Raw genomic sequence first — 57,199 nt, 5'->3', positions numbered from 1 at the left:
CCGCGGTCAGGCAGAACGAGGGTAGGCTCCCCTAAGCCAATCCGCCACACTGCTGGCTCCGCCCGCCGAGGAGCACCACCATGACCGACGTCGCGACGCGTCCCGCGCCCGCGGTGCCGGCGCGCCCCAGGCGACTCCTCAGGCTCGGCGTCTCCTGGGTGCTGCTCGTCGGCCTGCTGCTGGTCGTCTGCTTCTTCAGCATCTCGATGGGGTCGCGAGACATCACGCTGCGCACGGTCTGGGACGCGTTCGACGCGTTCGACCCGTCGTCCACCGAGCACGCGGTGATCCGCGAGATGCGGGTGCCGCGCACCCTGCTCGGGCTCACCGTCGGCGCGGCGCTGGGGATGAGCGGCGCGATCCTGCAGGGCGTCACGCGCAACCCGCTCGCCGACCCCGGGATCATGGGCATCAACGCGGGAGCGGCAGCCGCGGTCGTCGCGTCGGCGTCGCTGCTCGGCATCGGGTCGCTCTCCGGCCAGATCTGGGCGGCCTTCGTCGGCGCCGGCCTCGCGACGGTGGTCGTCTACGGCGTCTCGTCGTTCGGGCGGGAGGGGGCAACGCCGGTCAAGCTGGCGCTCGCCGGAGCAGCAGTCACCGCTGGGCTCACGGCGTTCACGTCGGCCCTCGTCATGACGAGCACCGAGGCGCTCAACGAGCTGCGGTTCTGGCAGGTCGGTGCTCTCGCCGGACGCTACATGCCGGTCTTCTGGCAGACGCTGCCGTTCATCGTGATCGGCCTCGTGGTCGCCGTCGGGGCAGGCCGCGCCCTCAACGGGCTGGCGCTCGGCGAGGACGTCGCGGTCGCGCTCGGGCAGCGCGTCGGCGTCACCCGAGCCGTCCTCTTCGTCACCGTCGCCGTGCTCTGCGGCGCCGCGACCGCGGCCTGCGGACCGATCGTCTTCGTCGGCCTCGTGGTGCCCCACGTCGCGCGCATGATCTGCGGGCCCGACTATCGCGCGATCCTCGCCTTCAGCCTCGTGCTGTCCCCGATCGTGCTGCTCGTCGCCGACATCCTCGGGCGCCTCGCCGTGCCGGACGGTGAGCTCCAGGTGGGCGTCGTGCTCGGCGTGCTCGGTGCCCCGTTCTTCGTCCTGCTCGTCCGCTACCGGAACCTGACCGAGCTGTGAGCGCCACCGCGACCCGCCCCGGGCCACCCGTGCCGTCGTCGGCTGACGTGCCGGCCGCCCTCGCCGCGCACCGCCACCGGCTGCAGCGCCGTACGACTGTGGTCCTCGTCGGTCTGTCCGTCGTCGTGGTCGCACTGTTCGTCACGATGCTGATGGTCGGCAGCTACCGGCTGCCGTTGATGGACGTGGTCGTGTCCGTGCTGCACATCGGCCACGACCCGGCCGTGGACTTCGTCGTGCAGGGCATCCGACTCCCCGTCGCTCTCGCGGCCCTCGGGGTCGGGCTGGCCCTCGGCCTGGCCGGGGTCGTCTTCCAGACCCTCCTCGCGAACCCGCTCGCCTCTCCCGACTTCGTCGGCGTCTCGTCCGGGGCGAGCCTCTTCGCGGCCGGCGCGATCATCGTCGTCTCGCTCTCCGGCTTCGCCACCTCGATCGCGGCGCTGGTCGGCGCGCTGGTCTCGGGGCTCCTCGTCTACGCGCTGGCGTGGCGCGGCGGCGTCACCGGCTACCGGTTCATCCTCATCGGCATCGGCATCTCGCAGTTCATGCTGTCGCTGACCGGCTACCTCGTGGCGCGCGCCGACATCCACGCCGCGCGCGAGGCGATGACGTGGATCATCGGCTCGGTCGGGATGGCCGACGCGGGCACCCTGCGCGCCCTGTTCGTCGTGCTCCTCCTCTCGGTGCCGCTCACGGGGCTCCTCGCCCGCCCGCTGCGCGGGCTCGAGCTGGGCGACGACTCCGCGTCGGCGCTCGGGATCCGCGTCGAGACCGCTCGCTGGGCCCTGATGACCCTCGCGATCGTGCTGGTCGCGTTCGCCACCGCGGCGGCGGGACCGATCATGTTCGTGGCGCTGGTCGCAGGACCGGTCGCCCACCGCCTCCTGGGCCCCGCTCCGGGCGCGCTGGCGGCGTCGGCACTGGTCGGAGCAGCCCTCGTGCTGTCCTCAGAGCTGGTCGCCGCGCACCTCCTCCCGACGGCGCTGCCGACGGGAGTCGTGACCGGCGCGGTCGGCGCGCCGTACCTGCTGTGGCTCCTCGTGAGCGTCAACCGTGGAGGACGAGGCGGATGAAGCACGACCTGCGAGCCGACGGGCTCTCCCTCGGGTACGACGAGCGCACCGTCGTCTCCGAGCTGACCGTGGCCGTGCCCGACGGCGCGATCACCGTCATCGTAGGCGCGAACGCCTGTGGCAAGTCGACCCTGCTGCGCGGGCTCGCGCGCCTCTTGAAGCCGCAGGTGGGAGCCGTGATGCTCGACGGCGTCTCGGTCACCGACATGCGCAGCATCGAGCTCGCGAAGGTGCTCGGGCTGCTGCCGCAGTCACCGGTCGCGCCCGACGGCATCACCGTCGGCGACCTCGTCGGGCGCGGACGCTACCCGCACCAGGGGTGGTTCCGCCGGTGGACCGCCGACGACGAGGCCGCGGTCGCTGCGGCGCTCGAGGCCACCGACACCGTGGCGCTCATCGACCGTCGCATCCAGGACCTCTCCGGCGGGCAGCGGCAGCGCATCTGGGTCGCGATGGCGCTCGCGCAGGACACCGACCTGCTGCTGCTCGACGAGCCCACGACGTTCCTCGACATCGCGCACCAGGTCGAGCTGCTCGACCTCCTCACCGACCTCAACCGCGAGCGCGGCAAGACGATCGTCATCGTGCTGCACGACCTCAACCTCGCCAGCCGCTACGCCGACCACCTGATCGCGATGAAGGCCGGGCGCATCGTCGCCGAGGGCAAGCCGCACGGCGTCATCACACCCGAGGTCGTGCAGGAGGTGTTTGGGCTGCCGTGCGAGGTCGTCCCGGATCCGGTCAGCGGCACGCCGATGGTCGTCCCCCGCGGACGTCACCACGCGGGATAGGTCTCGATCGCTTCGCGCCTCGACCAGCGGGGGGTGGGCGTGCGTGGTTTTCGGTGGTCGAGGCCGGAGCGTCAGCGGAGGATCGAGACCTGGGTCTCGATCGCTTCGCGCCTCGACCAGCGGGGGTGGGTCAGATGTCTGTCACGGCGGTCAGCAGGAACGCGGAGTCGACCGTCGCCCGTACGGAGTGACGTTCCCGCGGCAGCTCAGACAGCATCCCCGTCTCGAGGGCGATCGTCTGGGACTCGCCGATGATCTCGATCGCACCCCTCAGGACCAGCACGCTCCCGGCCGGCGGCGAGTCGTGTTCCGAGAGCACCGCGCCCTCGGCGAGACCGAGGACGCTCTGGCGCAGCGGCCCGTCCTGGAGCACCAGCTCGGCGCTGCGACCGTGCGGCGCGGAGCTCGAAGCGTCCACGTACTCCTGGGTCAGCGCGGCGATGTCACGCATCGCGAACCTCCGTCTCCCGTGAGGATCTCGGTCCGGCGAGCGTAGCCCGAAAGTGCCCGGTCGGCTTCCGGATGCGGCCCCCGGGTCGGAGCCCTAGCGTGATCGCGAGGAGGCCCCGATGACGGACACGACCCGCGAAGGACGAGCCCGATCACGACGCCGAGGAGCGTCGTCCGGCACGGACGGCCCGGCCTCGGAGGCCCTCCTCGCGCTCGGTGACTTCTTCACCCGGTGGGACGAGTCCGCCGATCGGCGCGCGGTCTACCGGGAGGGTGGGCGCCGCGGTGACGTCTTCTACCGCGACCGCTGGAGCCACGACAAGGTCGTCCGCTCCACGCACGGTGTGAACTGCACCGGCTCGTGCTCGTGGAAGGTGTACGTCAAGGACGGCATCATCACGTGGGAGGCGCAGCAGACCGACTACCCGAGCACCGGCCCCGACCGGCCCGAGTACGAGCCTCGCGGATGTCCGCGTGGTGCGGCCTTCTCCTGGTACACGTACTCGCCGACCCGCGTCCGCTACCCGTACGGCCGCGGGGTGCTGATCGAGATGTACCGGGAGGCGAAGCAGCGCCTCGGCGACCCCGTCCTCGCGTTCGCCGAGATCGCGGCGGACCCGGAGAAGCGGCGCCGCTACCAGAGCGCGCGCGGCAAGGGCGGCCTCGTACGGATCTCGTGGGACGAGGCGATCGAGATCGCGGCGGCAGCCCACGTCAACACGATCAAGACGTACGGCCCGGACCGCTGCGCAGGCTTCTCCCCGATCCCGGCGATGTCGATGGTGTCGCACTGCATCGGTACGCGGTTCATCCAGCTCATCGGCGGCGTGATGACGTCCTTCTACGACTGGTACGCCGACCTTCCCGTCGCGAGCCCGCAGGTCTTCGGTGACCAGACCGACGTCCCGGAGTCGGGCGACTGGTGGGACGCGTCGTACCTCCTGATGTGGGGCTCGAACGTCCCGGTCACACGCACACCGGACGCGCACTGGATGGCAGAGGCGCGCTACCGCGGGACCAAGGTCGTGGCCGTGTCACCGGACTACGCCGACAACACGAAGTTCGCCGACGAGTGGATGCCCGCCCAGGCGGGGACGGACGCGGCACTCGCGATGGCGATGGGCCACGTGATGCTGACGGAGTTCTACCTGCAGCGGCAGGTGCCGTTCTTCACCGACTACGTCAAGCAGTACACCGACCTGCCGATGCTGGTCACCCTGAAGCAGGCCGAGGACGGGGCGTACGTCCCGGAGACGTTCCTGACGGAGGCGGACCTGGGTGGGTCTCGATCGACTTCGTCGCCTCGACCAGCGGCATCCGAGAACGCCGAGTGGAAGACCGTCCTCATCGACTCCCGTACGGGGGAGCCGGTGGTCCCGAACGGGTCGATGGGTTTCCGCTACGGCGAGTCCGGCGAGGGCAGCTGGAACCTCGACCTCGGCGACGTCGACCCGGCACTGTCGGTGATCGGGCCCGACGCGCAGCCGGCCGAGGTGCTGATGCCGTCCTTCGACGCGCCCGACGGCTCGGGCAGCGTGATCCGGCGCGGCATCCCCGTACGCCAGGTCGCCGGCCGCGCCGTCACGACCGTGCTCGACCTGCTCCTCGCGCAGTACGGCGTCGGCCGCGACGGTCTGCCGGGCGAGTGGCCGACCGGGTACGACGACGCGACCTCGCCGTACACGCCGGCGTGGCAGGAGGAGATCACCTCGGTCCCGGCGGCGCAGTGCATCCGCATCGCCCGTGAGATCGCCCGCAACTCGGAGGAGTCGGGCGGGCGCTCGATGATCATCATGGGTGCGGGCATCTGCCAGTGGTTCCACGGCGACGTCACCTACCGGGCGATCCTCACCCTCCTGATGCTGACCGGCGCGATGGGGCGCAACGGTGGCGGCTGGGCGCACTACGTCGGGCAGGAGAAGTGCCGCCCGATCACCGGGTGGATCTCGCTCGCGAACGGCCTGGACTGGTCACGTCCGCCGCGGACGATGACCGGCACCTCGTACTGGTACATGCACACCGGGCAGTGGCGCTCCGACGGGTCGCGCCAGGAGGTGCTGACGTCACCGCTGGCCGAGGGACACCTCGAAGGCCTGCACACGGCGGACGTGATCGCGAAGTCCGCACGGATGGGCTGGATGCCGTTCTATCCGCAGTTCGACCGCAACCCCCTCGACCTCGCGGACGAGGCGACCGCTGCCACCGCCGACGGCAGTGCCGCCGATGCCGGCACGTGGATCGCGGACCGTCTCCAGGACGGCAGTCTCAACGCGGCGATCGACGACGTCGACGCCCCGGAGAACTGGCCGCGCACGCTGGTGCTGTGGCGCTCGAACCTGTTCGGGTCGTCGGCCAAGGGCAACGAGTACTTCCTCCAGAACCTGCTCGGCACGCAGTCGAACCTGGAGGCGACGGACGCAGCGGAGGGCCCGCGGACGATCCGCCGGCGGGAGGAGCAGCCGCAGGGGAAGCTGGACCTGCTCGTCTCGGCCGACTTCCGCATGACGTCGACGACGCTGCTGTCCGACATCGTCTTCCCGGCCGCGACCTGGTACGAGAAGTACGACCTGTCGTCGACCGACATGCACCCGTACGTCCACGCGTTCACGCCGGCGATCGACCCACCGTGGGAGGCGCGCAGCGACTTCGACACGTTCACCGCGCTCGCGCGGAAGCTGTCGGAGCTCGCGGCGACCCACCTCGGCACCCGCAAGGACCTGGTGACGGTCCCGCTCCAGCACGACACGCCGGGTGAGATCGCGCAGCCGGGTGGCCGCAGCCTCGACTGGCGCGAGGGGCAGACCGACCCGGTCGCCGGCAAGACGATGCCGGCGGTCGCCGTCGTGGAGCGCGACTACACCGCGATCGCGGACAAGCTCGTGACGGTCGGTCCGAAGGCGGAGCAGCTCGGCTTCACGGTCAAGAACATCACGTACGACCTCGAGGAGGCCGTCGCCTCGATCGCGGCGAAGCACGGCGTGATGTCGTCCGGCGCGGGAGCCGGGCGTCCGGCGATCGACACCGACGCGCGCATGGCCGAGGCGATCCTGACCTTCTCCGGGACGACCAACGGACGCCTCGCCGTCCAGGGGTTCCGCGACCTCGAGCGGCGTACGGGTCGGCACCTCGTCGACCTCGCCGAGGGCGCGGAGGAGAAGCAGATCACCTTCTCGATGACGCAGGACTCGCCGCAGCCGGTGATCACCTCGCCGGAGTGGTCGGGCTCCGAGACCGGCGGCCGCCGGTATGCGCCGTTCACCGTGAACATCGAGCGACTCAAGCCGTTCCACACGCTGACGGGCCGGATGCACTTCTATCTCGACCACGCGTGGATGCGCGACTACGGCGAGCAGCTCCCGACGTACCGGCCACCGCTCGACATGCACCGCCTGTTCGGCGACGTGGAGGTCCCCGCCGATGGTCGAGGCCGGAGCGCCAGCGGAGGATCGAGACCCCTGGCGAGCGACGACGGTGCCCTCCAGGTCGCGGTCCGCTACCTGACGCCGCACAGCAAGTGGTCGATCCACTCCGAGTACCAGGACAACCTGCTGATGCTGTCGCTGTCGCGCGGCGGGCCGACCGTGTGGATGAGCGTCGAGGACGCCGAGCGGATCGACGTCGTCGACAACGACTGGGTGGAGTGCGACAACGCCAACGGCGTCTACGTCGGACGCGCGATCGTCAGCCACCGGATGCCCAAGGGCGTCGTCTTCGTGCACCACGCCCAGGAGCGCACGATCGACGTCCCGAAGTCGCAGAAGACCGGACGGCGCGGAGGCATCCACAACTCCGTCACGCGCCTGCTGGTGAAGCCGACCCACCTGATCGGGGGGTACGCGCAGCTGTCCTACACGTTCAACTACCTCGGGCCGACGGGCAACCAGCGCGACATCGTCTGCACGGTGCGCAAGCGGACTGCTCCGGTGAGGTACTGAGGAGGTGGCGACTACATGAAGGTCATGGCGCAGGTCGCGATGGTGATGAACCTCGACAAGTGCATCGGCTGCCACACCTGCTCGGTCACCTGCAAGCAGGCGTGGACCAACCGCGCCGGCGTCGAGTACGTGTGGTTCAACAACGTCGAGACCCGCCCCGGTCAGGGCTACCCGCGGCGCTACGAGGACCAGGAGCGCTGGCGTGGCGGCTGGGTGCGCAACAAGCGGGGCCGTCTGTCGCTGCGGACGGGCGGTCGTACGCGCAGGCTGTTCAGCATCTTCGCGAGCCCCGTCCAGCCGGAGCTCTCGGACTACTACGAGCCGTGGACGTACGACTACGAGAACCTCACCCGCGCCCCGCTCGGCGACGACTTCCCCGTGGCGCGGCCGAAGTCGCTGATCACCGGCGAGGACATGGCGATCACGTGGTCGGCGAACTGGGACGACAACCTGGGCGGCGGGCCGGTCGCGGCGCTCCAGGACCCGATCGTCGAGAAGGTGCGCCGCGAGTCGGAGGACAAGATCCGGTTCGACCTGGAGCGGACGTTCATGTTCTACCTGCCGCGCATCTGCGAGCACTGCCTCAACCCGTCGTGCGTGGCGTCGTGCCCGAGCGGCGCGATCTACAAGCGGCAGGAGGACGGCATCGTCCTCGTCGACCAGGACCGCTGCCGCGGCTGGCGGCAGTGCATCACCGGCTGTCCGTACAAGAAGATCTACTTCAACCACAAGTCGGGCAAGGCCGAGAAGTGCACGTTCTGCTACCCGCGCGTCGAGGTCGGCATCCCGACCGTGTGCGCCGAGACCTGCGTCGGACGGCTGCGCTACATCGGCGTCTTCCTGTACGACGCCGACCGCGTGACGGAGGCGGCGTCGGTCGAGGACGACCAGGACCTGTACGAGGCGCAGCTCGACCTGATGCTCGACCCGTACGATCCCGCGGTGATCGCGGCGGCGCGCAGCGAGGGCATCCCGGAGGACTGGATCGACGGGGCCCGACGCTCGCCGGTCTACGCGCTGGCGAAGAAGTACCGGGTCGCGCTGCCGCTCCATCCGGAGTACCGGACGATGCCGATGGTCTGGTACGTCCCGCCGCTCTCGCCGATCGTCGACCTGCTCGCGGACCAGGGGCACGACGCGGAGGACGCAGGGACGCTGTTCGGCGCGATCGAGGCGCTGCGGATCCCCGTCGAGTACCTCGCCGAGCTCTTCACCGCCGGCGACACGGCGATCGTCACGGACGTCTTGCGCAAGCTCGCCGCGATGCGGTCGTACATGCGCGGGATCAACCTCGGCAAGGAGCCGGACGCCTCCATCCCGGAGTCGGTCGGGATGTCCGAGGAGTCGATGTACGCGATGTACCGGCTGATGGCGATCGCGAAGTACGACGAGCGGTACGTGATCCCGACCGCGCACACCGAGCAGGCGCACGACCTCGAGGAGATGGGGTGCTCGCTGGACTTCGACGAGGGCCCCGGCATGTACGAGTCCGGGCCGGTCGGCGAGGCGAGCGGACGGCCCGTTCCGGTGGCGGTCGAGACCTTCCACGCGCTCAAGCAGCGGCAGGAGTCCGACACGATCGCCGCGCCCGACCCGCAGCAGAGCGGACAGGTGAACCTGCTCAACTGGGACGGTCTCGGAGCCCCCGAGGGGTTGTTCCCCGACAGGGGTGAGCGGTCATGAAGAAGACGGCCGGCAGGAACGACGTACGTGTGGTCCATCGCGCCGCGGCCATCCTCCTCGCGTACCCGACACCGGAGGTGTACGAACGCTTCCCGCTGGTCCGCGCGGCTCTGGAGGAGGCCGAGCCGTCGCGCCGGTCGCGGACGTCGAGGAACGAGCCCGTCCCGAGTCCGCGCACCGACCTCCTCGCCTTCGTCGACGCGGCCGAGAGCACGCCGGTCGATGCACTCGCCCGGCGCTACGTCGAGGTGTTCGACCTGGACCGCAAGCACCCGCTCTACCTGTCGTACTTCACCGACGGCGACACGCGGAGGCGCGGCGAGGTCCTGGCCGAGTTCAAGCAGACCTATCGCGACTCGGGCCTGGTCGTGGACACGCGCGGCGAGCTCCCGGACTACCTTCCGATGGTCCTTGAGCTCGCCGCCCACGACCCGGGCCGGGGCACCGCGCTCCTGAACCGCTACCGGCCGAGCGTCGAGCTGCTGCGGCTCGCGCTCGAGGCCATCGACGCGCGCACGCCGACGCCGTGGGTGCACGTGCTCCGCGGGGTCTGCGCGGCGTACGACGGACCGGGGCCGCGCGACAAGGCGGCGGCGATGGCGATGGCAGGGCCGCCGACGGAGACCGTCGGGCTCGATGCGTACGACCCGCGTCTCCTCCCGCTCTCATCGGGAGGCGACGCATGAGAACCGTCCTCTGGGGCGTCATCCCCTACCTGGTCCTGGTGGTGTTCTTCGGCGGTCTGCTGTGGCGCTACAGGTACGACCAGTTCGGGTGGACGACGCGCTCCTCGCAGCTGTACGAGTCGAAGCTGCTGCGGGTCGCGTCGCCGTTGTTCCACTTCGGGATCCTCGTCGTCGTGGTCGGGCACGTCGTCGGGCTGCTGATCCCTGAGTCGTGGACGGACGCGGTCGGCGTCAGCGAGCACATGTACCACGTGATGGCGCTCTCGCTCGGGGCCGTCGCCGGCTTCGCCACGCTGGTCGGTGTCGCGCTGCTGATCTACCGGCGCCGCAAGACCGGCCCGGTGTTCATGGCCACGACGAAGAACGACAAGCTCATGTACGTCGTGCTGCTGGCCGCGATCGTCGCCGGGCTCGCGACCACCGTCGTGAGCGTGTTCGACCCGGACGTCACCGACTACCGGCACACGGTCTCGCCGTGGTTCCGCAGCCTGTTCGTCCTCCAGCCCGACGTCGACGCGATGGCGGCTGCGTCCACCTCGTTCCATGTGCACGTGCTGGTCGGCCTGGCGCTGTTCGCGATCTGGCCGTTCACGCGGCTCGTGCACGCCTTCACGGCGCCCCTGCACTACCTGTTCCGTCCGTACATCGTCTACCGCAGCCGCGACGACATCCCGACCGCCCGCGCACCGCGACCCGGCTGGGACCCCGTCGGCACGCGGGACCGGGACCGCTGATGTCCACCGAACCAGGGGAGACCACGTGACCACCGCGACCGAGGGGCCCGCACTCGTCAAGGCCGACCAGACGCGCAACCTGATCCTCGCCACGTGGGCGTTCGCGATCAGCTTCTGGGCGTGGAACATGATCGGCCCGCTGGCCGGGCGGTACGCCGTCGACATGGACCTGAGCGCCAACCAGAAGTCGTTCCTGGTCGCGGTACCGGTGATCGTCGGCTCGCTCGGGCGGATCGCGGCGGGCACGCTGACCGACCGGTACGGCGGCCGGTTCCTGTTCACGGTGCTGCTGGTCCTGACGGCTCCGTTCGTGGTGCTGGTCGCGGTCGCCGGCGAGGCCAACTCGTACCCGTTGCTGATCCTGTTCGGCTTCTTCCTCGGCATCGGCGGCACGACGTTCGCGGTCGGCATCCCGACGGTGAAGGCCTGGTTCGAGAAGCCGCGGCAGGGCTTCGCGACGGGGCTGTTCGGCGCCGGCATGGGCGGAACGGCTCTGTCGTCGTTCTTCACGCCGCGCTTCGTCGAGAACTTCGGCTACATGACGACGCACGTGATCATCGCCGTCGCTCTGCTGATCACCGCGGGGATCTGCTGGGCGTTCATGCGGGACTCCCCGCGCTGGACCCCGTCGACCGAGCCGGCGGCACCGAAGCTGATGTCGGCGCTGAAGGAGCCGGTGACGTGGCAGATGGCGATCTTGTACGCGGTCACGTTCGGCGGCTTCGTCGCGTTCTCGACGTACCTGCCGACGTACCTCGGCGACGTCGTGACCTACGGGTACGACCTCACGGAAGCGGGTGAGCGTACGGCGGGGTTCGCGATCGCGGCCGTGATCGCGCGGCCCATCGGCGGGACGTTGTCGGACAAGGTCGGGCCCCGTGCGGTCACCCTCGTGTCCCTCGCGGGCGCCGCTGTCATGGCGATCGTGCTGGCGCTGCGACCGGAGCCGGAGTGGCCGGCGGGCATCTCGTTCGTGCTGATGGCCGCGTTCCTCGGGCTCGGGTCGGGCTCGGTGTTCGCCTGGGTCGCGCAACGCGCGCCTGCCGACAAGACCGGGTCGGTCACCGGGCTGGTCGGCGCCGCGGGCGGGCTCGGCGGGTTCTTCCCGCCGCTGGTCATGGGCGCGACGTACAACGAGCAGGACCAGACGTACACGATCGGTCTGATCCTGCTCTGCGCGACCGCCGTGGCCGCGTTCCTGTTCACCCTGATCGGACTCCGCGAACGTCCCGCCGGTCGTCGCAGAGCCTGACCGCGTCGGTCACCTCGGTTCACTCTCCGTTGGGCCCCACGGAGAGTGCGTGCCCCACCTGAAATCTCCGGTGGGGCAGCGCCTCTGCGTGGGGCCCAACGGAAGTTAACGATGAAGCGGCGGAGGAGGCGGCGCAGGCAGCGAGCTCAGGCGGCGGCGCGGGCGGCGCGGGCCTGCTCGACGACCAGGTCCGCGATCAGCTCGGGCGCATCGATCATCGGGACGTGACCGCAGTCGGGCAGCGAGACGTGGGTGGCCCAGGGCAGCCGTCGGCGCGCCTCCTGGGCCTGGGACGGCAGGAGGATCCGGTCCTTCGTCCCCCAGGCCACCGTCGTCGGGACCGACGGGCGCCCGTCGTAGCGGTATCTCGCGCCCGACCGGAGCACGCGCGTGAACGCCGTGCAGTCGCGGAGCGCGAAGGTGTCGCCGAGGAAGTCGTCGGGCTCGATGCGTCCGGGGTGGGCGAACAGCGTCGACATCGCCGCGGCGCGCGCCCAGCGTCGGGTCGCGATGCCGCGGACCACCTTGTCGGGCGCTCCTGACGTGCCCTTGAGGCTCATGAGCAGCAGGAACGCCCACAGGCGACCCGGCTCGGTCCAGAACCCGGCCGGCGACAGCGCGGTGGCCGTACGAACCGTTCCTCGTGCCGCCAGCTCGAGGGCGATCGCACCGCCGAGCGAGTTGCCGACGACGTGCGGCTGTACGAGGCCGAGATCGGCGACGAACTTCTCGAGCGCGTCGACGAAGTCGACCATCGAGTCGGCTCCCACCTTGGGGAGCGCGGGCGACGCCCCGAATCCTGGCAGGTCGATCGCGATGACGTCGTGGTGGGCGGCGAGCAGGTCGACGACCGGGTTCCACGCCTCCTTGCGGTGGCCGATCCCGTGGACGAGCACGAGCGGCTCGCCGGTTCCGCGTCGGGAGTAGACGATGCTCACCGAGGCCTCCTGTCACCTGTGATGTGACATCGAGCATGTCACGCAGGTGATGGTAGCGGATGCGCGTGGGCGAGCAGATTGTGCAAACAATCGGACAAGCCAGACAATCAGCCGCTAGCGTCCCCATCATGTCGTCTCGGGGGAGGCTCAGGCAGAAGCGCGCTCTGGGCAAGGCTGCGCTCGCCGCCGGCGTGGTCGGCCTGCTCATCGGCCAGGCGGTCTTCGGTGGTCCCGCCGGTGCCGTGGCGAGCGCGTACGGGACCTGGGGCGCATTCAGCGGCTCGTCCAACGCCTACACCGGGGTCATGACGCTGTCCGGCCTCGGCTTCCCGGCGGCCGACGTGACGTCGGACTCGCGCGGTGGCAACGTCGGCCCCGCCACGTCCGCATTCTTCAACGCGGCGACCCCCGTGGGCCAGGCGTACGGGTCGAGCCAAGGCACGCCCTACGTGGTGCTGCGACCGAAGGCGGACAACGCGACGGCCCCATCGACGACCACGTACGCGTTCGCGAGTCCGACGCCCGCGCAGCAGTGGGGCTTCGCGTTCGGCGACGTCGACGCCGACGCGGTGACGATCAGCGCCGTCGCCGTGACAGGCGCGGGCGGGGTCCGAGCGGCGACCGGTGCTGAACTCGGGTACCAGGGCGGGTTCAACGCATGCGAGTTCGGCACGCCGCGGCCGAACGGCTGCACGGCCAGCATCGCCGACGTGCCTGACTGGGATCCGGCGACACGCACGCTGACAGGCAACCCCGATGCCCTGGACTCGATCGGCGCGTCCGGATGGTTCCAGCCGACGGTTCGGCTGCGGTCGCTGACTGTCTCCTTCGTCCAGCGCTCGGGGTTCCCGTCGTACCAGACGTGGTTCTTCAACCGGACGCACGCCATGGCAGGGTCGGTCGCCGACGTCTCCACCGGTGCCGGTGAGTGCCCGCTCGACGAGACGACGGTCCGGCTGCTCGACCAGAACGGTCGTGACCTCGGCACGACGCCGGTCGCCGCGGACGGGTCGTACTCGTTCGGCGAGGTCGCCTCTCAGGTCGGCTACCGCGTCGTCGTCGAGCCTCCCGAGGTCTGCGCCGTCGTCGGTCCGGCAGAGCAGCTCGCGGATGCGAGCGACGACACGACCGTGCCGCCCTTCCAGGTCCGCGAGATCGTCCCGCAGCCTGTGTCGGGCACGGTGACCGACGACGACGGTACCCCGCTCGCTGGGGTGACGGTGACCCTGCAGGGGCCCGGCGGAGGGACGATCACCACCACCACGAACGGTGAGGGCCGCTACCTCTTCGACGACAACCCGGTCGGGTCCGGCTACGTCGTCAGTGTCCAGCCGCCTGCTGGCTACACAGGAACCACCGAGCGGCCGCCCTTCGCCGTGGACGACGCGCCGGTGACCGGCCAGGACTTCGTGCTCACCGCGCCGGTGTCGGTGAGCGGCACGGTGACCGGCGGCGGCGAGGGGCTCGGCGGGGTGATCGTGACCCTGACGCCTGACGGCGGTGGACCGGCGGTCACGACCGTCACCGGCGCGGACGGCACGTACACGTTCGACGGTGTCCCTCCCGGCGACGGCTACGCGATCTCCGTGGAGCCACCGGCGGGGTACGACCCTGAACCGCCGCTCGGCGACGTGACCGTCGGCGACGACGACGTGACCGGTCAAGACTTCGCGCTGACGCGACCGGGGTCGCTCGGCGGGCAGGTGACCGGTGAGGACGGGCCGCAGCCGGGCGTCTCGGTCGTGGTCGACGGGCCGGGCGAGCCGGTGACCCTGACGACCGACGAGGACGGAGGCTACTACCTGGGCGACCTGCCGGCTGGGACGTACACGATCGACGTGACGCCGCCCGACGGGTACGAGGTCGTCGGAGAGGCGACGCTGACCGTGACGATCACCGATGCCGGCGAGGTCGCGGGCGGGCAGGACTTCGTCGTCCGTGCGGTCGCGACCACGGCGCCACCGACGGCGCCGACCACCGGCCCGACAGCATCCCCCGGCGGCTCGGCCGGGACGCCGGACCCTCCTGCCGACGAGCCGTCCGACCCCAGCGACGGCACGGGTGACGACAGCACCGGCGACAGCGGCGAGCTGCCCGACACCGGCGGTACGGCGCTGGCCGCCTTGCTGCTCGGAGGCGCGTTCGCGGTGGTCGGAGGCGGGGCTCTGTGGGCCGGCAAGGGGCTGCGCCGTCGCGACGACGAGGGCTGACGCCCGTACCTGCACAGAACCTTCACAGGTCGTCCCCGCCTCCCGGCCGGCAGCGCTCCTAGCATTCGAGCATGAGCAACCCCAGCCGTCGGGTCCTCGTCGTCGAGGACGACCCGGTCATCAACCAGGCCGTCTCCGACCGTCTCGAGGTCGAGGGGTACGAGGTGCTTCGCGCCGCCGACGGCCCCTCGGCGGTCGCCGCGTTCGTCGAGCACGCCCCGGACGTCGTCGTCCTGGACGTCATGCTGCCCGGGTTCGACGGCCTGGAGGTCTGTCGCCGGATCCAGGCCGAGCGACCGGTGCCGGTGCTGATGCTGACCGCACGGGCGGACGAGGCGGACGTGCTGGTCGGCCTCGGGGTGGGAGCCGACGACTACCTCACGAAGCCGTTCCGGATGCGTGAGCTCGTGGCGCGGGTGTCGGCGCTCCTGCGCCGCGTCGAGCGCGCCTCCGAGATCGCCGGCAGACGGGCGCTCGAGCTCGGAGACGTCCGGGTCGATGCTGCGGCACGCCGGGTGTGGTGCGGAGACGCGGAGGTGAAGCTCACCCCGACCGAGTTCGACCTCCTCGTCTGCCTCGCTGCGTCGCCGGGCACCGTGGTGACGAGGGAGAAGCTGATGTCCCAGGTGTGGGGTTGGGTCGGAGCGTCCGGCACCCGCACGGTCGACAGCCACGTGAAGGGGCTGCGCGCCAAGATCGGCGCGGACCGGATCCGGACGGTGCACGGCGTCGGGTACGCGTTCGAGATCGGCAGTGCGTCGTGACCGCCCAGCCGCTGGCAGGCCTCACCTCCCTCAAGGTCAAGCTCGGTCTGCTGGTCGTCGCGAGCGTCGTCGTCGCGCTCGTCGTCGCGTCCCTCGGGCGGGCCGGCGGGGTGCCGGCCTGGCTCAGCATCCCGGTGACGATCGCGCTCGCCCTGGCGGTCACGCAGCTGCTCGCGGTCGGCATGACGTCGCCGCTGCGCGAGATGACCGCGGCGGCGCGACGGATGGCGGTCGGCGACTACGCCGTACGGGTCACCGCGACGTCGCGCGACGAGGTCGGCCAGCTGGCACGCGCGTTCAACACGATGGCGCGCGACCTCGCGGAGGTCGACCAGCAACGACGCGAGCTGGTCGCCAACGTCAGCCACGAGCTGCGTACGCCGCTGACGGCTCTCTGCGCCGTCCTCGAGAACCTGGTCGACGGCGTCGGTCCTCGTGACCCCGCCTCGTTCGCCGCTGCGCTCGCTCAGGCCGAGCGCCTCGTGGGCCTCGTCGAGGACCTGCTCGACCTCGCCCGCGTCGACGCCGGCAAGGCCCCGCTCGTCCCCGAACGCGTGGAGATGCGCGACCTTCTGGACGACGCGGTCGCCGAGAGCCGTGTCCTCGGGCGCGACGTGTCGTACGCGGTGCACGTCGATCCGGACGACCTCGTCGTGCACGCGGACCCTGCCCGTCTGCGCCAGCTGGTGTCCAACCTCCTCGACAACGCGTCGCGTCACAGCCCGGCGGGCGAGACCGTGAGCGTCAAGGTCACCCTGCACGGCGACCGCTACCGGCTCGAGGTCCACGACCGTGGGCCCGGGGTCGACCCGTCCGACCGTGACCGCGTCTTCGAGCCGTTCGGCACCCTGAACGCAGCCGAGGGCACGGGCGGCACCGGCCTCGGGCTGGCGATCGCCCGGTGGGTCACCGACCTCCACGGCGGCACGATCAGCTTCGTCGACCCCGAGCCCGGCACCGACGGTGCCCGCGTGAGTGTCGACCTCCCGCTCCACCCCCACGACCGCCCCGTCACGCGTCAGGAGGACGCCATGACTCCCGTCCCGCCACCTCCGCACGGACGTCCTCTTCCTCCGCTGGTCGAGGCGCGAAGCCCTTCGAGCAACCCTCGCGAGCTCGGGTCCCTCAGGACGAGCGATCGAGACCCGTCCCCGGCACCGTCGCCGGTCGGAGCCCAGCCGCTGCTCGACGACCTCTTCGGCAGCTTCTGGCCCGAGCGCGGCACCCCCGCGCGACTGGCGGTCCTGCTCGGTGCGCTGGGCGTCGGTGTCCTCGCCGCGATCGTGCTGCCCTTCCGCAGTCTCGGGATCGGCACGTTCCTCGTCCTCATGGGCGCGGGTGCGGTGATCCTCGCGTCCGAGCACCGACGTCGTGACCCGTTCGTCGTCGCCTGTGCGGTGGTCTGCGTGCTCCTCGCGGCGACGAGCGTCGTCCGGGCGGCGGAGTGGATCGTGGTGCTGTGCCTGCTTGCCGGCGCGGCGGTGTGCGTGTGCGCGGTCACCGGCGCTCGTTCGCTGCCCGGCTTCGTCCTCTCCGGCCTGTCCTGGCCGCTCGCCGGACTGCGCGGGCTGCCGTGGCTGGGACGGACGCTGACCGTCCTCACCGGATTGGGCCACGGGGCGGCGCTGCTCCGTACGGTGGTGTGGTCGGTGCTCGGCCTCCTCGTGTTCGGGGCGCTCTTCGTCTCGGCGGACGCGCTGGTCGCCGAGTGGGTCGACGTGCTCGTCCCCGACCTGACGATCGACACGTTCGTGCTCCGCGCCTTCGTCACCGTCGCTGTCGGCGGCACGGTGCTCGCCGCGGCGTACCTGGCGCTCAACCCTCCCCGCGTCGACCGACCGGCCGCTGCCGCGCGCTCGACCGGTGCGCGGTTCGAGTGGCTGACGCCGGTGCTCGCCGTCAACGCCGTGTTCGCGGTCTTCCTGGTCGCCCAGGCGACGGTGGTCTTCGGTGGGCACGCGTACCTGCGGGAGACGACGGGCCTCACGTACGCCGAGTACGTGCACCGCGGGTTCGGACAGCTCACGGTCGCGACCGCGCTGACGCTGGTCGTGGTCTGGGCGGCGACGCGCCGGGCGCCGCGCGAGACCGCCACGGACCGCGCCTGGCTGCGGGGGACGCTCGGGCTGCTGTGCGCGCAGACGCTGGTCGTGGTCGCGTCGGCGCTCTACCGCATGCACGTCTACCAGGAGGCGTACGGCTTCACCCAGCTCCGGGTCCTGGTCGACGTGTTCGAGGCGTGGCTCGGCCTGCTTGTCGTCGCCGTCCTGGTCGGCGGCATCGCGCTCCGGGCCAGGTGGCTTCCGCGGTTCGCGCTGCTGAGCGGTGCGGTGGTGCTGCTGGGCCTGGCGGCGATCAACCCGGACGCGTGGGTCGCCGAGCGCAACCTCGAGCGGTACGCCGAGACGGGCAAGATCGACTGGGCCTACTTCGCCGACCTCTCCGACGACGCGGTCCCGGTGCTCGCCGACCTGCCGGCGGCGGACCGTGGGTGTGCGCTCGCCTACTGGGAGCCCGCGGACGACGACTGGCTGGAGTGGAACCTCGGGCGCGCGCGAGCAGCCGACGCGATGGAAGGTGGGGCGGTCGGCGAGTGGAGCGGGACCTGCGCGGAGGACCTGTCGAGCACCGTGCGGCAGGCCCCTTGACAATAGTGACAGTAATGCTGTCACAATCACCGGGTGACCGAAGCCACTCAGCAGGGCCCGCTCGCCGGGATCCGCGTCGTCGAGCTCGCCGGCATCGGCCCCGGTCCCTTCGCGGCGATGCTGCTCGCCGACCTCGGCGCCGACGTCATCCGTGTCGACCGTGCCACCCCGGGTGGGCTCGCCGTCCTCCCGCAGGACCGGGACGTGATGGCCCGTGGGCGCCGGTCGATCGCGGTCGACCTCAAGAACCCCGCCGGCGCCGGGGTCGTCCTCGACCTCGTCGAGCGTGCCGACGTCCTGATCGAGGGCTTCCGGCCGGGAGTCGCCGAGCGTCTGGGCTTCGGGCCCGACGTGTGCCTCGCGCGCAACCCGCGCCTGGTCTACGGACGGATGACCGGGTGGGGCCAGGACGGGCCGCTCGCCTCCAGCGCGGGTCACGACGTCAACTACGTCTCGGTCGCCGGTGCGCTCGACCCGATCGGCCGCGCCGGAGGACCGCCGCAGATCCCGATGAACCTCCTCGGCGACTTCGCCGGCGGGTCGATGTACCTCGTCGTCGGAGTCCTCGCCGCACTCGTCGAGGCGCGCTCGTCGGGGCAGGGTCAGGTCATCGACGCGGCCATCGTCGACGGCACCGCCCACCTGCTCACGATGATCACGAACCTCAACCAGGTCGGCGCCTGGAGCGACCAGCGGGGCACCAACCTGCTCGACAGCGGCGCGCCGTTCTACGACGTCTACGAGACGTCCGACGGCCGCTGGATGTCGGTCGGTGCGCTCGAGCCGCAGTTCTACGCGGAGATGACCGGCATCATGGAGCTGAACGACCTCCCCGACCGCAACGACCCGCGCGCGTGGCCGCAGCTGCGCGAGCGGATCGCCGCGAGGTTCGCCGAGCGCACCCAGGCCGAGTGGGCCGCCCTGTTCGAGGGCACCGATGCCTGCGTCGCCCCTGTCGTCCCGATGCGCGAGGCGCCGAAGCACCCGCACCTCGCCGCTCGCGGCACGTACGTCGAGCACGAGGGGGTCGTCCAAGCGGCGCCCGCACCGCGCTTCTCGCGCACGACGACCGCCCTCGGTCGTACGCCCTCGCTGCCCGGCACGCACACCCGCGAGACCCTCGCAGCGTGGGGCGTCGGCGACGTCGACGCGCTGATCGAGTCCGGCGCCGTGGTCCAGCGCCCCTCCGCCTCCTCCGACCCGAAGGACTCCGACATGAAGGACCGCCCATGAAGCGCACCATCTTCACCGAGGACCACGAGGCGTTCCGCGACGCGTTCCGTACGTTCGTCGCGAAGGAGATCACCCCGCACCACGACCAGTGGGAGATCGACGGCATCGTCTCGCGCGACATGTGGCTCGCCGCCGGGCGGCAGGGCTTCCTCGGGTTCATGATGCCCGAGGAGTACGGCGGCGGTGGTGTGAGCGACTTCCGCTTCAACGCGATCATCGAGGAGGAGCTCGCGCACGCGGCCGCGACCGGGGTGGGCTTCGCGCTGCACAACGACCTGGTGTCCGGATACCTGCTGTCGTACGCGACCGACGAGCAGAAGGCCCGCTGGCTCCCGTCGTTCTGCACGGGCGAGACCATCACCGCGATCGCGATGACGGAGCCCGGCACCGGGTCCGACCTCCAGGCGATCGCAACCACGGCGATCGACCAGGGCGACCACTACCTCGTCAACGGCCAGAAGACGTTCATCTCGAACGGCATCCTCGCCGACCTCGTCATCGTCGCCGTGAAGACCGACCCGACCGCCGGCGCCCGGGGCGTCTCGCTGCTCGTGCTGGAGCGCGGCATGGAGGGCTTCGAGCGCGGACGCAACCTCGACAAGCTCGGCCTGAAGGCTCAGGACACGGCCGAGCTCTTCTTCACCGACGTGAAGGTGCCGAAGGAGAACCTGCTCGGCGAGGAGGGCAACGGCTTCGTCTACCTGATGGAGAAGCTGCCCCAGGAGCGCCTCACCATCTCGGTCACCGCTGCCGCCGCGTGCCGCGCCGTGATCGACATGACGCTGGCGTACGTCAAGGAGCGCAAGGCCTTCGGGCGGCCGATCGGGTCGTTCCAGAACACGCGCTTCGTGCTCGCGAGCCTCGAGACCGAGGCGCAGATCGCCCAGGTCTTCGTGGACCAGTCGATCCTCGCGCTCAACGCCGGCGAGCTGACCGTCGCCGACGCCGCGATGGGCAAGTGGTGGACCACCGAGCTGCAGAAGAAGACCGTGGACCAGTGCCTCCAGCTGTTCGGCGGCTACGGGTTCATGAGCGAGTACCCGATCTCCAAGGCGTACGCGGACACCCGCATCCAGACGATCTACGGCGGCACGACCGAGATCATGAAGGAGATCATCGGGCGCACGATGGGCATCTGACGCCCCCTCGGGGCGGGCGGCCCGTCAGCCGACCAGCTCGGGCTCCGGCTGGTGGTTGACGACGACGATGCTCGTCCGGGCGTGCCGCCAGAGCTCCTGGCTCGCCGACTCCTCGAGCAGCGCCGGCAGCCCTCCCGCGGTCGGCGGGCCGATGACGAGCGCCCGGGCGTCCACCGCGTTCGCGTACTCGGCGACCATGCGCCCCGCGCCGCCGTGCCCCTGCGCGTGCAGGAGGACGTGGCCGACGGCCGGGACCCCCTCCTGCGCGAGCGCAGCCAGGTGCTGCGACACCAGCGCCTCGGCTGCGGCGACGGTCTCGGTGTCGACGGCCGCCTCGGGCGTCACGGCCGTCTCCTGCGCGTGGACGACGTGCACGGTTCGGCCGTAACGCTGGGCGAGCCGCCCTGCCGCAGCGACCACGTCGCCGGCGCGGTCGGTGGAGTCGACGGCGGCGACGAGCACGCGGTCGGTCGCGGCGGGTGGCAGCGACGCTGGTTGCGCGACGACGCGGTCGACCGGCCCGGGCGCGGGCACCTGCTCGAGGTCCTCGGCCTGTGCGGCTTCGGCAGCGTTGAGCGCCCTGTGCGCGGTCGCGAGGATGCCGATCCCCAGCACCAGGGCGACGGCCGCGACGTAGAACGGCATGTGCATGTCGAAGCGCTCGACGAGCTTGCCGGCGAAGAACGGCGCCAGTCCGCCGCCGATGAACCGGACGAACCCGTACGCGGCAGAAGCGATCGGGCGCTCGACGGGCGAGATCGTCATGACCGCCTGGGTCGTGACGGTGTTGTTGATGCCGATGACGACACCGGTCGCGACGACCGCGGCGATGAGGACGGTCCGCTGCTCGACGAACAGGCCGATGAGCAGGACCAGGACTCCGAAGACGGCGAGGTTGGCGTACAGGGTGCGGGCGATCCCGAAGCGCGCCTGCAGGCGCGGTGCGCCCACGACGGAGAAGAACGCGACGAGCAGACCCCAGCCGAAGAACACGAACCCGAGCTCGATCGCCCCGAGCTCCATCGGGTACGGGGTGTAGCCGAGGACGGTGAAGAACGCCCAGTTGTAGCAGAGCGCCGTGAGCGAGAGCGTGAGCAGCCCGCGGTGGCGCAGGGCGAGCAGCGGGGCGACCAGCGAGGTCTTCTGCTCCGGCTTCGGTGTCGGCTCGACCAGCACGACGGTCGCGATCAGCGCGACTGCCATCAGCGCCGAGACTCCGTAGAACGGCCCCTTCCAGCTCACCTCGCCCAGCAGCCCGCCGATCAGCGGACCGACGGCGATGCCGAGTCCGAGCGCTGCCTCGTACAGGATGATCGCGCCCGCGAACCCGCCCGACGCGGACGCGACGATCACCGCGAGCGACGTCGCGATGAAGAGCGCGTTGCCCACGCCCCAGCCGGCGCGGAACCCGACGATCTGGTCGACGGTGTCCGACGACCCGGCGAGCGCGGCGAAGACCACGACGATGACGAGGCCCGCGATGAGGGTCTTCTTGGCGCCGATGCGGCTGGAGATGAAACCGGTGAACAGCATCGCCACGGCCGTGACGACCAGGTAGCTGGTGAACAGCAGCGAGACCTGGCTCGGCGTCGCCTGCAGGTCCTCGGCGATCACGGGCAGGATCGGGTCGACCAGGCCGATGCCCATGAAGGACACGACGCAGGCGAACGCGACGGCCCACACCGCCTTCGGTTGCTTGAACGGGCTCGGGACCGCGGTCGAGGAGTGGGACGTCACGAACGCTTCCTTCTTTCAGACGGGGGCAGAACGGGGGAGGGCTGACCCTCGGGGGTGGGGATGACGAGGCGGGTCAGCGCCTCGAAGGCCGGCCGGGCGTCGGCCAACGCCTGCTGGTCGGCGGGCGAGAGGTCGGCGAGGAGCTGGGTGAGGAGCTCCGTGCGGGTGCTGCGTCGGTTCGCGAGCCACGCGGAGCCGTCGTCGGTGATCGCGACGAGGACCACGCGGCCGTCGTCGGGGTCGGCCTGGCGGCGTACGAGACCGCCACTCTCGAGCCGCGTGACGAGCTGTGTCATCGCGGGCTGCGAGACGCCCTCGGCAGCGGCCAGCCGGGTCAGGCGCGCGGGGCCTGAGCGCTCGAGCGTCCCCAGCGTGCCGACCGCCGTGAGGGAGAGCCCGGACGGCGCGAGATGGCGGAGGAGGGTGACGAGCCGTTCGAGCGCGACGGCAAGGTCGTGCGCAGGAGCAGATTGCATAAGGAAGTTATATCACTTGCTTATGCATCACCCCAAGCGTCGTCCGTGATCGGTCTTTCGAGGTCGCCTCACGCACGCCGAACCGACAGGATGGCGACATGAGCACGTCACCGCAGAAGACAGGGACGATCGTCGTCGGCAGCGACGGGTCTGCCGGAGCGCGCCGGGCGCTGCACTGGGCCATGACCGAGGCCGACCTCCGCGGCGCCGCGGTGCAGGTCGTGGTCACCGTCGACCCGCAGCGCTCGTCGGTGGAGACGATCGCCGACGCGCAGGAGATCGCGCGCGAGACGGAGGAGGCTGCGATCCTTCACGGCGGCGACGTCGAGGTCTCGGTCGGGGTCCACGAGGGGTTGCCGGTGGACGTCCTCCTGTCCGTCGCTGCCGGCGCGCAGATGCTGGTCCTGGGCAGCCACGGCACGTCGTCGATCAAGCACAACGCGCTCGGCTCCGTCAGCGACGTCCTCGCCCGTACGGCGCCGTGCCCGGTCGTGATCCTGCCGATGGGGGCCGCCTGACGCGCACGCCTCCACCGTGAGCCGGACGATGCGGCAGGCCCGGCGCTAGGGTGCGGCCATGACTCCCTCCGAGCGTCTCTCCGTCGAACAGCTCGCCGAGCGGGTCGGCATGAGCGTGCGGACGATCCGCTTCTACGCGGGCCGCGGGCTGATCCCGCCTCCGGTGCGCGAGGGCCGCAACGGCTTCTACGGCGCGGACCATCTCGCCCGTCTCGAGCTCGTCCGCGAGCTCCAGGCGCACGGCTTCACGCTGTCGGCGATCGAGGGCTACCTGGAGCGGCTTCCCGCCGAGGCGACGCCGGGTGACGTCGCCCTCCAGCGGACGATGCTCGCGCCGTGGCTCTCCGACCTCCCGGAATCGGTCGACCGGGCGACGCTCGAACGGCGTGCGGGGCGGTCCCTGTCCGACGACGACATCGAGCTGCTGGTCGCGCTGCGCGTCGTCGAGCCGACGCCGGACGAGGACGTCTTCCGCGTGGCACCCGCACACCTGTCCGTCGGGATCGGTCTGATGAACCTCGGCCTGCCGGTGGACGGAGCAGTCGAGGCGGAGCGGATCATCGAGACGCACGCCCGCGCGATGGCGGAGGAGCTCACCGAGGTCTTTCGGGAGAAGGTCCTCCCGCACTACCGCGCGAGCGGAGAGCCGCCCGAGGCGATCGCGGCGATCATCGAGCAGTTCAAGCCGCTGACCGTGCAGGCGCTCGTGACGGCCTACGAGAGCGCGGTGAACGAGACGAAGCGGGCGACGATCCGACGGCGGACCTGAGGCGACAGCGTACGATTGCGCGAAGAAACCGTCAGGTCTGTCTGCAAGTGAGGTCACTCGTGGGAGTTCCCGCCTGGTTCACCGACGCGCTCGCCGAGCCGTACCACCGCCACGACATCGACGTCGACGGCGCACGCATCGCGTACCGGACGTGGGGCGAGCCCGGGAAGCCCGTCGTCGTGCTCGTCCACGGCGGCGCGGCGCACGCGGGGTGGTGGGACCACGTCGCGCCGTTCCTGACCGCGTCGCACCGCGTGGTCGCGATCGACCTGTCCGGACACGGTGACTCCGGGAGGCGGCCGGCGTACGGCATCGCGACCTATGCGCGCGAGCTGATGGCGGTCGCGAGTGCCGAGGGAGTGGGCCGTGGCGCCTCGGGGACCAAGCCCGTCGTGATCGGTCACAGCATGGGCGGCTTCGTGACGCTGGCCGCTGCGCGCGACTACGGCGCCGACCTCGCGGGCGCATGCGCGATCGACTCGCCGGTGCGCCAGATCACCCCGGAGGCGCGGGCGTGGCAGCAGTCCCGGCGCCGGCTGCCGGGAACGCGGGTCTACCCGACGTGGGAGGCCGTGGTGGCCCGCTTCCGGACGCTGCCCGAGGACGGGGCGACGCTGCCGTACGTCGAGGAGCACATCGCCGCAGGGTCCGTCCGCGAGGTCCCGGACGGATGGACGTGGAAGTTCGACCCGAAGATCTTCTTCAGTGCGCAGATGGAGCCGGAGGACCTCACGTCGACGGTGTGCCCGACCGCGCTGATCCGCGGCGAGCGCGGGATGGCGACCACCGACATCACGGCCGCCGTCGCCGAGCGGCTCGGCGGGCACGTGCCGGTGACGGTGGTCCCGGACGCCGGGCACCACATCATGCTCGACCAGCCGGTCGCGCTGATCGCCGCGCTCCAGGCCCTGCTCGGTGAGTGGTCGCGCCCGCCGCGGAAGTGATCGGGACCCGGTTGGCACTGTGACAGTACCGCTGTCATAGTGGTGTGCGTATCATTGACATGGCCGTTACTGACAAGTAACTTCTGCCGGGTCGCCAACGAATCGAAGGACCGCCATGACTGAGGCATTCATCTACGACGCGATCCGCACCCCTCGCGGGCGCGGCAAGAAGACCGGATCCCTGCACGAGGTGAAGCCCATCAGCCTCGTGACCGGGCTCCTCGAGGAAGTCCAGAAGCGCAACCCGACACTGGACCCCGCCCAGGTCGAGGACGTCGTCCTCGGCGTCGTGACGCCGGTCGGTGACCAGGGCTCCGACATCGCCAAGACCGCCGCGCTCGCCGCCGGACTGCCCGACACGGTCGCCGGCGTCCAGCTCAACCGCTTCTGCGCCTCGGGCCTCGAGGCCGTCAACCAGGCCGCGCAGCGCGTCCGCTCCGGCTGGGAGGACCTGATCCTCGCCGGTGGCGTCGAGTCGATGAGCCGCGTCCCGATGGCGACCGACGGCGGCGCCTGGGCGCTCGACCCGCGGACCGCGTTCGACACCGACTTCGTCCCGCAGGGCATCGGCGCCGACCTGATCGCGACCGTCGAGGGCTTCAGCCGCACCGACGTCGACACGTACGCCGCCGAGTCGCAGGCCCGCGCGGCCAAGGCGATCGCCAACGGCTACTTCGCCAAGTCGGTCATCCCGGTCACCGACATCAACGGCCTGACGATCCTCGACCACGACGAGTTCGTGCGTCCCGGCACCACCGTCGAGTCGCTGTCGTCGCTCGCGCCGTCGTTCGAGGCCATCGGTGACTTCGCCGGATTCGACTCGGTCGCGCTCGAGAAGTACCACTCGGTCGAGAAGATCAACCACGTCCACCACGCCGGCAACAGCTCCGGCATCGTCGACGGCGCCTCCATCGTCGTGATCGGCAACGAGGAGGCCGGCACGCGCAACGGCCTGACGCCGCGCGCCCGCATCCTCTCCACCGCCGTGTCCGGCTCCGAGCCGACGATCATGCTCACCGGCCCCGCGCCCGCGACCCGCAAGGCGCTCGCGAAGGCGGGCCTCGAGGCGAGCGACATCGACCTGTACGAGATGAACGAGGCGTTCGCCGCCGTCGTGCTCCGCTTCATGAAGGACATGTCCGTCCCGCACGACATCGTCAACGTCAACGGCGGCGCGATCGCGCTCGGCCACCCGCTCGGTGCGACCGGCGCGATGATCCTCGGCACGCTCGTCGACGAGCTCGAGCGTCGTGACCAGCGCTACGGCGTCGCCACGCTGTGCGTCGGCGGCGGCATGGGTATCGCCACCGTCGTCGAGCGCCTCTGACCTCCTCGCCCACCAGACTCACACGGAGCAGCCACACATGACTGAGAACGCAACCGCGGACGCCGTCCGTTACGAGCGCGGCGAGGACGGCATCGTCACCCTTGTCCTCGACGATCCCAACCAGAGCGCCAACACGATGAACGAGGCCTACCAGGCCTCGATGAAGGCCGCCGTCGAGCGCCTGAAGGCCGAGAAGGACGACGTCGTCGGCGTCGTCATCACCAGCGCGAAGAGCACCTTCTTCGCCGGCGGCGACCTCAAGCTGATGACGCAGATGACACCGGCCGACGCGCCGGAGGTCTTCGCCGGCGTCGAGGAGATGAAGGCGTCGCTGCGCGCGCTCGAGACCCTCGGCAAGCCCGTCGTTGCCGCGATCAACGGCGCCGCCCTCGGTGGCGGCCTCGAGATCGCGCTGGCCACCCACCACCGCATCGCGGTGGAGGGCGGCTACGAGATCGGCCTCCCGGAGGTCACCCTCGGCCTGCTGCCCGCCGGTGGCGGCGTCACCCGCACCGTGCGCATGTTCGGCCTCCAGAAGGCGCTCATGGAGGTGCTGCTGCAGGGCCCGCGCATGAAGCCGGCCAAGGCGCTCGCCACCGGGCTCGTCGACGAGCTCGTCGCGACCCAGGACGAGCTCGTCCCGGCGGCCAGGGCGTGGATCCTCGCCAACGTCGACAACGCCGACGCCTCCACGCAGCCGTGGGACCAGAAGGGCTACCGGATGCCCGGTGGCACCCCGTCCACCCCCAAGCTCGCGCAGTTCCTCCCGGCGTTCCCCGCCACCCTGCGCAAGCAGACCAAGGGTGCCCCGTACAAGGCGCCGCGCAACATCATGTCGGCGGCCGTCGAGGGCGCTCAGGTCGACTTCGACACCGCGTCGCGCATCGAGTCGCGCTACTTCGTCGACCTGGTCACCGGCCAGCAGTTCAAGAACATGACGCAGGCGTTCTTCTTCGACCTCGGTGCCATCAACGCGGGCGGGTCGCGCCCCGCAGGCATCGCCCCGACGAAGGCCTCCAAGGTCGCCATCCTCGGCGCGGGCATGATGGGCGCCGGTGTCGCGTACGTCTCCGCGCGTGCGGGCATCGACGTCGTTCTCAAGGACGTCTCCCTCGAGGCTGCCGAGAAGGGCAAGTCGTACAGCACCAACCTCCTCGACAAGCAGGTCGAGAAGGGGCGCCTGACGGCTGAGAAGCGCGACGAGATCCTCGCGCGCATCCACCCGACCGCCGACTACGCCGACCTCGCTGGCTGCGACTTCGTCATCGAGGCCGTGTTCGAGTCGGTCGACCTCAAGAAGCAGGTCTTCGGTGACCTCGAGCCGATCGTCAACGCCGACGCGCTGCTGGGCTCCAACACGTCGACCCTGCCGATCACCATCCTGGCCGACGGCGTCAAGCGCCCCGAGGACTTCATCGGGATCCACTTCTTCTCGCCCGTCGACAAGATGCCGCTGGTCGAGATCATCGTGGGCGAGAAGACCTCCGACGAGGCGATCGCCCGCGCGCTCGACTACGTCAAGCAGATCAAGAAGACCCCGATCGTCGTCAACGACAGCCGCGGCTTCTTCACCAGCCGCGTCTTCGGCACCCTCACCATGGAGGGCGCCGAGATGCTCGCCGAGGGCCTCGACCCGGTCTCCATCGAGCGCGCCGCGACGACCAAGGGCTTCCCGGCGCCGCCGCTGGCGATGATCGACGAGGTGACGCTGACGCTGCCGCAGAAGATCAACGCGGAGGCCAAGGCCGCTGCCGAGGGCGAGGGCAAGGCGTTCCCGGACAGCCCGGCGATGGACGTCATCAACATGCTCGTCGACCAGGACCGCAAGGGCAAGGCCGCCGGTGCCGGGTTCTACGAGTACCCCGCCGACGCCAAGAAGCACCTGTGGTCGGGCCTCTCGCAGTTCCGCAAGGAAGGCGCCGAGATCCCCTGGGCCGACATGCAGGAGCGCTACACCTTCATCATGGCCATCGAGACGGTCCGCTGCCTCGAGGAGGGTGTCCTCCGTACGGTCGCCGACGCCAACATCGGCTCGATCTTCGGCATCGGCTTCCCGCCGGTGTTCGGTGGTGCGCTGCAGTACATCAACGGCTACGAGGCCGCTGACGGCCGCATCGGCGTGAAGGCCTTCACCGAGCGGGCGCAGGAGCTCGCAGAGGCGTACGGCGAGCGCTTCACCCCGCCGGCGATCCTGCTCGAGAAGGCGGCGAAGGACGAGTCGTTCGTCTGATCCCTGCTTCGACCGCAGGGCCCCGCGACCGCACGGTCGCGGGGCCCTCGTGCGTCCGGCGCCAGGTGAGGAGCAGCGCGAGCGCGAGCATCAGCTCGATGACGTCGCCGCCGTAGTACATGAGGTTGCCGCCTGCCTGCAGCTGCGCCACGGGCTCACGGACCTGCACGAAGAGCCCCGCGTACAACAGCTGGGCGACCGTCGCGTGCACGGCGATCGCTGCGCCGAGCACGACGAGCCGTGCAGGCACTCCGGGGCGACCGGGCGCGGGGTCCGGCCCTGCGACGACCCACGCGAACAGGACGCCCGCCAGCAGCATGTGGAGATGGACCAGCACGTGCACGGCCTGGCTGCGGGTGGTCAGGTCGTACAGCGGGGTGAAGTACAGCAGCACGAGGCCGCCGCTGCTGAGGGTGAGCGCCACGACCGGACGCGTGACCACCCACACCGGACGGGAGCGAAGGAGCCGGCCGAGGCCGACGGCGCTCCGGTGCGGGAGGGTGCGCAGGGCCAGCGTGACCGGCGCGCCGAGGACGAGGCCGAGCGGCGCCAGCATCGCGAGCAGCAGGTGCTGGGCGACGTGGCCGGAGAAGCTCGCATCGGCGAACCTGTCGACGCGCGGCGACAAGGCGAACGCCAGCACCGCGGCTCCGGCGACGAACATCGCGGCCCGGACGTACGGCCATCCGCGTCGTCGGCGCTCTGCCACCGCCGCGACCACGTACGCCAGGGCCACCACGCCGACGAGCGCCGAGCCGCCGAGCGTGACGACCGTGCCGACGACGTCACCGGAGCCGCCCTCGTGCCCGCCGGGTCCGTGCGCCAGCACGGCTCCTGCGTACGTCATCGGCGCTCTGTCGCGGACGCGTCGCTGAACGTGGCTCCGCGCTGCAGCAGCCAGCCACCGAGCACGAGGAGTGCGCCGAGCGCGAGGAAGCCGAGGTCCCACGCGAGCTGGTCGGGACCGGTCCGGACGTGGTGGATGCCGAGCAGGTGGTGGTCCACCACTCCTTCGACGAGGTTGAAGAGGCCCCACCCGACGAGGGCCCACCCCCACAGTGCGCGCGACGCCCATACGCGGCCGCGCGAGTGCTGGACCCGCGAGTAGAGGACTGCCAACCCGGCCAGGACCATGACCCACGTGAAGGCGTGGAAGATCCCGTCCCAGAGCGTGTTGATCTCGAGGCCGTGGACGGTGTCGGCGGGGTAGTACGGGACGCCGACGTTGTCCGTGTCGGTCGACGTGAGCAGGTGGTGCCACTGCAGGACCTGGTGGAGGACGATCCCGTCGACGAAGCCGCCCAGCCCCACACCGAGGAGGATCCCGGGGAGCGTGAGTGACGGTGGTCGGGCGGACCGGTCCGTTCGGCGGGCGCGTGAGGCGGTCGGCGTGGCCATCGGACGGGCTCCCTTCGTCGGCATCGACTCGGTACCCCGGGCCGGTCGTGCGAAAACGGGCGAGATCGAGGGTTTGGCAGTTTGGTATACCGTTTTTGCATGACCGCCGAACCGTTCCGACCGCTGCGGGACGACGTCCGCTCCGCCGTCCGTGAGCGCATCGTGCGCGGCGACTACGCCCCGGGCACCCGCCTCGTCGAGCGCGCGATCGCGAGCGACCTCGGGGTGTCGCGCGTCCCGGTCCGCGAGGCGCTGCACGCCCTCGTCCGCGAAGGCTTCGCCGTCGACCGCGCGACCCGCGGGATCGAGGTCCGCCAGTACGACACGGCGCAGATCGCCGAGCTCACCCAGGTCAGCGGTGCGCTCGAGGGCGTCCTCGTCCGCCGGCTCGCGTCCGACGCGCCGACGGCCGACCTGGAGCCGCTCCGTCTCGTCCTCGACGAGGCCGCCGACGCGCTGGGGCTCGGAGACCTCGACGCTGCCGTCGCCGCCAACGCGCGCTTCCACGAGGTGCTCGTGGAGATCGACCCGGGCAGCATCGTCGGCGAGATCCTCGACGGACTCACCGAGCGGCGCCGTTGGCTGCTGCGCCAGCACACCGATCCTGCGACCGTCCACCACGAGCACGCCGACCTGTACGCCGCGCTGGTCGCCGGGGACGCCGAGCGCGCCGTCGCGATCGTCGACGCCCATGCCCGTGACTCCGCCGTACGCGCGGTGTCGTCGATGGGCCCGCGATGACCCGTCCCGTCGCGGCCGTCGTCGCCGCACTCGTCGTCGTGCTGGCCGGGTGCACCGGGACGGAACCCCGCGCCGGCCGAGAGCCGGCCGGCTCGGCGGCGACCAGCGCCGTACCGTCCCCCAGCCCGTCCACCAGCCCGTCGACCCCTGCGAGCCCGACCACGGCTCCCTCCGCGAAGGACCCGTACGTGAACCTCTCCCAGGACGAGCTCGACTCCCGTCTCCTCGCCGCAGCGTGGAAGAACGACGTCGCGACCGCGCGCCGCCTCATCGACGCGGGCGCGGACGTCAACGCCAAGGACGACACGGTCCAGAGCCCGTACCTGGTGTCGACCAGCGAGGGCTACCTCCGCCTGCTCGAGCTCACGCTGGCCCACGGCGCGGACGTGAAGAGCCTCGACTCGTTCGACGGCACCGGCCTGATCCGTGCGGCCGAGCGAGGTCACGCCGACATCGTCGGTCGTCTGGTCCAGGCCGGCGTCGCCCTGGACCACGTCAACAACCTCGGCTGGGTGGCGCTGCACGAGGCGCTCGTGTTCGCCAAGGCGGAGCGGGCGAGGGACTACGTCGACACGACGCGGGTGCTGGTCGCGGCAGGCGCCGACGTCACGGTGCCGTCCCGCCGCGACGGGGTCTCGCCCGTACAGCACGCGCGCAGCCGCGGCCTTGACGCGCAGGCCGAGCTCCTGCGGCGGGCAGCCGACGCCGAGCGCATCCCGCGGGCCCAGGCGAACGGCCGCCTGCTGCGGGCGGCGGAGCGGGGCGACGCCGACGCGGCCGCTCTCGCGCTGCGGGCCGGCGCCGGTCTCGAGACCCGCAACGAGCTGCAGCAGACACCGCTTCTCCTCGCCAGCGCGAACGACCGCACCGCCGTGGCGCGCCTGCTCGTGAACCTCGGCGCCGACCCCGATGCGCTCGACCACCGCCACGACACCCCGTGGCTCGTGACCGGCGTGACGGGAAGCGTCGACATGCTGGAGATCCTGCTGCCGGCCAGGCCGGACCTTGCGATCAAGAACCGGTTCGGCGGCCTCTCGCCGATCCCCGCGTCGGAGCGGGGGCACGTCGACTACGTGCGCCGCGTCGCGCAGACCGGGGTCGACCTCGACCACGTCAACGACCTCGGCTGGACGGCGCTGCTCGAGGCAGTGATCCTCGGCGACGGGTCCCGGCCGTACCAGCAGATCGTCCGGATCCTCGTCGACGAGGGCGTCGACACCGCGATCACCGACAAGGAAGGGCGCACCGCGCTCGACCACGCCAGGTCCCGCGGATTCGACGCGATCGCGCGCACCCTGGAGGGTGCTGCGCGCTGAGTCGGCCGGCCCGGTCGGACGACTCCGGCTTGCGGACACGTCGAGGGCGTGCGTTTGATCGGTCATGGCCGACTCGTTCACGTCGCAGATCTTCCGGCGGATGCCGGTCGGGCGGCACCCGCACACCGAGGAAGGCCTCAAGCGCACGATCGGGCTCGTCCAGCTGGTCGGATTCGGGGTCGGGGCGACCGTCGGGACGGGCATCTTCTTCGTCCTCACCACCGCCGTTCCCGACGCCGGACCAGCCGTTGTCGTCTCCTTCGTCATCGCGGCGATCACCGCCGGGCTGACCGCACTCTGCTACGCCGAGCTTGCCGGCAGCGTGCCCGTGTCGGGGTCCTCGTACTCGTACGCCTACGCCACTCTTGGCGAGGTGGTCGCCATGATCGTGGCGGCGTGCCTGCTGCTGGAGTACGGCGTGTCCGCGTCCGCGGTGGCGGTCGGCTGGTCGGAGTACCTCAACCAGCTCCTCGACAACCTCTTCGGCGTGGAGATCCCGCACGCGCTGTCGTACGCCCCTGAGGCCGGAGGCGTGGTCAACCTGCCGGCGATGGTCCTGGTCGCCCTCTGCGCCATGCTCCTGATCCGGGGCGCGAGCGAGTCGGCGACCGTCAACACGGTGATGGTCGCGATCAAGGTCGGCGTCCTCGTGCTGTTCGTCGCCATCGCGGCTACCGGCTGGGACAGCAACAACCTCGCGGACTTCGCCCCGTTCGGCGTCGCGGGCATCCAGACGGCGTCGGCGACGATCTTCTTCTCGTACATCGGGCTCGACGCCGTGTCGACAGCAGGCGACGAGGTGAAGGACCCGGCGCGCACCATGCCGCGCGCGATCATCCTGTCCCTGATCATCGTCTCCACCCTGTACGTCGCGGTGGCGCTGACCGCGGTCGCGGCCCAGCCGTGGCAGGACTTCGAAGGGCAGCAGGCCGGCCTCGCGCAGATCCTCGAGAACGTCACCGGATCGACCTGGCCGAGCACCGTGCTCGCGGCGGGCGCGGTCATCTCGATCTTCAGCATCACCCTCGTCGTCCTGTACGGGCAGACGCGCATCCTCTTCACGATGGGCCGCGACCGGATGCTCCCGCCGATCTTCGCGCGGGTGAACCCGCGGACGCTGACCCCGGTCCCGAACACGATCATCGTCGCGACGGTCGTCGCACTCATCGCCGGCTTCGTGCCGCTGGAGTGGCTCCTGGACACGGTGAGCATCGGCACGCTGGTCGCGTTCATGGTGGTCGCGGTGGGCGTGATCATCCTCCGGCGCCGTGCTCCCGACCTCGAGCGGTCGTTCAAGGTGCCGCTGTACCCGGTGGTTCCGCTGCTCTCGATCGCGGCGTGCCTCTACGTCATCACGGGTCTGGCGCTGGTCACCTGGATCGTGTTCCTGGTGTGGGTGTCGATCGCGCTGGCGTTCTACTTCTCGTACGGCTTCAAGCGCTCCACCCTGCGCAACCCGGCGAGCGACGAAGAGGTCGCGCCGTGACCGTCGTGGCCGGGATCGGGCCGGACGGGCGTGGCGCCGGAGCGGTGCACCTCGCCGGCCGGATCGCGGCGTCGACCGGCGAGGACGTCCTGATCTGCAGCGTGGTCGCGGACGCGTGGGGCCGGGCGTCCGCGGTGGCCGGAGCCGATGCCGACTGGCGCCGCCACCTCGAGGCGGGGGCGGTCGAGGCCGTCGCCGAGGCGCGTACGATCCCGCCGCCGGAGGTTCAGGTCGACGCCGTGGTCCGTACAGCCCGCTCGGTGCCGCGCGAGCTGGCTGCCGAGGCCGAGCGCGTCGACGCGACCATGCTCGTCGTCGGGTCGGCAGGGGATGCGCTGATGGGACACGTGGCGCTCGGCAACGTGAGCACGTGGCTGCTCCACCGGGCGTCGACGCCGGTCGCACTCGCGCCCCGGTCGTTCTGGTCGGAGCCGTCGGACCGTCTCGAACGCCTCGTCCTGGCTGTCGACTCCCACGACGCGGTCGACTCGGCGCTCGACGCGACCACGTTCCTGGCGCGGCACGCCGGTGTCGGGCTCGCGCTCGCGACCTTCGGCGTACGACGTCTGCCGGCTTTCCCGGACGGCGGTGGCCGTCGCGCCGACGACGCGGTCTACGAGGCGTGGCGCGAGGGGATCGACGCTCTCCACGAACGCGCCGCGACCCTGGTGGAGAGGAGCGGCGTCCGGGTGACCGACCGGATCGTCGCCGTCGCCGACTCGTGGCGCGGCGCGGTCGACAAGGTGCACTGGCGCGAGGGCGACCTGCTCGTCATGACGTCGAGCCGCGAGGGGCCGGTCCGGCGGATCTTCCTCGGCTCGAACGCCCCGCGCATCATGAGCCACGCGCCCGTACCCGTGCTCACGCTTCCTCGGCGGTAGGCCTTCCGCCCGCCGCGTTACGCGCCCCCGTTTGAGGTGTGAACACCCGCAACGCCGCATCGCACCCCGTACGAGAGGTGGGAACGGCAGGTTTGAGGTGTGAGCACCTCAAACGGGAAGAGCCACCACCGATCAGCGCGTGCCGCTCAGCCCGTGGCGGAAGCGCCCGCGTCGCGCAGCACGGCGTGCACCGTCGTCGGTGGCCCAGAGCGCGGCCAGCTCCTCCTCGACCACGGCGCTGACGCGTCGGCAGAACGCCTCCGGTTCGTCCGCGGCGTCGGGCGTCTCGGCGACCACGCGGTCCACGACGCCCTCCTCCGACAACGCCGCAGCGCCCACGCCCTGGGCGCGCGCCATCTCCGCGGCCCGGTCCGGGGTCCGGTGCACGATCGCGCTCGCCCCTTCCGGCGGGAGCGGGGAGAGCCACGCGTGCTGCGCGGCGACGACCCGGTCGGCCGGAAGCAGGGCGAGCGCTCCGCCGCCGGTGCCCTGTCCGAGCAGCACGGTCAGCGTCGGCACGGGGAGCGTCACCATGTCGGCGAGCGAACGCGCGATCTCACCGGCGAGCCCGCCCTGCTCGGCATCGACCGACAGCGCCGCACCCGGGGTGTCGATCACGCTGACCAGCGGCAGACCGAGCTCGGCGGCGAGCCGCATCCCGCGGCGCGCCTCGCGGAGGGCGTCCGGGCCGAGGGGGCGTACGGTCGTCTGCTCGCGCCGGTCCTGACCGAGCAGCACCGCCGGCGCCTCGCCGAAGCGCACCAGGGCGAGGACGAGTCCGTGCCCCGCCTCGCCCTGCCCGGTGCCGTTGAGCGGGACGACGTCGGCGGCGCCGTGCCGCAGCAGCGCGCGTACGCCGGGACGCTCCTCGCGCCGCGACGCGAGCACGGCCTCCCACGCGTCGGTCGGCGGCGCGGGGTCCGGCCCGGTCGTGGTGGCCTCCGACGAGGCCTGTCCGGCGGTCGGCCGAGGCGTCTGCAGCACGCGCAGCGCCCGGTCCACGATGTCGGCCAGGTCCTCCGGCGGGAGCACGGCGTCGACGATCCCGTGGGCGTAAAGGTTCTCCGCCGTCTGCACGCCCTCCGGGAACGCCTCGCCGTACAGCGCCTCGTACACGCGCGGCCCCAGGAACCCCAGCAGCGCCCCGGGCTCGGCGACCGTGATGTGTCCGAGTGAGCCCCACGACGCCATCACGCCGCCGGTGGTGGGGTTGCGCAGGTAGACGAGATACGGGAGACCGGCGTCCTTGTGCGCGCAGATCGCCGCCGTGATCTGGACCATCCGGACGAACGCGGGCGTCCCTTCCTGCATCCGCGTGCCGCCCGAGACCGGTGCGGCGAGCAGGGGGAGTCCCTCGGCGGTGGCGCGCTCGACCGCGACCGTGAGTCGCTCCGCCGCGTCGACGCCGATCGACCCGGCGAGGAACCGGAACTCCCCGACGAGGACGGCGACCCGGCGACCGCGGATCGTCCCTTCGCCCGTCAGTACGGCCTCGTCGGTGTCGGCGCGCTCCTCGGCGCGGGCGAGGTCGGCGGCGTACGACGCGTCGACCGCGCCGCGGATCACCGGCGCATCCCAGGACCGGAACGACCCGTCGTCGAGGACCAGGTCGATCAGCTCCTGGGCGCCGAGCCGCGTGCTCATGCCTCGTCCGTCTCGCACGCGTCGAGCCACGCGGCGACGGAGGCGTTGTGCTGTCCGAGCCGCGGGGGCGCGAGGTGGGTCTCGCGCGCCCCGGCGTAGGGGTGGTCGTCGAGGCGCAACGCCGGCCCGGGGAGCTGGACGGTGCCGAGGCTCTCGTGCTCGACGTCGATGAGCAGACCTTGCGAGCGGGTCTGGTCCCAGGTGTAGACGTCGTCGAGGGTGCGGACCTTGCCGGCGGGGATGCCGGCGTCGGCGAGCCGGGCGAGCCACACCTCGGCACCTTCGTCGGCGAACCGTGCCTCGATCAGGGCGATCAGCTCGTCGCGGCGGCGCACGCGTTCGGGGTTCGTCGCGTACGGCGCGGCGCCGGCGTCGAGCCCGATCAGCGGGGCGAAGCGGGCCCAGAGGCCCTCGCTGCCGACAGCGATCTGCACGGGCGAGTCGGCGGTGCGGAACAGGCCGTACGGGGCGATCGACGGGTGGTGGTTGCCCATCCCTCGGGGGACCTCGCCGGCGACCGTCCACCGGGTGCCCTGGAACGCGTGGACCCCGACGATGCTGGCGAGCAGGCTGGTGCGGACGACGCGTCCACGACCTGTGGTGTTGCGCTCGTGCAGCGCCGCGACCACGCCGTACGCGGCGTTCATCCCGGCCAGCAGGTCGCCGATCGGGACGCCGACCTTGGTCGGCTCGTCGGGCGACGGGCCGGTCAGGCTCATCAGCCCGGCCTCGCCCTGGGCGATCTGGTCGTACCCGGCGCGCCCGCCCTCGGGCCCGTCGTGCCCGAACCCGGTGATCGAGCAGATCACCAGGCGGGGGTTGAGCTGGTGCAGGCGCTCCTCCGAGAAGCCGAGCCGGCTGAGGACGCCCGGCCGGAAGTTCTCCAGCAGCACGTCGGCCTGGCGTACGAGGCGCGTCAGGAGCGCCCTGCCGTCGTCGCTCTTGAGGTCGGCGGTCACCGACTCCTTGTTGCGGTTGCAGGACAGGAAGTAGGTGGACTCCTCGTCGCCGGGCTCGCCGACGAACGGGGGACCCCAGCCGCGGGTGTCGTCACCGGTCGGTGACTCGACCTTAATGACGCGGGCGCCGAGGTCGCCGAGCATCATCGCGGCGTGCGGGCCGGCGAGGGCACGGGTGAGGTCGAGGACGACGATGTCGGACAGCATGCGGTGCTCCTGCTGATCGGTGGACGAGTCTGGCGGTCGGTACGGCGCTGGCGGCGAGGTCGGTCAGGGACGGTGGGCGGCGGTGAGCTCCCAGGTCTGGGTGAACCAGACTCCATCGTCGCGCTGCTCGGGGCCGAAGCCGGTCGGGACACCGCCGGCGAGCTCTTCGGCGAACGCGCTGCGGACGCGGTCGGCGCGCTCGGAGGAGGTGAGGGACTGGGCGAGCCACGGCTCGAGCGGGCGGGTGTACGAGCGCTGGTCGGTGCGGTCGACCGCGGCTCCGAGGCCGCGGAGGAGCTCGGCGACCTCGCCGAGGACGGGCGCTCGCAGGTGGGAGTCGTCGCGCCAGGTCTCGATCGCGTCCTGGCGCGCGGCGATCGCCGGGTCTGCGGAGGAGGCGAGGTCGTGGACCACGAGGCGGCCTCCCGGACGGCAGGCCGCGAGCATCGCGCGGAGGAGGCCCCGAGGGTCCGGCACGTGGTGCAGCGAGAACCGGGTGACGGCGACGTCGATGCTGCCCGCCGGGACGGTCGCGTCCACGGCGTCAGCGAGGACGAACTCGACGTTGGTCAGTCCGGCAGTCGCAGCAGCGGCACGACCGCGCTCGACCATGGCCGGAGTGGTGTCGATACAGGTCACGTGAGCGACGTGCGGAGCGAGGGCACGGCCGACGAGTCCCGTCCCCGCAGCGAGGTCGAGGCAACGGTCGGACGGTTCCGGTGCTGCGGCCTCCACGAGCCAGGCGAGACCTGCCGTGAACGCCGCGTTCAGCGACGGCTCCTCGAAGGTCGCCGCTTGAGCGGTGAAGGACGCCCGGAGGCGGGCGGCGTGGTCGCCGCCCGCCCCGCGGGTGTGCTCGTGGTCGGTCACGCGCTCGGCAGGACCAGGATCGCCCAGGTGACGATCGGGGCGACCACGACGATGGACATGCCCCACTGCATGAGGCGCTTGAAGACCATCTCGCGCTCGCTCTCGTCCGAGTTCGCGACGATCAGCGCGCCGTTGGTCGAGAACGGGCTGCAGTCGACCACCGAGCTGGAGATCGCGAGCGCGGCGATCAGCCCGATCGGGCTGACCTGGTCGGTGAGCAGGAACGGGACGGCCAGCGGGATCAGCGCTCCGATGATGCCGGTGGTCGACGCGAACGCCGAGACGACGGCGCCGATGAAGCAGATCAGCAGGGCCGCGAGCAGCGGTGCGCCGACATCGGCGACGCGGTCGCCGAGCCAGGTGACGACACCGTGGTTCTGGAGGAGGTTGACGTACGTGACGATGCCGCCGACCAGCAGGATCGTGCCCCAGCTGATCTTCTCGACCGCGCCGCGAGCCGACGGCGGGAAGAGCAGCGTGAGCACCACGGCGACGGTCAGGGCGGTGAACCCGACGTCGAGGTCGAAGGCGAGTGCGCCGACGATCAGCGCGACCAGGCCGAGGAGGGTGGTCGAGCGCTCGAGGTTGAGGCGGGTGTCGTCGTCGACCTCGTCTGAGGCGGCATCGGTGTGGTGGAGTCCGCGCTCCACGACGGAGCCGGGCGTGCCCGCGACGGTGCCGCGGGTCGCTGCGCTGCTCGCGGCATCGGCGGTGGCGCCGATCTCGGCGAGCGCTCGCTCGTCCTTGCCGCGCTGGATCAGCTCGCGTCCTCCGAAGACGAAGTACGTGATCGTGGCGACGAGGGTGGCGGCGATCATCGCCGAGAGGAAGAGGAACGTCGCGCTGCCCTCGATGTCGTTGGAGTCGACGACGCCGTTCGTGATGCTGCCGAAGATGCCGATCGGCGAGAAGCTGCCGCCGGTCGCGCCCTGCACGACCATCATCCCCATCATCACGGAGTTGATGCGGTAGCGGTGCGCGAAGCCCATCGCCACGGGCGCCACGATCGCGACCGCGGCGGGGCTGACGGCGCCGATGCCGGTGACGACCGCGCAGACGAAGAACATCGCCCACGGGACGAGGGCGACGCGGCCTCGTACGGCGCGGACCGCGCCATGGACGATCCAGTCGACGGTGCCGTTGTTCTTCGCCAGTGCGAAGAGGTAGGTGACGCCGACGAGGATGACGAAGAGGTCTCCCGGGAAGCCGGCGATGATCGCGTCCGTGTCGTCACCGAAGACGCTGAGGCCCACGATGAAGGCAGCCACGAGCGCGAGGGCGCCCATGTTGATGCTGCGGACGGTCGCGATCAGGAAGACCAGCGCGAGCGCGGCCAGCGCGACGATTTCGGTGGACACGGAGTCCCCTCCTGTGTTTTTGAGACAGTTCAGCGAGACGGTTCAGCGTGAGACAGGTCAGTGTGGTCCAGACCACAGGTTCAGTGGCCTAGCCTCTGGTCCAGTGGCCCAAATGTCAAGTACGCTCTGGTCCATGAGGCGGTGCTTATGAGCAGGACGGACGGTCAGCGCGGGCCCGGTCCCGTCCCGCGTCCGCGGCTGTACGAGCACCTCGCCCAGCACATCTCGGACTTCATCGAGGCCCAGGGCCTGGTCGCCGGGGACCGTCTCCCACCGGAGCGTCAGCTGGCCCGCGACCTCGGGGTCAGCCGGGCCACCCTGGCCCAGGCGCTGGCTGCGCTCGAGATCCAAGGACGGGTCGAGGTCCGCCACGGGGTGGGTGCTCTTGTGCGCCAGGCGCCGGTCGCGGAGCAGGACCTGTCCGGCCGGATCGCCGCCCATCCGAGGACCGAGGTGGCGCTGGCCCGGGAGGCCGTGATGGCAGGCGTCGCGCGAGCCGCTGCCGCCCACCCGCAGAAGGCGATGCGGATCGCCATGCTCGGTGCCGACGGCACGGTCCCGCCGTTCGACGAGGTGTGGCGCTGCGTCCGGCGGCTCGCGGGCACCAGCCTCCTCGGGGAGCTCGAGGACGTCCTCGCGGCCCAGTGCCCGGACCCCACCGAGACGCCGGAGGTCCGAGCGCGTCTCGACGAGCTCGCCACGGCGGTCGTCCGCGGCGACGGCGAGGCGGCGGCCCGAGCGTGCGTCGGGCTCCTCGTGGTGCCTGCCGCCACGCGCGACGACGACGTCGCGCTGCCCGTCGAGTGAGGTCGCGGGGGTGTCTCGGATCTTGGCTTGAGGTTAGCCTCGCCTAATCAGTCCGCTAAGGTGAGGCCCTGCTGCACGCCGCAGCTTCCCCCATCTTCACCACGGAGACACCGATGAACCGACGCGTCAGCGTCCTCGCCGCCGGCCTCGCGCTGGCCTTCGCCGCCACCGCGTGCGGCTCCTCCGACTCCGACGACGCCAACGCCGACACCGGCGCCTGGTCGTACGTCTCGGGCGACGGCAAGACCTACGAGGCCGACGAGGTGCCGGAGCGGATCATCGCCCACGCCTACGCCGCCGCCGCGCTCATGGAGCACGGCATCAAGCCGATCGCCGTCTATGCCGACGGACCGATCAAGGACGACGTGGGCCTCCAGGGCGTCGACTTCGACGGCATCGAGGTCATCGGCGAGACCTGGGGCAAGATCGACGTCGAGAAGGCCGCCGAGCTCAAGCCTGACCTGATCGTCGGCGACTACTGGCCGGTCGAGAAGGCGTACAGCGGTGTCGAGGACGGCGTCGAGGAGGCCAGCAAGCGCATCGCCGAGCTCGCCCCGATCGTCGGCCCGGCGCAGGGCGACTCGATCGTCGACCTCATCGAGGGGTACGCCGATCTCGCGGAGTCGCTCGGCGCGGACGTCGACGGCGGCAGCGGTGCCGACGCCAAGGCGGCCTTCGAGTCGGCGCGCGAGGCGTTCTCGGAGGCTGCGGCCGCCAAGCCCGGTCTCACCGCGCTGGCGGTCGGCCCCTACGACGACACGTACGCCGTGGCGGTGCCGAAGTACGCGCCGGAGCTGCTGGACTTCCAGGAGTGGGGCCTCGACGTGATCGTGCCGGAGAAGCCCGACGCGGACTTCCCCTACTGGCAGTCGCTGAGCTTCGAGAACGCCGACACCTACCAGCCCGACCTGCTGCTGTTCGACGACCGCAACTACCCGGGCAACTTCGAGACGCTCGAGGCACAGCCGACCGCGTCGCACATCAAGGCGTTCGCGGCTGAGCAGTACACGGAGTGGCCGGCGTACTGGCTGCACACCTACACCGACTACGCCGCCCAGCTCGAGGAGCTCACCGCCGCCATCGAGAAGGCCGACCCGAACATCGGTTCCTGAGTTCGCGAGCGAGACACTCTGCGTGCGTTCGCGAGCCACTGTCGTACGGCGGTGGCTCGCGGACCTGCAGAAAGTGGCTCGCGGACTAGCCTGGAGGCCGTGGATGGGCGAACGCTCCTGCTCGGCGACTGGACGCCGCTCGTTCGCGACGGGATCGACGTCCTGCGCCTCGGCCTGGTGCTCGCCACCGGAGCCGCACTCGTCCTCGGGGACTCCGGCGCCGCGCTGGCTCTCGGGTTCGCCGCCGCGCTCGCCCTGCTGGCCAGGGTGGTCAACCTGCCGCGCATGTACGACCTAGGCTTCGTCCTGGTGCTGACGCTGCACGCGACGGGTGAGTCCCTCGGCTGGTACGACTCGCTGGAGTGGTTCGACCGCGTCGTCCATGTGGTGCTGCCGTGCCTGGTCGCGCCGGTGCTCTACATCGGGCTGGCGAGGCTCGAGGTCCTGCCCGATCCGCGCGACGACACGCACCCGCGCCACTACGTCGGCATCGCGGTCGTCGCCTTCTGCTTGGGCATGGCGGTCGGCGGGCTGTGGGAGATCGTCGAGTTCTCCTCCGACGGGGTTCTCGATACGGCGCTGTCGGAGGGCAACGCCGACACGGTCGGCGACCTCGTCGCCGACGCCGTCGGCTCCCTCGTCGGTGCCGTCCTCCTCGTCGCCTGGGCGGTGTGGGGCTGGGGATCCGTGCGTCGCGTCAGCGGCGACAACACCTATGAGGACGTCGACGCCTGACCCGGACACCGGCGAGCCGGCGCACACTAGGAGGAGCCGCGCTGCACGAGGCTCGTCGGGAGGACCACGCTGCGTGACTCGGCCGCCTCGGACTCCGTGAGCGACGCCAGCAGCATCTCGGCCATCTCGCGTCCGAGGCGCTCCACCGGCTGGTTGACCGTCGTCAGCGGAGGGTCGCTCACCGCGGCCATCGGCGAGTCGTCGAACCCGACGACGGCCACGTCGCCCGGGACCGTACGACCGGCCTCGCGCAGCGCCCGCAGCGCCCCGAGCGCCATCGGGTCCGACGCGACGAAGACGGCGTCCAGGTCCGAGCGCTGCTCGAGCAGCCGACGCATCGCCCGCCAGCCGCCGAGCTCAGTGAAGTCACCGACGGAGACCAGGTCGGGGGAGTCGGGGATCCCGGCTGCGGCGAGCGCCTCGCGGTAGCCCTGGAGCCGGTCGCGGCCGGCCTGCATGTCGGGCGGGCCCGCGATCGTCGCCACGGTCGTACGGCCACGCGCGAGCAGGTGCGCCGCGGCGCCGCGGGCTCCGCCGACGTTGTCCACGTCGACCCAGCTCGCCTGCTCGTCACCGGGCGGACGGCCGCCGTGGACGAGAGTCAGACCCCGGTCGCGGAGCCGCTGCGGGAGGTCGTCGCCCTCGTGCTGCGAGAGCAGGAGGGCGCCGTCGACGTGCTGCGGGCTGAGGTACGCGGCGGGCTCGTCCGTGCGTTCGGCCGCACCGTGCACCAGCACCAGCACCAGCTGCCGGCCGTGCTCGTCCATCACGCGCGAGATGCCGCGTACGACGCCCGCGAAGAACGGCTCGCTGAACAGCCGCTCCTCCGGCTCGGAGATCACGAGCGCGATCGCGCCCGTACGCCGCGTGACCAGGGAGCGTGCGGCCTGGTTGGGGACGTACCCCAGCTCGGCGACCGCCTTCATCACGGCGTCGCGCGTCTGCGGGGCGACCGCGGGTGAACCGTTGATGACCCGCGACGCCGTGCCGCGTCCGACGCCCGCGAGCGCCGCGACCTGCTCGAGCGTCGGGCGTTGTGGCGTACCGTCCGCCCGACTACCCGTCATCCGTCCAGTATCCCGCTTCGAGGGCCCGCCCCGCTCCTGTGGGCCTCGAGGAGCGCGGCGTACCAGACGGCACTGTCCTTCGGGGTGCGACGCTGCGTCTCGTAGTCGACGTGCACGAGCCCGAACCGCTTCTCGTAGCCGTACGCCCACTCGAAGTTGTCCATCAGCGACCACGCGAAGTAGCCGCGGACATCGACGCCGTCGGAGATCAGCCGAGACGTCGCGGCGAGGTGGTCGCGCAGGTAGGCGAGCCGCTCGGGGTCGTGCACCCGTCCGTCGACGTCGACCACGTCGTCGTACGCGGAGCCGTTCTCGGTCAGGTAGATCGGGACGGCCGGGTAGGTCTCGTGGACCCAGCGCACGATGTCGTACAGCCCGTCCGGGTCGACCTCCCAGCCCATGGCCGTCACCGGGAGCCCTCGCGACAGGAACTCGACGCCGGACGAGCCCGGGTACGCCGACGGCGCGACGACGTGCCGCGTGTAGTAGTTGACGCCGAGGAAGTCGAGCGGTGCGGCGATGATGTCGGTGTCGCCGTCGCGGACGAACTCCAGCGCGCTCGTGGCCCGGACGTCCTCGACGACGTCGGCCGGGTAGCCGCGCCCGAACAGGGGGTCCAGGAACCAGCGGTTGGACAGACCCTCGATGCGGCGGACGGCGTCGTCGTACGCCGGACGGTCCGGACCGTCGTACGTCGGGGGGACCGCCGGCGCGGTCGGGTAGAGGTTGACGGTGATGCCGAACGGCACCGACGGTGCTGCGGCGCGGACCGACTCGGACGCCAGCCCGTGGCCGAGCAGCAGGTGATGGGACGCGGCGAGGGCAGCCGCGCCGTCGCGGCGCCCGGGGGCGTGCACGCCGTTGCCGTAGCCGAGGAACGCCGAGCACCAGGGCTCGTTGAGCGTGATGAGGCCGTGGAGCCGGTCGCCGAGCGCCTCGGCGACGATGCCGGCGTACTCGGCGAACCGGTACGCGGTGTCGCGGACCGGCCAGCCGCCGGCGTGCTCGAGCTCGATCGGCAGGTCCCAGTGGTAGAGCGTCGCCCAGGGGGCGATGCCGTTCTCCAGCAGCGTGTCGACGAGCCGGTCGTAGAACGCGAGCCCGGCAGCGTTGGCGGGACCCGACCCGCCCGGCTGGATCCGCGGCCACGCGACCGAGAACCGGTACGTGCTCAGCCCGAGGTCGCGCATCAGCGACACGTCCGACGGCACGCGGTTGTAGTGGTCGCAGGCGACCTCGCCGGTGTCGCCGTCGTGCACGCGCCCGGGCTCGGCGGAGAAGACGTCCCAGATCGACGGGGTCCGGCCGTCGGTGGAGACAGCTCCTTCGATCTGGTACGCCGCGGTCGCAGCGCCGAACGCGAAGTCCCGGGGGAACGCCGTCGCGAGGGCGGTGAGCGGATCGGTGACGAGGTCCGTCATCCCTTGACTCCACCTTCCATGATTCCGCCGACGATGCGGCGGCCGAACAGGACGAAGACGAGGACCAGCGGCACGGTGGCGAGCAGCGTGCCCGCCATCACCAGGGCCTGGTCGGTGTAGTAGCCGCCGGAGAGCCGCGACAGCGCCACCTGGACGGTCGGGTTCTCGGGGGCGAGCGTGAGGTAGGGCCACATGAAGTCGTTCCAGCGCTCCATGAACGTGAGCAGTCCGAGCACGGCGACGGCCGGCCGCAGCGCCGGGAAGATCACCTGGAAGAAGATGCGGGTCGTCGACGCGCCGTCCACCCGGGCCGCCTCGATCAGCTCGTCGGGGATGGCCTGCATGACGTACTGGCGCATGAAGAACACACCGAACCCGGTGACGAGGAACGGCAGCACCGCCGACCACAGGCTGCCGGCGAGACCGAGCCAGCCCATCAGCATGTAGAGCGGGACGAGCCCGAGCTGGACCGGCACCATCATCGTGCCGATGACGCCCAGCAGGAGGATGTTCTTGCCGCGGAACCGCAGCTTGGCGAACGCGAACCCGGCCAGCGCGGAGAGCGTGACGACGCTGATCGTCGCGACCGTCGCCACCATCAGCGAGTTGAGCAGCGCCTGCGCGAAGACGACGTCGGGGTTCTCGAACACCCGCGTGACGTTGTTGCCCAGCTCGCTGCCCGGAGTCAGCGGCGGCGGGTTGGACGTGATGTCGCTGTTGGGTCGCGACGCCATCACGACCATGTAGTAGAGCGGGGCGATCGAGCCGAGCACGACGAACGTCATGACGAGGTACGTCAGCGGCGACGCGCGGTGGATGCGCGAGCGGCGCCGCTTGCGGCCCGGGGGCTCCGGCTCGTCGGTGGCCGTCAGCGTCGGCAGGGTCGCGGTCATCGGTGTGGTCATCGGGCGCTCCTCAGTCCGCCGAGCGGATTCGTCGTACGAGCAGGGAGTTCACCAGCGAGACCAGGACGATCACGGCGAACAGGACCCAGGCGATGGTGGCGGCGTAGCCGAAGCGCTGGCCGGTGAAGGCCTGCTCCACGACGTACATCGCGCTCGTCTGGAACTGTCGGATGTCGCCGCCGGTGATCGCGTTCGCGCCGGGGTTGAACAGCAAGGGCTCGGTGAAGAGCTGGATCCCGCCGATCGTGGAGACGGTGACGACGAACATCAGCGTCGGGCGGAGCATCGGGATGGTGATCGACCAGAACTGCCGGGCGGCGGAGGCGCCGTCGAGCCGCGCGGACTCGTACAGGTCCTTCGGGACGGCCTGGAGTGCGGCGAGCAGGATGAGCGCGTTGTAGCCGGTCCAGCGCCAGTCGACCATCGTCGCGATCGCGATCCAGGACGGCAGCCGCTCCTGGTTCCAGGCGATCGGTTCGATGCCGACGAGGCCGATCATCCAGTTGACGATCCCGAAGTCGCGGGAGAACGCCATCGTGAAGATGATCCCGACCGCGGCGACCGACGTGGCGGTCGGGATGATGACGCCGACCCGCCAGACGGTGATCGCCCGCAGGCTGGCGTTGAGCACCTGCGCCAGCGCAAGAGCGGCGATCATCTGCGGGATGGTCGCGATCAGGAAGATCGCGAAGGTGTTGAGCAGGCTGTTCCAGAAGTAGCCGTCGTTGAACAGCTCGGTGTAGTTGCCGAACCCGACCCAGCCCTCGTTGCCGCCGAGCAGGGTCCAGTCGTGCAGGGAGACCCACAGCGTGTAACCGAGGGGGAAGAGCCCGAAGATCCCGAAGAGCAGGAAGAACGGGGCGATGAAAAGGTACGGCGCGCCGTGGATGTCGATCCGGGCGAGCCTGTCACGCAGGTGCATGCCGGCTCCTGGGGACGAGGTCTGGACGGTGGGATGGTGCGTGGTGCCCGCGCCGCGGTAGGGGTCGCGGCGCGGGCACCACGGGTCACGCAACGCTCGGGAGGAGGGAGCGCTGCTGGCGCCGGGTCAGCCGGCGACCTTCTGGGCGTCGGCGACGGCGACGTCCCACGCGTCCGCCGAGCTCCGCTGACCGTTCTCGACCGACCTCATCGCGTTCTCGACGGCGTCACGCACGGGCTGGTTCTTCGCCCCGAGGAAGACCGGCTCGAGGTTCGCGGCACCGGCCACGAACAGCTGGCCGACCGGCGCGTCGCTGAAGTACGGGTTGGTGGCCTCCTGCAGCGCGGGATCCTCGTACAGGTTCGGGTTGGACGGCAGGTTGCCGACCGCGTTGAACGCTGCGAGCTGGCCGTCGGCGTTGCTCAGGAACTTGACGAGCTCGATGGCGAGGTCCTGGTTCTCGCTGTCCGCGGGAACCGCGAGCCACGAGCCGCCCCAGTTGCCGCCACCACCCGGGATGGTCGCGATGTCCCACTTGCCGGCGTTCTCCTCGCCGGCCTGGTCCTTGATGTACCCGGTCATCCAGGCGGGGCACGCGATGGTCGCGAAGTCGCCGTTCTTGAAGCCGGCGTTCCACTCGGGCGAGAACGACTTCAGCTCGGCCGAGATGCCCTTGTCGTCCATCTCGAGGGCCTTGTCCCACGCAGCCTTGACCGCGGGGTTCGTCTCGATGACGAGCTCCTCGTCCTTGTCGAAGTACGTGTGGTCCGCCGACTGCATGAGGATCGAGTTGTAGGTGTTCGTGGCGCTGTCGATGAACTTCGCGTCACTGCCCTTCAGCCCGTCCTGGAACTTCTCGCCGGTGGCGATGAACTCGTCCCACGTCGGCCACAGCGCCGCGACGGCCTCGCGGTCCGTCGGGAGGCCGGCCTTCTCGAACAGGTCGCGGCGGTAGCACATCGCCAGGCCGCCCACGTCCGTGCCGAGACCGATGGTGGTCGCACCGTCGGCGGTGGTCGCGCCGGCGAACTTCCACGGGAGGTACTGGTCCTCGAGGTCCTTCGCGCCGTGGTCCTGGAGGTTGACGAACTTGTCTGCGCTCGCCAGGAAGTTGACCGCCTGTCCCTCCTCGATCGCGACGACGTCGCCGGCACCCGAGCCGGCGGCGATGCGCTGCGTCAGCTGGGTGTTGTACTTGCCGAGGTCGCCCTCGGCCGTCTCGACGATCTTGACGCCCGGGTGGTCCTTCTCGAACTGCTTGTACAGATCGGTGTACCCGAACTTGCCGAAGAGGTTCACGCGGAGCGTGACGTCCTCTTCGGAGTCGCTGCCGGAGTCGTCCCCGCCACAGGCGGCGAGCGACGACATCGCGATGAGCGCTGCTGCGGTGGCCAGCCAGCGCGAACGGCGTGTGTGTGACACAGTGACCCTCTCCTTCGCCGCTCCCGCCGATGGGAGCGCTCCCACGAACTGTGGTGCGAGTCACACTGCGCGGTCAAGAGCGGATGGGAGCGCTCCCACGTGTTGTTACAGAACCGTAACCGAGTCGTCGCTCGCTCGGCCGACGGCCCGAGGGCGTCGTAAGCGGGCGCTTAGATACGCTCGGGCCCATGACCGTCAGCACAGGCGACCGCGTTCTCGTCACCGGCGCAGCGTCGGGCCTCGGCCTCTCGCTGGTGACCCAGCTGCTCGAGCGCGGGTGCCGGGTCCTCGCGACCGACGTCCACCTTGATCTCCCCTCCGGCCTGGCAGCGCTGCCCGGGCGGCTCACCTACCGCCAGCTCGACGTCCGCAGCGACGACGACTGGACGTCGACCCTCGCGTGGGTCCGCCAGACCTGGGGCGGCATCGATCTCGTCGTCAACAACGCGGGGGTCGCGTCGGGCGGCCGCGTCGACCTCACCACGTCCGAGAGCTGGGACTGGATCACCCAGATCAACCTCCTCGGCGTGGCCCGCGGGTGCCGCACCTTCGCCGCGATGCTGAAGGAGCAGCGAAGCGGCCAGATCCTCAACACCGCCTCGGCGGCTGGGCTGGTCCATCCGCCCCGGATGACCGAGTACGCCGCGGTCAAGGCGGGCGTCGTCGCCCTCAGCGAGAGCCTGCGGTGGGAGCTCGAGCCGTACGGCGTCGGTGTCGCGGTCATCTGCCCGTCGTTCTTCCGGACCAACCTCGCCGACTCGATCCGCAGCGCCGACCCGAGCGCCAGCGAGTCCGCGCGCAAGCTCATCGAAGGGTCCGGCCGCAGCGCCGACACGATCGCGGCCGACGTCCTTCGTCAGCTCGACGCCGGCAAGAGCGTGATCCTGCCCGACCGCGACGCCCGGGTCGCGTACGCCGCGAAGCGCTTCGCCCCTTGGCTCTACCGCGCCATGATGCTCCGGACGGCGCGCCAGGCAGCCGCCGACGAGGAGGCGGCCGGCGGAGCGCGGCGCGCAGGGGCGCGGGTGTCGTCGTGAGCGCCATCCACCTCGTCCGACACGGACAGGCCTCCTTCGGCACCGACGACTACGACCAGCTCTCCGAGCGGGGGTACGCCCAGGCGGCCGCGCTGGGCCAGTCCTGGGAGGCCTCGGGGTTCCTCCCGTCGCACGCCGTCGCCGGTGGGATGCTGCGCCACGCGCAGACCGCCATCGCCGCTCTCGACGCGGCCGGTCCGTCGGACGGATACGACGTGGACCACGGGTGGGACGAGTTCCCCCACGAGTCGGTCGTCGAGGCGTACGCACCGGGTGCCGCCACCTCCGTGACCGACCCGAAGGAGTTCCAGCGGGTGTTCGTCGCGGCTGTGACGCGCTGGATCAGCGGCGAGCACGACGACGAGTACCCCGAGCCGTACGCGCACTTCACCGCCCGGGTCCTCGCCGCCTTCGGGCGTCTCGCCGAGTCGCTGGGCAAGGGAGACTCCGCCGTCGTCTTCACCTCCGGCGGCCCGCTCGCGATCGTCGCCGCGCACGTGCTCGCGGGCGACGCTCCGACGTGGACGCCGCAGGCCCAGGAGCTGTGGCCGCGCCTGAACACCGTGACGATCAACGCCGGCGTCACGACGATCATCACGGGATCCTCCGGGAGGACCCTGGTGTCGTTCAACGAGCACACCCACCTCCCGGCCGACCTCGTCACCTACCGCTGACAGCCCAGGAGAACCGATGCGCAAGACCATCCTCATCACCGGTGCGAGCTCCGGCCTCGGCGCCGGCATGGCGCGTGTCTGGGCCGCCAAGGGCCACGACCTGGCGCTCACCGCCCGCCGCGTCGATCGGCTCGAGGCGCTCAAGGCAGAGCTCGAGGCGGCGTACCCGTCGATCCGCGTCGTCGTCCACGCCCTCGACGTCACCGATCACGAGCAGGTCTTCTCGGTGTTCAAGGCGGCGGCAGCCGACCTCGGAGGCCTCGACCGGATCGTGGTCAACGCCGGCATCGGCAAGGGTGGCCGGATCGGCACCGGCAGGTTCGACGCGAACCGCCAGACGGCCGAGACGAACTTCGTCGCGGCGCTGGCGCAGTGCGAGGCGGCGATGGAGCACTTCTACGAGCGGCGCTCCGGCCACCTCGTCGTCGTCTCGTCGATGTCGGCGATGCGTGGGATGCCGGGCTCGATGACGACGTACGCCGCGACCAAGGCCGGTCTCGCGCACCTCGCCGAGGGCATCCGGTCGGACCTGGTGAACCGCAAGGGGCACGACATCGCGGTGAGTGCGATCTTCCCGGGATACATCGCGTCCGAGATGAACGACCAGGTCGAGCAGAAGCCGAAGGGCATGGTCGACACCGAGACCGGCTCCAACGCGCTCGTCGAGGCGATCGACAGCGAGAAGCCGGAGCGCATCGTGCCGTCGTGGCCGTGGCGCCCGCTCGCGTTCGTGCTGCGGCACGCGCCGCTCGGGATCGTCCGCCGCATGGTGTGACCTGCATGGTGTGACCCGCCCCGGGTACCCGACGGGCAACCGACCAAGGAGGGCCACGTGCGTGCCACGCTGCTCAACTGCTCGCTGAAACCGTCACCCGAACCATCGAACACCCAGGTTCTCGCCGACGTCGTCGTGTCGGCGATGAAGGGGTGGGGAGTGGAGACCACCAGCTACCGGCTGGCCGACCTCGACCTCGCCCACGGTGTCGAGACCGACATGGGCGACGGTGACGACTGGCCGCGGGTGCACGAATCGATCACGTCGAGCGAGATCCTCGTCTTCGCGACGCCGACCTGGGTCGGCCACCCCAGCTCGTACGCCCAGCAGGCGATCGAACGGCTCGACGCGATGATCTCCGAGACCGACGACGACGGGAAGCCGGTCGCGTACGACCGGGTCGCGGGCGTGGTCGTCACGGGCAACGAGGACGGCGCCCACCACGTGATCTCCGAGATCGCGGGTGCGCTGGGCGACATCGGGTTCACCGTGCCCGGCCAGGCGTGGACCTACTGGAACCGCGGCCCCGGACCTGGTCCGAGCTTCACCGAGACCGACGAGGGCCACGACTGGTCGCGGACGACGGGCGTGACGATGGCCGCGAACCTCGTGGCCGTCGCCCGTGCCCTTGGGCAGTCGCCGATGTCCGCACCGCCTTCCGACGGCTGAACGAGGGAGGCCGCGGGTCACCGGCTGCGCGACCACCGGGGTGCTTCGATGGTCACCATGAGCGACACGCCGAACTCCTCCGACCAGTCCGCCCGCGCGATCGCCGCCGCCGAGGCGCTCGGGCTCGAGCACTCCGTCACCCGGCACGGCCGGGTTCGGTCGCTCGAGGAGGCGGCCGAGGCACGCGGCGTCGCCCCGCGAGCTCTGGTCAAGACGCTGGTCGTGCGGGTGAGTGACGGCGACTACCGCTTCGTGATGGTGCCGGGCGACCGCGAGTTCTCGTGGCCGCGGCTACGTGCGCTGCTCGGCGTCAACCGGGTGTCGATGCCGGACGCCGCAACCGCCAAGGACGTGACGGGGTACGAGCGGGGCACCATCACGCCGCTCGGCAGCACGACGGCATGGCCCGTCGTGATGGACAGCGGGATCACCGGACAGATCTCGATCGGCGGCGGAGGGCACGGCGTCGGCATCACCGTCGACGCCGACGCTCTGGCCGACGCGGTGGGTGCGACGCGTGCGGAGATCAGTCAGCCGGTCGGGGCGTAGGGTCTCGATCCTCCGCTGTCGCTCCGGCCTCGACCGGCGCGTCGGACTCCTCCGCGGCCGGTGAGGGCGGGTTGGCCGCCTGCTCCACGAGCGCGTCGACCTGAGCCCGCGGGAACCCGGCTAGCCCCGCGAGCGTCGACAGCGGGACCTGGGCCGCCATCGCCTGCTCGGTCGCGCTGGGCTCGTCGTCGTTGCCGCCGAACGCCTTCGCCACGAGCGGGCCACCGACCGGGTCGGCGAACCACTCGGCGAGCGTGGACTCGGCCGTCAGCGGGCTCCGGGGTACGTCGCCGCGCACGTCGACGGTGACGCTGCGACGCAGGTCGGCGGAAGAGGCGCCGATCGAGACCGTGAACATGCCTGGTTCGACCGTCCAGCGGCGCAGCGCCGGATGCCAGAAGGCGAAGGCTCGAGGACCCAGCTCGATCGTCACGCGCTCCGAGGCGCCGGGGTCCAGGGTGACCCGTGCGAAGCCCTTGAGCTCGCGCTCCGGGCGGGCGACGGGTGCCTCGAGGTCCGACACGTAGACCTGGACGACCTCGGTGCCGCGTCGCGCACCGGTGTTGGTGACGGTCACCGACACCGTGGCGCGGACGCCGTCGCCCTCTCCGGTGACGTCGACCGCGAGATCGGCCTGCGAGAAGGTCGTGTAGCCGAGCCCGAACCCGAACGGGTACGCCGGCGGGATGCGCTTGACGTCGTAGTAGCGGTAGCCGACGAACACGCCCTCGCCGTAGCGGGAGTGTCCCAGGTGGCCGGGGAAGTCGATGTACGCCGGGGTGTCCTCGAGCCGGAACGGGATTGTCTCGGCGAGACGCCCGGTGGGCTCCGCGCGTCCGAGGACCAGGTCGGCGGCGGCCGAGCCCGCAGCCTGCCCGCCGAGCCACATCTCGAGCAGGGCGGGCACCTCGCGCGACCAGGCGACGGGTGTGACGATGCCGCCGTTGGCGAGGACGACCACCACGCGCGGGTTGGCCGACGCCAGCTCCTGCACGAGCTCGACCTGGGCCGGCGGGAGCTCGAGGTGGGTCCGGTCGTAGCCCTCGGACTCGTAGTCGTCGGGAAGTCCCAGGAAGCACACGACGGTGCGGTCGCCGTGCGCCGCCTCGACGGCTGCGGTCCGCAGCGCCCGGTCCTCCTCGGGCGTGCCGCCGAGGGTGTAGCCGGCCTCGAACGCCAGCTCGACCCCGGTCGCCTCACGCAGCGCGTCGAGCGGCACGTCGACGCGGGTCGGGTTCACGCGCGACGAGCCGGAGCCCTGGAACCGCGGCGTCCGTGCGAGCTCGCCGACGACGAGGATCGGCGTCGCGTCGGTGAGCGGCAGGACGGGTACACCGCCGACGCGCTCGTTCTTCAGCAGCACCGCGCCCGACGCTGCGGCTTCGCGCGCGAGAGCGTGGTGAGAAAGGTGCTGGTCGGTGGGGGCCGTATCGTCATGGCTGGTCTCGGCGCCTTCGCTGCCCTCGCTACCCGCGACAGCCTCGGCGCGACCCACCAGCGCCAGCACCCGGCGTACGGCCTCGTCCAGCACGCGCTCGTCGAGCGCCCCGTCGCGGACCGCAGCGACGACGGCGTCGTCGTCACCGAACGGCGGCATCGTGAGGTCGGTGCCCCCGAGGAGCGCTGCGACGCGGTCGTGGACGGCACCCCAGTCGGACACGACGACACCGTCGAAGCCCCACGTGTCGCGCAGGACCTCCCGCAGGAGCCAGGCGTTCTCGGTGGCGTACGTGCCGTTGATCTTGTTGTACGACGCCATGACGGTCCACGGGTCGCCGTCGGTCACGACCCGTTCGAACGCGGCGAGGTAGATCTCGTGCAGCGTCCGCTCGTCGGCGTCGACCGAGACACGCATCCGGTCGGTCTCGGCGTTGTTCGCGGCGAAGTGCTTGATCGAGGCGCCGATGCCCTCGGACTGGAGTCCGCGCACGAACGCGAGGCCGAGCTCGCCCGACAGGTAGGGGTCCTCGGAGAGGTACTCGAAGTTGCGTCCGCACAGCGGCGACCGCTTGATGTTGACGCCGGGGGCCAGCACGATCGCGACGTCCTCGGCGCGCGCCTCGCGCGCGATCGCCGCGGCGACGCGCTCCACGAGGTCGGTGTCCCACGACGACCCGAGCGAGGTGGCAGTGGGGAAGCAGGTCGCGGGGATGCTGGACCGCAGGCCCATGGAGACGCCCGGCTCACCGTCCTGCTTGCGCAGCCCGGTCGGTCCGTCGACCATCATGATCGACGGGATGCCGGCGTCCTCGACGCCCTGGGTGTGCCAGAAGTCGCTTCCCGAGGTGAGGGACGCCTTCTGCTCCAGCGTCAGCCCCGAGACGGCGTCGTCGGGTGATTCGTGGTCGTTCATCGCTGAGCCCCCGCTCTCCCCACCGACGGGCGCGCCGGCGTACCGACTTCCCTGCCGGCTGTGGGGAGCGTAACCAGGCAACGGCTCCACCGCAGGTCTCGCGCCGGTTCTGGCCACGCAGCGCGTCGCAGACGCGCGGTCACCAGCGGTTGCGTGCCTCCTCGGCCCAGCCGACCAGGCCGTCGAGGTCGAGCGTCGTCCCGTCGTCGCCGCGTGCCGTCCCCGACCAGGTCCCGAACGCCTGGTGCGTGGCGTTGCCGAGCACGAGCAGCTCCGTCTTCGCGACCCGGACGTGCTCCGGACGGAACGTGGCGTCCACGCCGTCGCCGGTGACCCTCCAGGGCGCGGACCAGTCGTCGCGGTCGTACGACCAGCTCAGGGTCGCGCCGATCTTGTGGAGCGTGCCGTCGACCTGGATCGCGTTCTCGGTCGAGCCCGTCCCGTCGGTCCACCGGCCGCCGAGCTGGACGGCGTTGCCGCCGGTTCCGGATCCTGCACCCCAGTTCCAGGTCATCCGGTACGGCCACACGCCGCGACCGTGGTCGAGCACGGCGTGCGCCTTCTCGATCTCGTACGTCGTCCCGTCGATCGCGAGCATGCCGCTCACCGGTCGGGCCAGATCCTTGACCGTGTACTGGAAACGGCGGTCGCTCCACCGGACCACGACGCCCATCGACTCGTGGCCCTCGGGCTGCTCGACGCGGAGCGCGAGCGAGAGACGCGCCGCGCTCGCGCGGATCGTCGTCGCCCCACGCTCGCCGTTCTGGGGTTGGACGATGTCGACGGTGAGGTCCTGGGCGACTGCGGCGACCCGCCCCGTACCAGCACGATCGGGCAGGGCGACACCGCGTCCGAGCGGGCTGATCGCGTCGGTGCGCCACTCCTCGCCCGTCACGCGGTCGAGGACGTACAGGCCGTGCACCGCCGCGTAGTCGAGCGACGACACCTGGATGCCGATCGCATGGGTCGCGGAGACGACTCCCCAGTACTCCCACCGCTTCGTACGCCCCCAGCCGCGGAGGTTCGCACGGTGCAGCGGCTGCCGGGTCCAGCCGACCGCCTCGGGGTTGAGCCGCCCGTTCGGGAGGCAGAGGGCGACGTCGCTGGTGATCTCGCGCTCGGGCACGGCGACCACCGTAGTGGAGGCCGGGAGCGGGTCGCTCAGTAGCCGACGGTGAACCGCTCGCGGTAGTGGGTCGGGCTCGCGATCTCGTCGACGAACGCCTGCGCGAAGTCCGGTCCGGAGATGGACGAGGTGCCGTCCGGCTCGGTGAGGAGGACGTCGCCACCGAGCCGGTAGGTGCCTCGCGCGGGGATGTCGGCGAGCCGGCCGAACGCCGCCGAGGGGCTGACGTAGAACCAGCTCACGTCCTCGGTGGTCCGGGTGAGCGCGTCGAGAGCCCGATAGCCGGCCCTGGCCTCGGGCTTCCACTCCTCGCGGAAGTCCGGCGTCTCCATCAGGATCGGCCCGTCCTCGGCGACGCGCAGCGAGCCGGCACCACCGACCCACCCGAGGCGTCGGTGGTGACGACGTACGGCCTCGGCGAGGGCGGGGACCGCCTCCACGAGGTCGCGGTCCTGCCCGTGGTGGGGGACCGCGACCACGACGACGTCGGCGTCTCGGGCGAGGCCGTCGACGAACTCCGCGTCGTACACGTCGCCGTCGCGGGTCGTCTGGTGGTCGGCCGGACCGATGGAGGCGGTGTCGCGCGCGGCGGCGACCACGTCGAAGCCGCGCGCGAGCGCCTCCGACACGATCGCGCCGCCCGCGAACCCGGTGGCGCCGATGACAGCGATGGTGGTCATGCGCCCACGCTAGGCCGATCGGACCCGACCGGCGCGGTCACGTGGTCGGCGACCCGCCTGCGGGCTTCGGCGCCTCGCCGACCTCGGGGAGCTTCTGCATCACCCGGGGGTCCCCGGAGTCCGCGAAGTAGTCGCCGGCGATCGTCTCGTCACCCCCGTTCGAGACCTTCCCGGCCCGCAGGGCGACGGTGATGAGGGCAGCGACGGCGATGTTGATGACGAAGGCCGTCAGCGCGATGTAGCCGAGGTGGCCGATGACCGGGATGTCGGCGAGCGAGCCGCCGAAGTGCTTGCCGGTGACCGGGTTGATCACGTCGTACGCGCTGATCGTGCCGTAGACCATGCCGACCGCCCAGCCGACGAGCAGGCCCCAGCGGTGGAACCACTTGGTGTAGAGGCTGAACACGATGGCCGGGAGCGTCTGCAGGATCCAGATGCCGCCGAGCAGCTGGAAGTTGATCGCGTTCTGCTTGTCGAGCGTCAGCACGAACAGCAGCGCGAAGACCTTCACGACGAGCGACGCGAGCTTGGAGACCTGCGCCTCCTGCTTGGGTGTCGCGTGCGGCTTGATGAACTCCTTGTACACGTTGCGCGTGAACGTGTTCGCTGCGGCGATCGACATGATCGCGGCCGGCACCAGTGCGCCGATCGCGATCGCGGCCCACGCCACTCCCGCGAACCACGACGGGAACATGTCCTCGAACAGCTGCGGGATCACCAGCTGCGCGTTCGGCTCGCCGTCGAGCCCGACGGGCTGCGTCCCGGCGGCGATCGCGACCCATCCGAGGAGCGCGAGCAGGCCCAGGATGAACGAGTACGCCGGCAGGATCGACGCGTTGCGCCGGATCGTGTTGCGGCTCTGGCTCGAGAGCGTCGCGGTGATCGAGTGCGGATACATGAACAGCGCCAACGCCGAGCCGAGCGCGAGCGTCGCGTAGGCCCAGTGGGCATCGATCCCGGTCGGGATGAACGAGCCGGTCGGCGCACCCGTCGCCGGGTTCGGCGCGGTCATCTTCTCCTCGGCGGCGCCGAAGATCGCGTCCCAGCCGCCGACCTGCGAGGGCAGGTAGATGATCGCGACGATGATGACGAGGTAGATCAACGTGTCCTTGACGAACGCGATCACCGCCGGCGCCCGCAGGCCCGAGGAGTACGTGTACGCGGCGAGCAGCGCGAACGCGATGAACAGCGGTGCGTCCTTCGCCAGCCAGTTGGAGCCGCCGCCGAGACCGGCCACCTCGAGCACGGCTTGGATGCCGACGAGCTGCAGGGCGATGTACGGCATGGTCGCGATGAATCCCGTGAGCGCGACCGCGAGGGCGAGGCCGCGGCTCGTGTAGCGCCCGCGGACGAAGTCGGCCGGGGTCACGTACCCGTGCCGGTGGCTGACCGACCACAACCGCGCCATGAAGACGAAG

Annotated in this window: 49 protein-coding genes (1 of these 49 only partly in view); 30 read left to right on the top strand and 19 right to left on the bottom strand. The window is 71.1% G+C overall.

Translation table 11 applies throughout. The annotated features are described in order from the left end of the window. The first annotated feature begins 80 nt into the window (after nt 1-80). From AB3M34_RS21050 to AB3M34_RS21040, 3 genes are read left to right on the top strand one after another with little or no spacing between them, the layout of a single operon-like run. Nucleotides 81-1,130, top strand: a complete 1,050-nt coding sequence (locus AB3M34_RS21050) for a FecCD family ABC transporter permease (RefSeq protein WP_370616815.1) — start codon at nt 81-83, stop codon at nt 1,128-1,130. Then, a complete protein-coding gene (locus AB3M34_RS21045) occupies nt 1,127-2,203 on the top strand; it encodes a FecCD family ABC transporter permease (protein WP_370616814.1) in 1,077 nt (358 codons plus the stop codon). The genes AB3M34_RS21050 and AB3M34_RS21045 overlap by 4 nt, the downstream gene beginning before the upstream one ends. Then, nucleotides 2,200-2,994, top strand: coding sequence for an ABC transporter ATP-binding protein (locus AB3M34_RS21040; protein WP_370616813.1), 795 nt, complete (start codon nt 2,200-2,202; stop codon nt 2,992-2,994). The genes AB3M34_RS21045 and AB3M34_RS21040 overlap by 4 nt, the downstream gene beginning before the upstream one ends. A 130-nt stretch (nt 2,995-3,124) precedes the next feature. On the opposite strand, the gene AB3M34_RS21035 is transcribed toward AB3M34_RS21040, so the two are convergent. Next, a complete protein-coding gene (locus AB3M34_RS21035) occupies nt 3,125-3,445 on the bottom strand; it encodes a hypothetical protein (protein ID WP_370616812.1) in 321 nt (106 codons plus the stop codon). 118 nt (nt 3,446-3,563) lie between these two features. Here AB3M34_RS21035 and AB3M34_RS21030 point away from each other — a divergent pair, with 118 nt between their 5' ends. Genes AB3M34_RS21030 through AB3M34_RS21010 form a run of 5 tightly spaced genes read left to right on the top strand, consistent with a single transcriptional unit; the run spans nt 3,564 to nt 11,734 of the window. After that, nucleotides 3,564-7,379: a nitrate reductase subunit alpha gene (locus tag AB3M34_RS21030; RefSeq protein ID WP_370616811.1), complete on the top strand. Its 3,816-nt coding sequence runs from the start codon at nt 3,564-3,566 to the stop codon at nt 7,377-7,379. A gap of 15 nt (nt 7,380-7,394) precedes the next feature. Continuing rightward, a complete protein-coding gene (gene narH / locus AB3M34_RS21025; protein ID WP_370616810.1) occupies nt 7,395-9,062 on the top strand; it encodes a nitrate reductase subunit beta in 1,668 nt (555 codons plus the stop codon). Then, nucleotides 9,059-9,748: a nitrate reductase molybdenum cofactor assembly chaperone gene (narJ, locus tag AB3M34_RS21020; protein ID WP_370616809.1), complete on the top strand. Its 690-nt coding sequence runs from the start codon at nt 9,059-9,061 to the stop codon at nt 9,746-9,748. The genes narH and narJ overlap by 4 nt, the downstream gene beginning before the upstream one ends. Continuing rightward, entirely contained in the window at nt 9,745-10,482 is a 738-nt protein-coding gene (gene narI, locus AB3M34_RS21015) for a respiratory nitrate reductase subunit gamma (RefSeq protein WP_370616808.1), read from the top strand. The genes narJ and narI overlap by 4 nt, the downstream gene beginning before the upstream one ends. Nucleotides 10,483-10,507: 25 nt before the next feature. After that, on the top strand, nt 10,508-11,734 hold the full coding sequence (locus tag AB3M34_RS21010; RefSeq protein ID WP_370616807.1) for an MFS transporter: 1,227 nt from the start codon (nt 10,508-10,510) through the stop codon (nt 11,732-11,734). A 146-nt stretch (nt 11,735-11,880) separates the two neighbouring features. On the opposite strand, the gene AB3M34_RS21005 is transcribed toward AB3M34_RS21010, so the two are convergent. Next, nucleotides 11,881-12,672 (bottom strand): alpha/beta fold hydrolase, encoded by a 792-nt coding sequence (locus AB3M34_RS21005; RefSeq protein ID WP_370616806.1) that lies wholly within the window; start codon nt 12,670-12,672, stop codon nt 11,881-11,883. 128 nt (nt 12,673-12,800) lie between these two features. Between AB3M34_RS21005 and AB3M34_RS21000 the strand changes: the two genes are divergently transcribed. The 5 genes from AB3M34_RS21000 (at nt 12,801) to AB3M34_RS20980 (ending at nt 20,666) form a co-directional block, all read left to right on the top strand. After that, nucleotides 12,801-14,882, top strand: coding sequence for an MSCRAMM family protein (locus AB3M34_RS21000; protein WP_370616805.1), 2,082 nt, complete (start codon nt 12,801-12,803; stop codon nt 14,880-14,882). A gap of 71 nt (nt 14,883-14,953) precedes the next feature. Beyond that, nucleotides 14,954-15,646: a response regulator gene (locus tag AB3M34_RS20995; protein ID WP_370616804.1), complete on the top strand. Its 693-nt coding sequence runs from the start codon at nt 14,954-14,956 to the stop codon at nt 15,644-15,646. After that, nucleotides 15,643-18,294 carry a DUF4153 domain-containing protein gene (locus tag AB3M34_RS20990; RefSeq protein WP_370616803.1) on the top strand — a complete coding sequence of 884 codons (2,652 nt, stop codon included), beginning with the start codon at nt 15,643-15,645 and terminating at the stop codon, nt 18,292-18,294. Before AB3M34_RS20995 ends, AB3M34_RS20990 begins: the two co-directional genes overlap by 4 nt. Before the next feature lie 33 nt (nt 18,295-18,327). Further along, entirely contained in the window at nt 18,328-19,527 is a 1,200-nt protein-coding gene (locus AB3M34_RS20985) for a CaiB/BaiF CoA transferase family protein (protein WP_370616802.1), read from the top strand. Next, nucleotides 19,524-20,666, top strand: coding sequence for an acyl-CoA dehydrogenase family protein (locus tag AB3M34_RS20980; protein ID WP_370616801.1), 1,143 nt, complete (start codon nt 19,524-19,526; stop codon nt 20,664-20,666). The genes AB3M34_RS20985 and AB3M34_RS20980 overlap by 4 nt, the downstream gene beginning before the upstream one ends. Nucleotides 20,667-20,690: 24 nt before the next feature. On the opposite strand, the gene AB3M34_RS20975 is transcribed toward AB3M34_RS20980, so the two are convergent. Continuing rightward, the gene (locus tag AB3M34_RS20975; RefSeq protein ID WP_370616800.1) at nt 20,691-22,403 is read right to left on the bottom strand and encodes an MFS transporter; all 1,713 of its coding nucleotides are present in this window, start codon (nt 22,401-22,403) and stop codon (nt 20,691-20,693) included. Beyond that, nucleotides 22,400-22,879 carry a MarR family winged helix-turn-helix transcriptional regulator gene (locus tag AB3M34_RS20970; protein WP_370616799.1) on the bottom strand — a complete coding sequence of 160 codons (480 nt, stop codon included), beginning with the start codon at nt 22,877-22,879 and terminating at the stop codon, nt 22,400-22,402. Before AB3M34_RS20970 ends, AB3M34_RS20975 begins: the two co-directional genes overlap by 4 nt. 98 nt (nt 22,880-22,977) lie before the next feature. Between AB3M34_RS20970 and AB3M34_RS20965 the strand changes: the two genes are divergently transcribed. From AB3M34_RS20965 to AB3M34_RS20945, 5 genes are all read left to right on the top strand, one after another. Beyond that, on the top strand, nt 22,978-23,397 hold the full coding sequence (locus AB3M34_RS20965) for a universal stress protein (RefSeq protein WP_370616798.1): 420 nt from the start codon (nt 22,978-22,980) through the stop codon (nt 23,395-23,397). Between the two features lie 58 nt (nt 23,398-23,455). After that, nucleotides 23,456-24,166 (top strand): MerR family transcriptional regulator, encoded by a 711-nt coding sequence (locus AB3M34_RS20960; RefSeq protein WP_370616797.1) that lies wholly within the window; start codon nt 23,456-23,458, stop codon nt 24,164-24,166. Nucleotides 24,167-24,225: 59 nt separating this feature from the next. Beyond that, nucleotides 24,226-25,110: an alpha/beta fold hydrolase gene (locus AB3M34_RS20955; RefSeq protein WP_370616796.1), complete on the top strand. Its 885-nt coding sequence runs from the start codon at nt 24,226-24,228 to the stop codon at nt 25,108-25,110. Between the two features lie 115 nt (nt 25,111-25,225). Then, on the top strand, nt 25,226-26,437 hold the full coding sequence (locus tag AB3M34_RS20950; RefSeq protein ID WP_370616795.1) for an acetyl-CoA C-acetyltransferase: 1,212 nt from the start codon (nt 25,226-25,228) through the stop codon (nt 26,435-26,437). Nucleotides 26,438-26,474: 37 nt separating this feature from the next. Then, nucleotides 26,475-28,667 carry a 3-hydroxyacyl-CoA dehydrogenase NAD-binding domain-containing protein gene (locus AB3M34_RS20945; RefSeq protein ID WP_370616794.1) on the top strand — a complete coding sequence of 731 codons (2,193 nt, stop codon included), beginning with the start codon at nt 26,475-26,477 and terminating at the stop codon, nt 28,665-28,667. On the opposite strand, the gene AB3M34_RS20940 is transcribed toward AB3M34_RS20945, so the two are convergent. Both AB3M34_RS20940 and AB3M34_RS20935 read right to left on the bottom strand, forming a co-directional pair. Continuing rightward, a complete protein-coding gene (locus tag AB3M34_RS20940; RefSeq protein WP_370616793.1) occupies nt 28,612-29,514 on the bottom strand; it encodes a cytochrome c oxidase assembly protein in 903 nt (300 codons plus the stop codon). The genes AB3M34_RS20945 and AB3M34_RS20940 overlap by 56 nt on opposite strands. Next, nucleotides 29,511-30,065 carry a DUF2243 domain-containing protein gene (locus AB3M34_RS20935; RefSeq protein WP_370616792.1) on the bottom strand — a complete coding sequence of 185 codons (555 nt, stop codon included), beginning with the start codon at nt 30,063-30,065 and terminating at the stop codon, nt 29,511-29,513. Before AB3M34_RS20935 ends, AB3M34_RS20940 begins: the two co-directional genes overlap by 4 nt. Nucleotides 30,066-30,164: 99 nt before the next feature. On the opposite strand from AB3M34_RS20935, the gene AB3M34_RS20930 reads away from it, so the two are divergent. From AB3M34_RS20930 to AB3M34_RS20915, 4 genes are all read left to right on the top strand, one after another. Further along, nucleotides 30,165-30,806: a GntR family transcriptional regulator gene (locus AB3M34_RS20930; protein ID WP_370616791.1), complete on the top strand. Its 642-nt coding sequence runs from the start codon at nt 30,165-30,167 to the stop codon at nt 30,804-30,806. Next, a complete protein-coding gene (locus tag AB3M34_RS20925; protein ID WP_370616790.1) occupies nt 30,803-32,122 on the top strand; it encodes an ankyrin repeat domain-containing protein in 1,320 nt (439 codons plus the stop codon). Before AB3M34_RS20930 ends, AB3M34_RS20925 begins: the two co-directional genes overlap by 4 nt. Before the next feature lie 64 nt (nt 32,123-32,186). Then, nucleotides 32,187-33,608, top strand: a complete 1,422-nt coding sequence (locus AB3M34_RS20920) for an APC family permease (protein WP_370616789.1) — start codon at nt 32,187-32,189, stop codon at nt 33,606-33,608. Further along, entirely contained in the window at nt 33,605-34,489 is an 885-nt protein-coding gene (locus AB3M34_RS20915) for a universal stress protein (RefSeq protein ID WP_370616788.1), read from the top strand. The genes AB3M34_RS20920 and AB3M34_RS20915 overlap by 4 nt, the downstream gene beginning before the upstream one ends. A 132-nt stretch (nt 34,490-34,621) precedes the next feature. Here the strand turns inward: AB3M34_RS20915 and AB3M34_RS20910 are convergent, their stop codons facing one another. The 4 genes from AB3M34_RS20910 to AB3M34_RS20895 form a co-directional block, all read right to left on the bottom strand. Then, complete coding sequence (locus AB3M34_RS20910) at nt 34,622-36,133, bottom strand: carboxyl transferase domain-containing protein (RefSeq protein ID WP_370616787.1); 1,512 nt, start codon at nt 36,131-36,133, stop codon at nt 34,622-34,624. Continuing rightward, complete coding sequence (locus tag AB3M34_RS20905) at nt 36,130-37,299, bottom strand: CaiB/BaiF CoA transferase family protein (RefSeq protein WP_370616786.1); 1,170 nt, start codon at nt 37,297-37,299, stop codon at nt 36,130-36,132. Before AB3M34_RS20905 ends, AB3M34_RS20910 begins: the two co-directional genes overlap by 4 nt. A gap of 63 nt (nt 37,300-37,362) precedes the next feature. Then, nucleotides 37,363-38,169 (bottom strand): class I SAM-dependent methyltransferase, encoded by an 807-nt coding sequence (locus AB3M34_RS20900; protein ID WP_370616785.1) that lies wholly within the window; start codon nt 38,167-38,169, stop codon nt 37,363-37,365. Beyond that, nucleotides 38,166-39,527, bottom strand: coding sequence for an SLC13 family permease (locus tag AB3M34_RS20895; RefSeq protein ID WP_370616784.1), 1,362 nt, complete (start codon nt 39,525-39,527; stop codon nt 38,166-38,168). The genes AB3M34_RS20900 and AB3M34_RS20895 overlap by 4 nt, the downstream gene beginning before the upstream one ends. Before the next feature lie 147 nt (nt 39,528-39,674). Between AB3M34_RS20895 and AB3M34_RS20890 the strand changes: the two genes are divergently transcribed. From AB3M34_RS20890 to AB3M34_RS20880, 3 genes are all read left to right on the top strand, one after another. Then, the gene (locus tag AB3M34_RS20890) at nt 39,675-40,334 is read left to right on the top strand and encodes a FadR/GntR family transcriptional regulator (protein WP_370616783.1); all 660 of its coding nucleotides are present in this window, start codon (nt 39,675-39,677) and stop codon (nt 40,332-40,334) included. Nucleotides 40,335-40,447: 113 nt separating this feature from the next. Further along, on the top strand, nt 40,448-41,446 hold the full coding sequence (locus AB3M34_RS20885) for an ABC transporter substrate-binding protein (protein WP_370616782.1): 999 nt from the start codon (nt 40,448-40,450) through the stop codon (nt 41,444-41,446). Between the two features lie 99 nt (nt 41,447-41,545). Then, the gene (locus AB3M34_RS20880) at nt 41,546-42,181 is read left to right on the top strand and encodes a hypothetical protein (protein ID WP_370616781.1); all 636 of its coding nucleotides are present in this window, start codon (nt 41,546-41,548) and stop codon (nt 42,179-42,181) included. Between the two features lie 26 nt (nt 42,182-42,207). On the opposite strand, the gene AB3M34_RS20875 is transcribed toward AB3M34_RS20880, so the two are convergent. From AB3M34_RS20875 to AB3M34_RS20855, 5 genes are all read right to left on the bottom strand, one after another. Continuing rightward, nucleotides 42,208-43,248, bottom strand: coding sequence for a LacI family DNA-binding transcriptional regulator (locus AB3M34_RS20875; RefSeq protein ID WP_370616780.1), 1,041 nt, complete (start codon nt 43,246-43,248; stop codon nt 42,208-42,210). Continuing rightward, nucleotides 43,245-44,669 carry a GH1 family beta-glucosidase gene (locus AB3M34_RS20870; RefSeq protein WP_370616779.1) on the bottom strand — a complete coding sequence of 475 codons (1,425 nt, stop codon included), beginning with the start codon at nt 44,667-44,669 and terminating at the stop codon, nt 43,245-43,247. The genes AB3M34_RS20875 and AB3M34_RS20870 overlap by 4 nt, the downstream gene beginning before the upstream one ends. After that, a complete protein-coding gene (locus AB3M34_RS20865; RefSeq protein ID WP_370616778.1) occupies nt 44,666-45,574 on the bottom strand; it encodes a carbohydrate ABC transporter permease in 909 nt (302 codons plus the stop codon). Before AB3M34_RS20865 ends, AB3M34_RS20870 begins: the two co-directional genes overlap by 4 nt. Nucleotides 45,575-45,584: 10 nt before the next feature. Continuing rightward, nucleotides 45,585-46,496, bottom strand: coding sequence for a carbohydrate ABC transporter permease (locus AB3M34_RS20860; protein WP_370616777.1), 912 nt, complete (start codon nt 46,494-46,496; stop codon nt 45,585-45,587). A gap of 126 nt (nt 46,497-46,622) precedes the next feature. Continuing rightward, nucleotides 46,623-47,918: an ABC transporter substrate-binding protein gene (locus tag AB3M34_RS20855; protein ID WP_370616776.1), complete on the bottom strand. Its 1,296-nt coding sequence runs from the start codon at nt 47,916-47,918 to the stop codon at nt 46,623-46,625. Between the two features lie 188 nt (nt 47,919-48,106). Between AB3M34_RS20855 and AB3M34_RS20850 the strand changes: the two genes are divergently transcribed. Genes AB3M34_RS20850 through AB3M34_RS20830 form a run of 5 tightly spaced genes read left to right on the top strand, consistent with a single transcriptional unit; the run spans nt 48,107 to nt 51,622 of the window. Beyond that, nucleotides 48,107-48,955, top strand: coding sequence for an SDR family NAD(P)-dependent oxidoreductase (locus tag AB3M34_RS20850; RefSeq protein WP_370616775.1), 849 nt, complete (start codon nt 48,107-48,109; stop codon nt 48,953-48,955). Beyond that, the gene (locus AB3M34_RS20845; RefSeq protein WP_370616774.1) at nt 48,952-49,629 is read left to right on the top strand and encodes a histidine phosphatase family protein; all 678 of its coding nucleotides are present in this window, start codon (nt 48,952-48,954) and stop codon (nt 49,627-49,629) included. The genes AB3M34_RS20850 and AB3M34_RS20845 overlap by 4 nt, the downstream gene beginning before the upstream one ends. A gap of 16 nt (nt 49,630-49,645) precedes the next feature. Next, nucleotides 49,646-50,404, top strand: coding sequence for an SDR family oxidoreductase (locus AB3M34_RS20840; protein ID WP_370616773.1), 759 nt, complete (start codon nt 49,646-49,648; stop codon nt 50,402-50,404). A 57-nt stretch (nt 50,405-50,461) separates the two neighbouring features. Next, nucleotides 50,462-51,073, top strand: coding sequence for a flavodoxin family protein (locus AB3M34_RS20835; RefSeq protein WP_370616772.1), 612 nt, complete (start codon nt 50,462-50,464; stop codon nt 51,071-51,073). A 57-nt stretch (nt 51,074-51,130) separates the two neighbouring features. Then, nucleotides 51,131-51,622, top strand: coding sequence for an aminoacyl-tRNA deacylase (locus AB3M34_RS20830; RefSeq protein ID WP_370616771.1), 492 nt, complete (start codon nt 51,131-51,133; stop codon nt 51,620-51,622). On the opposite strand, the gene AB3M34_RS20825 is transcribed toward AB3M34_RS20830, so the two are convergent. The 4 genes from AB3M34_RS20825 to mctP all read right to left on the bottom strand — a co-directional run. Next, nucleotides 51,600-53,975, bottom strand: a complete 2,376-nt coding sequence (locus AB3M34_RS20825) for a glycoside hydrolase family 3 C-terminal domain-containing protein (protein ID WP_370616770.1) — start codon at nt 53,973-53,975, stop codon at nt 51,600-51,602. The two genes, AB3M34_RS20830 and AB3M34_RS20825, sit on opposite strands and share 23 nt — an antisense overlap. 139 nt (nt 53,976-54,114) lie before the next feature. Continuing rightward, nucleotides 54,115-55,101: a DUF2804 domain-containing protein gene (locus AB3M34_RS20820; protein WP_370616769.1), complete on the bottom strand. Its 987-nt coding sequence runs from the start codon at nt 55,099-55,101 to the stop codon at nt 54,115-54,117. 35 nt (nt 55,102-55,136) lie between these two features. Next, complete coding sequence (locus tag AB3M34_RS20815) at nt 55,137-55,781, bottom strand: NAD(P)-dependent oxidoreductase (RefSeq protein ID WP_370616768.1); 645 nt, start codon at nt 55,779-55,781, stop codon at nt 55,137-55,139. Nucleotides 55,782-55,818: 37 nt separating this feature from the next. Continuing rightward, on the bottom strand, nt 55,819-57,199 hold the 3' portion of the coding sequence (gene mctP, locus AB3M34_RS20810) for a monocarboxylate uptake permease MctP (RefSeq protein ID WP_370616767.1). The gene runs 329 nt beyond the window's last position; the window shows 1,381 of its 1,710 coding nt (coding positions 330-1,710); the start codon falls outside the window, past its right edge — the gene reads right to left on this strand; the stop codon is at nt 55,819-55,821.

This window comes from Mumia sp. Pv4-285 (assembly GCF_041320275.1).
GTDB classification, from domain to species: Bacteria; Actinomycetota; Actinomycetes; order Propionibacteriales; family Nocardioidaceae; genus Mumia; species Mumia qirimensis.
Note: the sequence above shows the minus strand (reverse complement) of the source record. Positions and strands in the feature narration are given on the sequence as shown.

Excerpts from the sequence above, each read along its gene's own strand:
- AB3M34_RS21050 (WP_370616815.1), top strand. The coding sequence starts at position 81 with ATGACCGACGTCGCGACGCGTCCCGCGCCCGCGGTGCCGGCGCGCCCC.
- AB3M34_RS21040 (WP_370616813.1), top strand. The coding sequence starts at position 2,200 with ATGAAGCACGACCTGCGAGCCGACGGGCTCTCCCTCGGGTACGACGAG.
- AB3M34_RS21035 (WP_370616812.1), bottom strand. The coding sequence starts at position 3,445 with ATGCGTGACATCGCCGCGCTGACCCAGGAGTACGTGGACGCTTCGAGC.
- AB3M34_RS21030 (WP_370616811.1), top strand. The coding sequence starts at position 3,564 with ATGACGGACACGACCCGCGAAGGACGAGCCCGATCACGACGCCGAGGA.
- narH (WP_370616810.1), top strand. The coding sequence starts at position 7,395 with ATGAAGGTCATGGCGCAGGTCGCGATGGTGATGAACCTCGACAAGTGC.
- narJ (WP_370616809.1), top strand. The coding sequence starts at position 9,059 with ATGAAGAAGACGGCCGGCAGGAACGACGTACGTGTGGTCCATCGCGCC.
- narI (WP_370616808.1), top strand. The coding sequence starts at position 9,745 with ATGAGAACCGTCCTCTGGGGCGTCATCCCCTACCTGGTCCTGGTGGTG.
- AB3M34_RS21000 (WP_370616805.1), top strand. The coding sequence starts at position 12,801 with ATGTCGTCTCGGGGGAGGCTCAGGCAGAAGCGCGCTCTGGGCAAGGCT.
- AB3M34_RS20995 (WP_370616804.1), top strand. The coding sequence starts at position 14,954 with ATGAGCAACCCCAGCCGTCGGGTCCTCGTCGTCGAGGACGACCCGGTC.
- AB3M34_RS20980 (WP_370616801.1), top strand. The coding sequence starts at position 19,524 with ATGAAGCGCACCATCTTCACCGAGGACCACGAGGCGTTCCGCGACGCG.
- AB3M34_RS20970 (WP_370616799.1), bottom strand. The coding sequence starts at position 22,879 with ATGCAATCTGCTCCTGCGCACGACCTTGCCGTCGCGCTCGAACGGCTC.
- AB3M34_RS20965 (WP_370616798.1), top strand. The coding sequence starts at position 22,978 with ATGAGCACGTCACCGCAGAAGACAGGGACGATCGTCGTCGGCAGCGAC.
- AB3M34_RS20960 (WP_370616797.1), top strand. The coding sequence starts at position 23,456 with ATGACTCCCTCCGAGCGTCTCTCCGTCGAACAGCTCGCCGAGCGGGTC.
- AB3M34_RS20950 (WP_370616795.1), top strand. The coding sequence starts at position 25,226 with ATGACTGAGGCATTCATCTACGACGCGATCCGCACCCCTCGCGGGCGC.
- AB3M34_RS20945 (WP_370616794.1), top strand. The coding sequence starts at position 26,475 with ATGACTGAGAACGCAACCGCGGACGCCGTCCGTTACGAGCGCGGCGAG.
- AB3M34_RS20940 (WP_370616793.1), bottom strand. The coding sequence starts at position 29,514 with ATGACGTACGCAGGAGCCGTGCTGGCGCACGGACCCGGCGGGCACGAG.
- AB3M34_RS20935 (WP_370616792.1), bottom strand. The coding sequence starts at position 30,065 with ATGGCCACGCCGACCGCCTCACGCGCCCGCCGAACGGACCGGTCCGCC.
- AB3M34_RS20930 (WP_370616791.1), top strand. The coding sequence starts at position 30,165 with ATGACCGCCGAACCGTTCCGACCGCTGCGGGACGACGTCCGCTCCGCC.
- AB3M34_RS20925 (WP_370616790.1), top strand. The coding sequence starts at position 30,803 with ATGACCCGTCCCGTCGCGGCCGTCGTCGCCGCACTCGTCGTCGTGCTG.
- AB3M34_RS20920 (WP_370616789.1), top strand. The coding sequence starts at position 32,187 with ATGGCCGACTCGTTCACGTCGCAGATCTTCCGGCGGATGCCGGTCGGG.
- AB3M34_RS20910 (WP_370616787.1), bottom strand. The coding sequence starts at position 36,133 with ATGAGCACGCGGCTCGGCGCCCAGGAGCTGATCGACCTGGTCCTCGAC.
- AB3M34_RS20905 (WP_370616786.1), bottom strand. The coding sequence starts at position 37,299 with ATGCTGTCCGACATCGTCGTCCTCGACCTCACCCGTGCCCTCGCCGGC.
- AB3M34_RS20890 (WP_370616783.1), top strand. The coding sequence starts at position 39,675 with ATGAGCAGGACGGACGGTCAGCGCGGGCCCGGTCCCGTCCCGCGTCCG.
- AB3M34_RS20885 (WP_370616782.1), top strand. The coding sequence starts at position 40,448 with ATGAACCGACGCGTCAGCGTCCTCGCCGCCGGCCTCGCGCTGGCCTTC.
- AB3M34_RS20875 (WP_370616780.1), bottom strand. The coding sequence starts at position 43,248 with ATGACGGGTAGTCGGGCGGACGGTACGCCACAACGCCCGACGCTCGAG.
- AB3M34_RS20870 (WP_370616779.1), bottom strand. The coding sequence starts at position 44,669 with ATGACGGACCTCGTCACCGATCCGCTCACCGCCCTCGCGACGGCGTTC.
- AB3M34_RS20865 (WP_370616778.1), bottom strand. The coding sequence starts at position 45,574 with ATGACCACACCGATGACCGCGACCCTGCCGACGCTGACGGCCACCGAC.
- AB3M34_RS20860 (WP_370616777.1), bottom strand. The coding sequence starts at position 46,496 with ATGCACCTGCGTGACAGGCTCGCCCGGATCGACATCCACGGCGCGCCG.
- AB3M34_RS20850 (WP_370616775.1), top strand. The coding sequence starts at position 48,107 with ATGACCGTCAGCACAGGCGACCGCGTTCTCGTCACCGGCGCAGCGTCG.
- AB3M34_RS20840 (WP_370616773.1), top strand. The coding sequence starts at position 49,646 with ATGCGCAAGACCATCCTCATCACCGGTGCGAGCTCCGGCCTCGGCGCC.
- AB3M34_RS20830 (WP_370616771.1), top strand. The coding sequence starts at position 51,131 with ATGAGCGACACGCCGAACTCCTCCGACCAGTCCGCCCGCGCGATCGCC.
- AB3M34_RS20825 (WP_370616770.1), bottom strand. The coding sequence starts at position 53,975 with ATGAACGACCACGAATCACCCGACGACGCCGTCTCGGGGCTGACGCTG.
- AB3M34_RS20815 (WP_370616768.1), bottom strand. The coding sequence starts at position 55,781 with ATGACCACCATCGCTGTCATCGGCGCCACCGGGTTCGCGGGCGGCGCG.